Raw genomic sequence first — 57,671 nt, forward strand, 5'->3', positions numbered from 1 at the left:
CCGACGCCCTCCTGCGGGTGTCCGTCATCCGGTACGCCGAGGACGAGTGCTTCCTGCTGCTGGTGTCCCACCACCTCGTGAGCGACGGCTGGTCGGTGAACGTCCTGCTGGAGGAGCTCGCCGCCCACTACCGGGCCGGCGCGGACCCCGCGCCCGTGCCCGACGAGCTGCCGCCGGCGCCCGGGCTCCCGCCGGTGGACGCCGCCACGGCCGAGGAGAACCTCGCCTTCTGGGAGCGGACGCTGCGCGACGCCCCCGCGGCGACGGAGCTGCCCGGCTCCGGACGCCGGGCAACGGCCCGCACCAACCGGGGCACGACGTCCCGGTTCACCCTGCCGGACTCCCTCTCCGCCGCCGTCCGCACGTTCAGCCGGACCCACCGGGTGAGCCCCGCCATGACGCTCCTCGCCGGGTTCGCCGCGCTGCTCACCCGCTACTGCGGGCAGCAGGACCTCGTCATCGGGACGTCGCTGGCAGGCCGGGACGATCCGCGGACGGACCGGCTGGTGGACTGCCTGGTCAAGGTGGTCCCGCTGCGGATCACCGCCGACCCGGACACCGACTTCGCCGGGCTGCTCGGCACCGCCCGGGACGCGTTCATCGACGCCCTGGAGCACCAGGACGTCGCCCTGGAGGACCTCGCCCGGCGGCTCGGCACCGACCGGGACGGCTCGCCGCTGTTCCGGATCCTGTTCGGCTACGCCCACGGGCACGCGGCGCCGCGGATGCCGGGTATGGAGACCGCCCACGTCCCGGTGAACACCGAGTCCGCCAAGTTCGACCTCACCTGGAACGTCAACGACGACGGCGAGCGGATCGAGATCGAGGTCGAGCACCGGACCGAGCTGATCGACGCGGAGCTGGTCGGGCGCCTGGCGGGGCACTGGTGCCGGCTGCTCGGGACTCTCCTGGCCGAGCCGGACGCACGCGTGGCGCGGGCCGGACTGCTGTCGGCCGAGGAGCGGGCGGAGCTCGTCGGGACGGCACCGGAACCGCGGGTGCGGTCGTCCGCGATGGAGCGGTTCGCCGCGCAGGTGGCGGCGGCCGGTGACCGCGTCGCGGTCACCGACGGCACCGGTGCGCAGCTGACCTACCGCGGGCTCGACGAGCGTTCGGCCCGGCTCGCCGCCCTGCTCGCCGGGGCCGGAGTGGGCCGCGGCGACCGCATCGGGCTGTGCCTCGGCCGCACCGCCGACATGGCCGCCGCCGTCCTCGCCGCCTGGCGGCTCGGCGCCGCCTACGTCCCCGTCGACCCCGACAACCCCACGGACCGGATCGCGTACGTCCTCGGCGACGCCCGGGTCCCGCTCGTCCTCGCCGACCCCGACACCGCCGGGAGCGTCCCGGCCGGCCCCTGGCGCACGCTCGTCACCTCCCAGGCGACGGACGCAGTCCACACCGGATCCGTCGGCCCGGAGGCCGGCGAACCCGCCTACGTCATCTACACCTCGGGCTCCACCGGCAGGCCGAAGGGCGTCGAGGTCACCCACGGCAACCTCGCCGCGCTGCTGGACGCCGGCGAGGAGACCGTCGGCCTCCGTGACACCGACGTCTGGTCACTGTTCCACTCCTTCGCCTTCGACTTCTCGGTCTGGGAGATCTGGGGTGCCCTCGCCCACGGCGGGCGCGTGGTGGTCGTCCCGCGCGACGTGACGCGCGACCCCGCGGCCTTCCTCGACCTGCTGGTCCGCGAGCGCGTCACCGTCCTGAACCAGACGCCCTCCGCGTTCCGCCAGCTCGTGGCCGAGGAGGAACGCCGGCCGCGGGGCGAACTGGCCCTGCGCCTGGTCGTGTTCGGCGGCGAGGCGCTCGACCTTTCCTCGGTCCGCACCTGGTGGCGCCGGCACACGCCCGACAGCCCCGTCCTCGTCAACATGTACGGCATCACCGAGACCACCGTCCACGTCACCTGGCAGGTCCTGGACGAGAAGCGGACCGGCGCCAGCAGCAGCCCGATCGGCCGGGCCCTCCCGGGCTACCGGGCGCTCGTCCTGGACGGCCACGGCGAGCCGGTGCCGGTCGGCGTGCAGGGCGAACTGTACGTCGGCGGCGATGCCGTGGCCCGGGGCTACCTCGGACGCCCCGGCCTCACCGCCCAGCGCTTCGTCCCCGACCCGTTCACCGACGTGCCCGGCGCCCGCCTGTACCGCAGCGGCGACCTCGCCCGCTGGACCGCCACCGGCGAACTCGAGTACCTCGGCCGCAACGACGACCAGGTGAAGATCCGCGGCTTCCGGATCGAACTCGGCGAGGTGGCGGCCGCGATCGGCCGGCACCCGTCCGTCCGGGGCGTCACCGTGGTCGTCCGCGAGGACACCCCCGGCGACCGCCGGCTCGTCGCCTACGCGGCCTGCCCCGACGGGGCGGACTCCCGCGAGCTGCGCGACTTCGCCGCCGTCCACCTGCCCGCCTACATGGTCCCCTCCGCGATCGTGACCCTGGAGGCCCTCCCGCTGACCCGGAACGGGAAGACCGACCACGCCGCCCTGCCCGCACCGGAGTTCTCCGGCGACGCCACCGCATACGTGGCGCCGCGCACCCCGGCCGAGGAGATCCTCTCCGGGATCTGGGCCGAGATCCTCCAGGTCGAGAAGGTCGGCACGAACGACGGCTTCTTCGACCTCGGCGGCGACTCCATCCGCGCGGTGCAGGTGGCCGCGGTCGCCCGCGGGCGCGGGCTCGGCATCGCCGTCGCCCAGATCTACGAGCACCGCACCCTCGCCGACCTCGCCGCCGCCGCCGACACGGCCTGCGACCGCGCGCGCACCGAGCCGTTCGAGCTCCTCTCCGCCGCCGACCGGGCCCGGATCGGCGACGGCCCCGAGTCCGAGCTCGACGACGCCTACCCCATGACGGCGCTGCAGGTCGGGATGATCTACCACATGGCGTCCGACCTCCAGGTACTCCCCTACGTCAACGCCGCGAGCTACCGCCTGCCGTACCGGTTCGACGAGGAGGCGTTCCGCCGCTCCGTCCGGGCCGTGGTCGCCCGGCACCCCGTGCTGCGGACCGGATTCGACCTGACGAGCTACGGCGAACCGCTGCAACTCGTCCACCGCCAGGCCGACCCACCGATCCTCGTCGAGGACCTGCGGGCGCTGGCGCCGGCGGAGCAGGACCGGGCCGTCGACGAGCTGATGGAGCGGGAGCGCCGCCCGTTCGACCTGGAACGGCCGCCGCTGCTGCGCTTCGCCGTCCAGGTGCTCACCGACGACAGCTTCCAGTGGACGCTGGTCGAGCACCACTCCATCCTCGACGGCTGGAGCCTGTGGTCGACGATCACCGAGATCCTCCTGCACTACACCCGGCTCCTGGACGGCGAGGGCCTGGCGCAACTCCCGCCCCCGGCCTCGGCCTACCGCGACTTCGTCGCCCTGGAGCAGCAGGCCTCGGCCTCGCCCGAGGCCCGGCGGTTCTGGTCCGAGACGCTCGCCGGGCACACCCTGCCGGAGCTCCCGGCGCTCGCCGGGCCGGCGCCCCGGCCCGCCGACCGGGAACTGCGCGGCGACGGCGCCAGCGGCGTGGTCGGCGCGTACGGCTGGCGCGACGCGCACCTCCCGGCCGGCCTGGGCCCGCGGGTCGGGGCGCTCGCCAAGCGCCTCGGCGTGCCGGAGAAGACCGTCCTGCTCGCGGCGCACCTCCAGGTGATCGCGGCGCAGACCGGCCTCGACGACGTCTGCTGCGGGGTCACGCTCAACGGCCGGCTGGAGGAGACCGGCGGGACGGAGGCCCGCGGGCTGTTCCTCAACACCGTGCCGTTCCGGCTCGCGGTGGGCGGCGGGCGCCGGTCCGACCTGGTCCGCCGGGTCTTCGAGGCGGAGGCCAGGATCCTCCCCCACCGCCGGATGCCGCTGGCCCGGATCCGGCAGCTCGCCGGCGGGCGCGACCTGTTCACGACGAACTTCACGTTCAACAACTTCCACGTCATGCGCGACACCATGGGCGACGGCGCACACGCGGACCTGCTCGGCGGCCTGGGCGAACTGACCGCCAGCCGCCGGGTGGAGCCGGCCGACGTCCCGCTCACCGTCACGTTCTTCCGCAACCCGCTGACGGACGGCCTGCAGCTGTGCATCGACTACGACGCCGGCCTGCTGAGCCCGGCCCAGGTCGACGAGATCGCCGAACAGCACGTCCGGGCCGTCGAGTCGCTGGTCACCGACCCGGAGGGCGAGCTCGGCGACCTGACCGGCGGGCTCACCGGCCCGGCGGGCGAGCTGACCGGCGAGCGCACCGACCGGGCGGGCGAACTGACCGGACCGGTCGCGGCCCCGGCCGGGCCGCGCACCGGGGCCGTCGCGCCGCAGGGCGTCCTGGAGCGGTTCGCGGCGCAGGTGGCCGCGAACGGTGACGGCCTCGCCGTCGCCGACGCGGCGGGCGGCCGGCTGACCTACCGCGGACTCGACGCACGCGCGGCCCAACTCGCCGCCCTGCTCGCCGGGGCCGGAGTGGGACGCGGCGACCGCGCCGGGCTCTGCCTCGGCCGCACCGTCGACATGGTCGCCGCCGTCCTCGCCGTGTGGCGGCTCGGCGCCGCCTACGTCCCGCTCGACCCCGACTACCCCGCGGGGCGGATCGAGTTCGTCCTCAAGGACGCGGACGTCCCGCTCGTCCTCACCGACCCCGACACCGCCGGCCGCATCCCGGACGGCCCCTGGCGCACCGTCGAGACCACCGGGGCGACGGACGCCGCCCACACCGGGCCCGTCCGCCCGGAGGCCGCCGAACTCGCCTACGTCATCTACACCTCGGGCTCCACCGGCACGCCCAAGGGGGTCGAGGTCGAGTGGCGGTCGCTGGACAACCTGGTGGCCGTCACGGACGAGGTCATGGCCCTGCGCCCCGACGACCGGCTCCTCCAGTTCGCGTCGCTGAGCTTCGACGTGTCCGTCGCGGACCTCGTGTCCGCCGTCACCACCGGCGCCACCTTCGTCGTCTCCCCCGGCGGGGCCGACCGCATCGGCGAGGGGCTGGTCGCGGCGATCCGCGCGCACCGGCCGACCGTCATCTCGATGCCGCCGAGCGTCCTGGCCGGCCTGGAGCCCGGCGACCTGCCCGCGCTGCGCCGGGTCGTCGTCGCCGGCGAGGCGCTGCCGGCGCCACTGGCCGCGCGCTGGGCCGCGGTGGCCGAGCTGGTCAACGCCTACGGCCCGACCGAGGCCACCGTCTACGCGACCGCCCACCAATGCGCCGCGGACGGCGACGTCCTGATCGGCCGGGCCGTCCCCGGCGCCGTCGCCCACGTCCTGGACGGGACCGGACGGCCGGTGCCGCCCGGGGCCCGCGGGGAGCTCTGCGTCAGCGGTGCCGGCGTGGCCCGCGGGTACCTGGGACGGCCGGGCCTGACCGCCGAGCGCTTCGTCCCCGACCCGTTCGGCGAGGTGCCCGGGGCACGCCTCTACCGGACCGGCGACGTCGCCCGCCGGACGGCGGCCGGCCCACTCGAGTACCTGGGGCGCACCGACGACCAGGTGAAGATCCGCGGCCTGCGGATCGAGCTCGGCGAGGTCGAGTCGCACCTGCGGGCGCACCCCGGGGTCGCCGCCGGCGCCGCCACCGCGCTCGGCGAGGGCGCGGAGCGCCGGCTGGTGGGGTACGTCGTCCCGGCCGCCTCCGCCCCGGTCTCGGCCGACGAGGTGCGCGCCTGGCTGGGCCGCCGGCTGCCGGCGTACATGGTGCCCTCGGCGGTGGTGGTGCTGGACGCGCTGCCGCTGTCGCCGAGCGGCAAGGTGGACCGCGCCGCGCTGCCGGCGCCCGTCCGCTCCGCTGCCGACCCGGCCGGGCACGTGGCGCCGCGGACCCCGCTGGAGGAGGCCCTGGCCCGGGTGTGGGCGGAGATCCTCCAGGTGGAGCGCGTCGGCGCGGAGGACGACTTCTTCGACCTCGGCGGCGACTCCATCCGGGCCGTGCAGATCGCCTTCCGGATCAAGCGCGAACTCGGCCTCCCGCTCAAGCCGGTCGACGTCCAGCTCCACCCCACGGTCGCGGAACTCGCGCACCGCCTCTCCGTCTGACGCTTCCTCAAGATCCTTGTAAGAAACACTACTTGTCATCCCAACCCATTGCGCCGTGGAGGTTGCCATGTCCAACGACGAACTCGACCTGGACTACAAGGTCGTGGTGAACGACGAGGAGCAGTACTCGATCTGGCCCGAGGCCCGGGAGAACCCGGCCGGCTGGCGGGACGCCGGCGCCCGGGGCAAGAAGCCGGACTGCCTGGAGTGGATCGAGCGGAACTGGACCGACATGCGGCCCAAGAGCCTGCGCAGCACCTGATCACGGTCGTTCGGGACGGAGTTGGAGGTACATCTGATGTCACACGGTCTGGACGCCCGGGAAGACGGGTCGGCTCCCGTCCCGGCACCTTTCTCGCCGGACACACCCGCCGCGGCGGGTACCGGCCGGCTGCCGCTGTCCCTGGCGCAGCAGCGGCTGTGGTTCCTTTCCAGGCTCGGGGAGTTCCGGGCCGGGTACAACATGCCCCGGGTGGTCCGGATCTCCGGGCCCCTCGACCGGACGGCGCTCACGGCGGCGCTCGGCGATGTCGTACGCCGCCACGCGGCGCTGCGGACGGTGTTCCCGGAGACCGCCGGGGAGCCGTGGCAGCAGGTCGTGGCCCCCGGCGAGGTCGCCGGGCGGTTCACCGTGGAGTTCGCCGAGTGCGCCGCCGGGGAGCTGGCGGGCCCGGTCGACCTGGCCTGCCGGCACGAGTTCGACTTGACCTCCGAACTCCCGGTGCGGGCCTGGCTGTTCGCTACCGGACCGACGGAGCACGTGCTGGTGCTGGTGCTCCACCACATCGCCGCGGACGGCTGGTCGCTCGGGCTCGTGGAGCGTGACCTCGGCACGGCCTACGCCGCCCGCCGGGCCGGCTCCGAGCCGGTCTGGCCCGCCCTGCCTCTGGAGTACCCGGAGCACGCGCTGCGCCAGCGCTCGGCGCTCGGCGCGGAGGACGACCCGCAGAGCCTCCTTGCCCGGCAACTCGACCACTGGCGCGAGGAATTGCGTGGCGCCCCGCAGGAGCTTCCGCTCCCCCGGGACCGGTCGCGGCCGCCGGCGGCGGGCCCCTCGCCGGCCGGGACGGTGCGGTTCGAGGTCGACGCCGACACCCACCGGGCGCTGGCGCGGCTGGCCCGCGAGCACCGGGTCACCCCGTTCGTGGCACTGCAGGCGGCGTTCGCGGCTCTGCTGAGCCGGCTGGGGGCGGGCACCGACATCCCGATCGGCGCGCCGGTGGACGGCCGGACGGACGAGGACCTCCAGGAACTCGTCGGCTTCTTCGTCAACACCCTGGTGTTCCGGGTCGACTGCTCGGGCGACCCGACCTTCGGCGACCTCCTGAAGCGGGTGCGGCGCACGGCCCTGACGGCCTTCGCCCACCAGGACGTCCCCTTCGACCGGGTGGTCGAGGCCGTCAACCCCGTCCGCACGGCGGCCGGCAACCCCCTCTTCCAGGTGAGCTTCTCGCTGGAGGCCGACGGGGACGGCGGTCTGGTCCTGCCCGGTCTGACGGTCACCGAGGAGCCGTTCGCGGCCGGTGCGGCCAAGTTCGACCTCAGCCTCGGTCTGACCGAACACCGTGAGGACGGGCAGCCGGCCGGCCTGAGCGGCGTGCTGGAGTACGCCGAGGACCTGTTCGACCGGGCCACGGTCGAGGCCCTGGCCCGCCGCTGGCAGCTGCTGCTCGCCGGGGCGCTGGCCGAGCCGGAGCGGCCGCTCGGCGAACTCCCGGTGATGGACGGGGCCGAGCGGCAGTGGCTGCTCGGCCTGGGCAACGGGCCCGAGGGCGTGCTGCCCGAGGTGCGGCCGTCTGCCGTCGAGCGGTTCGCGGCCCAGGTCGCGGCGGTCGGCGACCACACCGCCGTCACCGACGGCTCCGGCACCCGGCTGTCCTACCGTCAACTCGACGAGCGCGCCGGCCGGATCGCCGCACTGCTGGCCGAGGAGGGCGTCCGGCGGGGCGACCGCGTCGGGCTCTGCCTCAGCCGCTCCGTCGACATGGTCGCCGCCGTGCTCGCCGTCCTGCGGCTCGGCGCCGCCTACGTCCCCGTCGACCCCGACTACCCGCCGGCCCGCCTCGAGTTCATCCTCGACGACGCCCGGGTGCCTATCGTCCTCACCGACCCCGGTACCGGTGGCCGCGTCCCGGACGGGCCGTGGCGCACCCTCGACGCCACCCGGACGACCGACGCCGCCGGCCCGGCGCCCGTACGGCCCGGACCGGCCGAACTCGCCTACGTCATCTACACCTCGGGCTCCACCGGCCGGCCCAAGGGCGTCGAGGTCACCCACGGCAACCTCGCCGTGTTCCTGGCCTCCACGCAGATCCTCTCGGACGTGTCGGACACCGACGTGTGGACACTGTTCCACTCGCTCGCCTTCGACTTCTCGGTCTGGGAGATCTGGGGCGCGCTGGCCTTCGGCGGCCACCTGGTCGTCGTCCCCCGCGAGGCGGGGATGGACCCGGACGCGTTGCACGGACTGCTCGCCCGCGAAGGGGTCACCGTCCTGAGCCAGACACCGTCCGCCTTCCGGCAGTTCGTGGCCCGGGAGGAGCGGCACCCGCTGGACGCGCTGCGGCTGCGGCTGGTCGTGCTCGGCGGCGAGGCGCTCGACCTCGCGACCGTCGGCAAGTGGCAGCGCCGGCACCCCGCGGACGCCACCCGGCTGGTGAACGCCTACGGCGCCACCGAGAACACGGTCCTCACGACCTGGCGGGTGATGGCCCCCGTCGGGACCGGGCCCGCCGCCGCGGCCGAGGGGAACGTCTCCCCCATCGACGGGACCATCCCGGGCTGGCGGCTGGTCGTCCTGGACTCCCGCGGCGAGCCGGCGCCCACCGGGGTCGTCGGCGAGATCCACGTCGGCGGTCCCGGCGTGGCCCGCGGCTACCTCGGACGCCCGGGCCTGACCGCCGAACGCTACCTCCCGGACCCCTTCGCCACCGAACCCGGCGGCCGGCTCTACCGGACCGGCGACCTGGGCCGCTGGAACACCGCCGGCGAACTGGAGTACTGCGGCCGTACCGACGACCAGGTCAAGATCCGCGGCTTCCGCATCGAACTCGGCGAGATCGAGGCCGCGATCGCCCGGCACCCGTCCGTCCAGGGCGTCACCGTGGTCGTCCACGAGTCCACCCCCGGCGACCCCCGACTGGTCGCCTACGCCGCCTGCCCCGACGGGACGGACTCCCGCTCACTGCGCGACTTCGCCACCGGCCACCTGCCCGCCTACATGGTCCCCTCCGCGATCGTCGTCCTGGACGCGCTGCCGCTGACCCGGAACGGGAAGATCGACCGCGCCGCCCTGCCCGCACCGGAGCTCTCCGCCCGGTCCGCCGGCCGCGAACCCGCGAACGCGACCGAAGAGGCCCTGTGCGGGCTGTTCGCCGAAGTCCTGGAGCTGGAGCGGGTCGGGGTCGAGGACGCCTTCTTCGAGCTCGGCGGACACTCGCTGCTGGTCATCCGGCTGGTGGACCGGATCCGCTCCGCCCTCGGCGTGGAACTGTCCATCCGGGCGGTGTTCGAGGAGCCGACCCCGGCCGGCCTGGCCGCGACCGTCGCCCTCGGGCAGCGGGCCCGCACGGCCGTGCGCCCCGCGGTACGCCCGGAGCGCCCGCCGCTGTCCTTCGCCCAGCGCCGCCTGTGGTTCCTCAACGAGCTCGACGGCGGGGCGGCCTACAACATCCCGTACGCGGCGCGTCTGTCGGGCGCCCTGGACGTCGAGGCGCTGAACGCGGCCCTGGCCGACGTCGTCGACCGGCACGAGTCGCTGCGCACCGTCCTGCCCACCGAGGACGGCCGCCCCTGGCAGCAGGTCCTGACCGGCCGTGAGGCCCGGACGGACCTGACCGTCACCGACACCACGCCGGACGCGCTGGAGGCCGAGCTCGCCGAGGAGAGCAACAGGGTCTTCCGGCTCACCACCGAACCCGCCCTGCGCGCCCGCCTCTTCCGCCTCGCCCCGGACGAGCACGTCCTCCTGCTGGTCGTCCACCACGTGGCCTGCGACGGCTGGTCGCTGGAGCCGCTGCTCGACGACCTCGCCGAGGCGTACGCGGCGCGCCGCACCGGCACGGCACCGGCCTGGCCGCCGCTGCCCGTCCAGTACGCCGACTTCACGCTGTGGCAGCGGGACCTGCTCGGCGCCGAGGACGACCCGGCGAGCCGGCTCTCCCAGCAGACCGAGTACTGGCGCCAGGCCCTGGCCGGCATCCCCGACCAGCTCGCGCTGCCCTTCGACCGGCCGCGGCCGGGCACGGTCAGCCTGCGCGGCGGGGAGGTCGCGATCGAGGTCGGCCCGGCCCTGCACGCCGCCCTGGCCGCCGCCGCGCGGGCCCACGACTGCACCGTGTTCATGGCGCTGCAGGCCGCGGTGGCCGTGGTGCTGTCCCGCTCCGGCGCCGGGCCGGACATCCCGCTGGGCACGGCCACCTCCGGGCGCGCCGACGCCGTGCTGGACGGCCTCGTGGGCTTCTTCGCCAGCACCCTGGTGCTGCGCACCGACGTCTCGGGCGACCCGACCTTCACCGAACTCCTCGGCCGGGTCCGGGAGACCGACCTCGCCGCCTACGCCCACCAGGACGTCCCGTTCGAGACCCTGGTCGAGGCGCTCAACCCGGCCCGGGTGCCCGGGGCCAACCCGCTGTTCCAGGTGAGCGTCTCCATGCTGAACAGCATCAGCGCGGAGCTCGCCCTCCCGGGGCTGGCGGTCGCCTCCCACGACCTGAGCATGGGGATCTCGGCCTTCGACCTGTCCTTCGTGTTCGGCGAGCGCCCGGGTGGCGACGACGCAGCCGGGACGGCCACCGGCCTGGTCGCCGCGATCGGGTACAACGCCGACCTGTTCGACCACGCCACCGTCGAGGGCATCGCCGACCGGCTGGTGCTGGTGCTGGAGGCGATGGCCGCCGATCCGGGCCGCCGGGTCGGCGAGGTGGAGCTGCTCTCCGCCCGGGAGCGGCACCTGGTCCTGCGGGACTGGAACGACACCACCACCGAGGTGCCGGCGGGGACGGTGCCCGAGCTCTTCGCCGCCCGGGCCGCGCACACCCCCGCAGCCCCGGCGGTACGGTACCTCGGCACCGAGCTGACCTACGGCGAACTCGACGCCCGCGCCAACCGGCTGGCGCACGAGCTGATCGCCCGCGGCATCGGGCCGGGCCGCCTGGTGGCCCTCGCGCTGCCCCGCTCGGAGCAGATCGTGGTGGCCCTGCTCGCGGTCCTGAAGGCCGGGGCGGCCTACCTCCCGGTCGACCCGTCCTACCCCGCCGACCGCGTCGCCTTCATGCTCCGGGACGCGGCCCCGGCCTGCGTGCTCAGCACCGGGGAGGTGGCCGCCGGACTGCCCGGGAGCCCCGGCCTCCCGGTCCTGGCGCTGGACGACGAGCACGTGCGGCACTCGGTCGCGGACCGGCCGGCCACCGCGCCCGGCGACGCGGACCGCACCGCACCGCTGCTCCCCGCCCACCCGGCGTACGTCATCTACACCTCGGGGTCGACGGGCCGCCCGAAGGGCGTGGCCGTCTCCCACCGCGGCATCCCCAGCATGGTGCGCGCCCAGGCGGCGACGCTCGGCGTCGACGGCCGCAGCCGGGTGCTGCAGTTCGCCTCGATGAGCTTCGACGCCTCCGTCTGGGACACCTGGATGGCGCTGCTGACCGGCGGGTGCCTGGTCGTCGTTCCCGAGTCCGACCGGATCCCGGGCCCGGCCCTGGCGGACTTCCTGCGCGTCCACGGCATCACCCACGCCACCCTGCCGCCCGCCGTGGTCCTCGCCACCGAGTTCGACGAGGACGTCGCCGGGGTCACGCTGATCACCGCCGGCGAGGCCTGCACGCCCGCCGTCCTCGACGCGGCCCGCCACTTCGCGAAGGTGGTCAACGCCTACGGCCCCACCGAGTCCACGGTGTGCGCGACCATGCGCACCGTCGACGGGGTGCCGCAGGCCGTCCCGATCGGCCGGCCGGTGGCGAACACCAGGGTGTTCGTGCTGGACGCGCTGCAGCGCCCCGTCCCGCCCGGCGTGCCCGGGGAGCTGTACCTCGCGGGGGCCGGGCTGGCCACCGGCTACCTGAACCGGCCCGCGCTGACCGCGGAGCGCTTCCTGCCCAACCCCTTCGGCGCGCCCGGCGAGCTGATGTACCGCACCGGCGACCTGGTGCGATGGACCGCGGACGGCGAGCTGGTCTTCCTCGGCCGGACGGACGAGCAGATCAAGATCAGGGGCTTCCGCGTCGAGCCCGGCGAGGTCGAGGCGGTGCTCACCGGCCACCCGGAGGTCGCCCACGCCGCGGTGATCGCCCGCGAGGACCGCCCGGGGGACGTCCGGCTGGTGGCCTACGCCGTCCTGACGGCCGGTCAGGAGCCGCAGGACGACCGGGACCCCGCCGCGCTGCGGCGGTACGCGGCCGAGCACCTGCCGGAGTACCTCGTCCCCGGTGACGTGGTGGTCCTCGACCACCTGCCGCTGACGCCGAGCGGGAAGCTGGACCGCAAGGCCCTGCCCGCGCCCTCGGCGAACGGCCCCGCAGGGGCCGGCCCGGCCGACGGGGACGCCCCGGACGACCCGCGGGTGGCCGTCCTGGTCCGGCTCTTCGCGCAGGAGCTCGGGCTGGACCGGGTCGGCCCGAACGACTCGTTCTTCGAGCTGGGCGGTCACTCGCTGCTGGCGACCCGGCTGATGGGCCGGATCCGCGCCCTGCTCGGCGCCGAGATCGGCATCGCGACGCTGTTCGAGGCGCCCACCGCCGCGGGTCTCGCGTCCCGGCTGGACGAGGTCCCGGCCGACCCGTACGCCAACGTCATCGAGCTCCGGCGCGGCCGGGCGAGCAGCCGTCCGGTCTTCTGCATCCACCCCATCGGCGGGCTCAGCTGGTGCTACAGCTCCGTCCTGCCCCACCTGGAGCGCGACCAGCCGGTCTACGGGATCCAGGTGACGGAGAGCCACGGCCGCTTCAAGCCGGTGGAGTCGCTCGACGCGCTGGCCCGGCGCTACGCGGACCTGATCACCGCGACGCACCCCGACGGCCCGTACGTCCTCATGGGCTGGTCGCTGGGTGGGGTGCTGTCCTACGAGGTCGCCCGCCTGCTGGAGGCCTCCGGGCGGGCGGTCGACCTGGTCGTCCTCTACGACGCCTGGCCGTACGAACGGCCGGTGACGCCCGAGGAGCTGGACGGCGACTTCGCCGCCTGGGTGACCGGCGAGGTGATCGCCGGCCCTACCGCCGACGGCGCCCTCGACGCCCGCCAGAGCCGGGCCCTGGTCCGCGCGGCCAAGGGTGTCGCCGCGCTCCTCGGGCCGCCGCACCGGGACGGCTACCACGGACGGGTCCTGAGCATCGCCGCCGCCAAGACCGTCGCCGAGCGGGGCTCCGCGGAGGAGGCCTGGCAGCCGTACCTCACCGCGGCCGAGCACCACGTGGTGGACTCCGACCACGACGCGATGATGACGCCCCTCGTCATGGAGCAGTCGGGGCCGCTGGTGACGGCCGCCCTGAAGGCCCCGACCGCCCTGAAGGCCGGAACGGAGGCCGTCCGTGACTGACCACCGCACGCCCGGCCTCGACATCGACCCCAGCCTCGACCGGGACCTCGACCCCGACCTGGACATCCCGGACCCCCGCGATCCGCGTCCGCTCGGCGACGACCGCCTCGTCTTCATCCGGCCGGTGCTCGAACCGGGCGGGAAGGTCGTCGCCGGGAACTTCTCCTACTACGACGCCTCCGAGGACACCGCCGGATTCGAGGAGGCCCGGGTCCGCTACGCGTTCGGCACCGAGCGGCTGTTCATCGGCCGCTTCTGCTCCATCGCCGCGGGCGTGACCTTCGTGATGGCCGGCGCGAACCACGTCTTCGACGGGCCGACGGGCTACCCGTTCCTCAGCTTCGAGGGCGACTGGCGCGACGGCCTGATCGACGACCTGATCGCCCGGGGGCCGGGCCGCAAGGGCGACACCCGGATCGGCAACGACGTCTGGATCGGCCGCGGCGCCACGATCATGCCCGGGGTGACCATCGGCGACGGCGCCATCATCGGCGCCGGCGCCCTGGTCGCCTCCGACGTGGCGCCCTACCGGATCGTGGGCGGCAACCCGGCCCGGGTGATCCGCGCCCGCTACGGCCCCGAGGACGTCGAGCGGCTGCTCACGGCCCGCTGGTGGGACTGGCCGGTGGCGGCCGTCTCCCGGCACCTCCCGGAGCTGGTCCTCGGCCGGCCCGAACAGATCCTGTCCATCGCGCGGGCCGAGCAGCTGCTCGGCCCGGCGCCGGCCACCACCCAGGGGAGCGCATCATGACGAAGACAACCGGAAGCCCTGGGGCCCGTCTTCACACGGCCGCAGGCGGGGGTTCGAAGACGGGCCGCGGGGCCCCGCCGGCGGTCGACCTCGCGGACCCGGCCCTGTACGGGGCCGGCGACCCGGAGGCGGTGTGGGCCGGGCTCCGCCGCGACCACCCCGTCCACTGGAACGACTCCCCGGACGGCAGCGGCTTCTGGGCCGTCTCCCGGCACGCCGACGTCCAGCGGGTGCTCAAGGACACCGCGACCTTCACCTCCGCCCAGGGCATGCGGATCGGCCACAACCCGACCGCCACCGCCGAGGCCGCCGGGAAGATGCTCATCGTCACGGACGCGCCCCGGCACGGGAAGATCCGGCGGGTCATCAGCTCGGCGTTCACTCCGCGCACGGTCGCCCGCCTGGAGGAGAACATGCGGACGATCGTGCGCGAGGAGCTGGAGCCGGTGCTGGCGGGTGAACCCTGCGAGTTCACCGACTTCGCCGCCGTCCTGCCGGTGGCGGTGATCTGCGACCTGCTGGGCGTGCCGAAGAGTGACTGGGGGTTCATGCTGAAGTCCACCCGGGCCGCCTTCGGTGCCTCCGACGTCGACCCGATCGCCCGGCTCGAAGCACACGCCGCCATGCTCGCCTACTACGCCGACCTCGTCGACTTCCGCCGCGACGAACCGGGCGAGGACGTCATCAGCGCCATGGTGAACGGCCTCGTCGACGGCGTGCCGCTCACCGACGAGGAGATCTTCCTCAACTGCGACGGCCTCATCTCGGGCGGCAACGAGACCACCCGGCACGCCACCGTCGGCGGGCTCCTCGCCCTCGCCGCAAACCCCGACCAGTGGCGGCTGGCCTCCTCCTCCCCCGACCTGATGGACGGCGTCGTCGACGAGATCCTGCGCTTCACCAGCCCGGCCATGCACGTGCTGCGCACGGCCGCCCGGGACACCGAGATCGCCGGCCGGCCGATCAGGGCCGGCGACCCGGTGACGGTCTGGATGCCGTCGGCGAACCGGGACGAGACGGTCTTCGAGGCGCCGGAGCGCTTCGACGTCCGGCGCACGCCCAACCCGCACGTCGCCTTCGGCGTGGGCCCGCACTTCTGCCTGGGCGGCGCCCTCGCCCGCACCGAACTCCGCGTCCTTTTCTCCGAGTTGCTCGCCCAGGCCGGAAGCGCCGAACCGGCCGGTCCAGCCCGCAGACTGCACTCCAACCTCATCTGGGGCTACGAGTCCGCACCGGTCCTGCTGCACCGCCGTGACGGCCGGGAGAGGCGGTGAAGCCGCTCGCGGACCCCCGGTTCCGCCGCCTGCTCATCGGCCAGGCGCTCTCGGGCTTCGGCAGCAGCGCCCTGTACCTGACCCTGGGCATCTGGGCCAAGGACCTCACCGGCAGCAACGCCGCCGCCGGCGGGGTGGAGGCCGCCCTCGGCGCGCCCATGCTGCTGTCGCCGCTCTTCGGCCACCTGGCCGACCGGGTGCGGCGGCGCCCGCTGCTCATGGTCACCAACGCCCTCATGGCGCTGGCCGTGCTGTCCCTGCTCACCGTGCACGGCGGCGAACAGCTGTGGATCATCTACCTGGTGGCGGTCTGCTACGGCGTGGCCTTCGGCGTCCTCGGCGCCGCATCGGCCGGAATCCGCCGGGACCTCCTCCCCGACGACCAGCTGACCGGCGCCAACGCGATCCTCCAGACGACCGGTCAGGGGCTGCGCATCATCGCCCCGCTGGTCGGCGTGGCGGTCTACGCGGCCGCCGGCGGCGGAACGCTCGCCGTGCTCAACTCCCTGACCTTCCTGGCCGCGATCCTGGCGCTCGCCGGCCTGCGGGTCGAGGAGTCGGTCGGACCGAAGCCGTCCCACGAGCCGTTCCTCCGCAGCGCCCTCGCGGGCATCCGGCACATCGGCGCCACACCGGTGCTGGCCCAGATCGGCTACGCCGCGGCCTGCGCGTTCTGCGTCATCGGCCTGAGCCAGACCGTCATGTTCGCGGTCGTGGACGAGGGGCTGGGCCGGCCGCCCTCGGCGCTCGGCGCGCTCAACGCCGTCCAGGGCGTCGGCGCGGTGGTCGGCGGCCTCACGGTCTCCGCACTGATCCGGCGGGTCGGCATGGCGCGCACCGCCGGTCTCGGCATCGGCGCGTTCACCGTGGCGGCGCTCGCCTACTGCGTGCCGCACCTGGCGTTCGTCGTCGCGGGCGAGGTCGCGGACGGGATCGCCATCACGTGGATCATGGTGGTGCTGTCGTCCGCGGCGCAGCTCCACACGCCGTCCCGGCTCCAGGGCCGCGTCAACGCCGTGTGCACGATGCTGGTGCTGGTCCCGCAGTCGCTGTCGATCGCCGCCGGCACGGTCCTCATCGACCGGTTCGACTACCGGACGCTGCTGGTCGTGATGGCGGCGGTCACCGTGGCCTGTGCCGCCGTGCCGGTGCTGAGGCCGGCCGTCGCACTCACCGAGCGGACGTTCGTGACCGCGGCGCCGGCCGAACCGACGGGCCGGGACGCCGCCAACTCCGGCCACGCGGCTCAGCGCTGAGGCCGGCGGCCGGCCCCCGTCCCGCCGTCGTCGGCGGGGCGGGGGCCGGGCCTCGGCGTGCGGCTCCGCCCCGGTTCGGCGGTGAGTCGGCAATTCCGGGCTCGTGACCGGATCTCGGTGAGACGTGCCCTCCAGCGACAGTGCCGCTGTACCTGGGTGCCCCACACCGCCGACGTGGATCCGGGGGTGGGGCCGGTTCGGGGACACATCCGCGCTCGGTTGCGCCCTCACCCCGCCGACGGCCCGGGCGCGGGCGGCTGCTGGTCGTCCGTCGTCCAGGCGCCGACGCCGAGGCGTCCGGTGGTGCCCAGGTCGAGTTCCGGGGTGACCATCACGGGAGCCGCGTCCGGGGTGGCACGGACCCGCACGTAGGGGGCGCCGACCGGGCCGCCGGCCTCGGTGGTGTTGCGCCAGACCAGGGTGGCCCGGGCGCCCTCCCCCGGCTGCAGCGCGATCTTCCGCGGCGGGTCGTCCGCGCCGGTGCCCGTGGCGATCCGAGCGCCGCCCCGCAGGACGCTCACCCCGTCGATCGGTTGGTGTTCCAGGTCGAGCAGTTGCAGCTCCGGGTATCCGTTGACGGTCACCGTGGACGTCCCGCAGTTGCGCAGGTGCAGGCCGACCACGCGCAGGCCCATCGCGGCGTCGCCGTCGTCCGCGTACAGCCGCAGCCCGGACGCCGGACACGGGCCGCCGGGGTGCGGGGCCTCGGCGCTGGGCACGCTGCGGACCTTGAGGATCTTCACCTGCCGGCCCGCCCCCGGCCGCGCCGACCCGGGCCCGTCCAGGTCGACCCGCCCCTTCTCGATGGCCCCCGGGGCGAGCGAGGCCACGGTGCGCGTCACGTTGTCCAGCACGCCCCCGGACGCGTCGACCCGACTGAACGTCACGGTGACATCGGACGGTTCACTGCCGAGGTTGGTCACCTCGTACTCCGCGCAGACCGCATTGGCGGCGGTGATCCGCACGCCGCCCCGGGCGGGCCCGGACGGCGCCTGCGCCCCTGCGGACGGCGACGCCTGCGGCATCCCGCACGGCCCGGCGGTGCCGGACGCCGACGGAGTACCGTCCGCACCGGCCGTGCGGGAGCCACAGCCCGCGAGCAGGGCGGTGGCGACCGCCACGGCGGCCACGGCGGCGGCCGGCCGGCGGGCCGTCAGCAGCGGGCCGGTCTTCTCGAATCGATGCATCGGACGATGCGATCACGCACCACCCGGGACGGCTGTGAGCCGCGCCACTTCCCGTGCAACAGCCCTGCAACGCCGCGGAGCTCGATGACGCACGGACTTGGTGCCGACGGGTGCGGCGGCGTCGCTGGGGCCCCGACCGACGCCCGGGTCGCGCCGGTGAGCACGGTCCGAAGGGACCCGGGCGGTGGCGTTTGCGCGCCGTGCCGCCCGGGTCCCTTCGGGTACCGGGGATCAGCCGGCGGTGACCGCGGTGTCGTCGATCACGAAGCTGGTCTTGAGGGAGGAGTCCTCGGTACCGGTGAACTTGATCGTGACGGCCTTGCCCTGGAAGGCCGACAGGTCCAGCGTGCGCTGGACGTAGCCGGACGTGGCGTCAGCGTTGGAGTACGTGGCCAGGGTGGTCGTCGTGGTTCCGTCGACGACCTGGACCTTGAGGGTGTCGTACGCCGTGGTGCCGGTCTCCCCGGTGGCGATCTTGATCCAGAAGGAGAGCTTCGGCGCGGTGGCGGTCGCCGGGACGGTCACCGTCTGCGAGAGCGTGTCGGTGTGGGCGGAGCCGTAACCGTTCAGCCAGGCGTAGTACGAGCCGGTGCGCGGCAGCTGGCCCGCGTCCTTGGTGACGACACCGGACGTCGAGGTCCAGGAGGTCGCGCCGGACTCGAAGCCGGGGTTGAGCAGCAGGTTGCCGCTCGGAGCCGGGGGCTCGGTGGTGCCGCCGCAGGTGGTGGCGGTCGGGGCGACGGAGACGGCGCTCCAGGCCTTCTCGACCGCGGCGCACTGGGTGCTGCTCGCACCGTACAGGTCCTTGGCGGCCTTGACGGTGGCGGTGCGGGCACCGGGGTAGTTGGTGTTGGAGGTCATGTAGGTCGACAGCGCGCGGTACCAGATCTTGGTGGACGCGTCGTTGCCTATACCGGTGACGGTGGAGCTGTTGCAGGTCGGGCTGTTGCCCCACTGCGACTGGCCGGAGCCGGCGGCGAGCAGGTAGAAGAAGTGGTTGCCGACGCCCGAGGAGTAGTGCGGGTCCAGGCCGGCGGTGCCGGTCGACCAGCACTTGACCGAGGCGCCGTCCTTGCTGGGGTCGTCCATCCAGCGCAGCGGCGTGCCGTTGCCGTTGATGTCGATCTTCTCGCCGATGAGGTAGTCGGGTGCGTCCGCCGCGTTGTTGGCGTTGAACTCCACCATCGTGCCCATGATGTCGGACGTGGCCTCGTTCAGGCCGCCCGCGTCGCCGCTGTAGACCAGGCCGGCCGTGGCGGCGGTGACGCCGTGGCTCATCTCGTGGCCTGCGACGTCGATCTCGGTGAACGGCTTGGAGCCGACGGCACCGTCGCCGTAGATCATCGAGAAGCTGTCGTCGTCCCAGCCGGCGTTGCCGTAGTTGGTGCCGTAGTGGACGAAGGAGCGGGCGCCGACGCCGTCGTTCTTGATGCCGTTGCGGCCGAGGACGTTCTTGTAGAAGTCCCAGGTGGCCTGGATGCCGTAGTGGGCGTCCACGGCGACCGTGGCACGGTCGGTCAGGGCGTTGTTGCCCCAGACGTTGTCCGTGTCGTTGAGGGCCGCGCCCCAGCCGGCGGGCGGGGAGTCGTTGGCGACGGTCTTGTTCTGCGCGTCCCGCGTCTCGCCGTTGCCCCGGGCGGGGTCCTTGAGGGTGTAGCCGGAAGTGGAGTTCTGGGTCGTGCTGACGGTGACGTTGCCGACCTGGTATCCCTTGCCCGTGCCGTCGGCGGTCGCGGCGGCGAGCGCGGCGGCCGGCTGGGCGGCGGGTGCGGCGGCGGTCTTGGGCTGCACGCCCTCGTGCAGAAACGCCGAGAAGGTGTCCCAGCTCTCACCGGTGTCACCGGTCTTCGCGTCCACCAGGACGTGGAAGTGACTGGGCGCCTGGTCGGGGCCGGTGCCGTTGACCGTGACCTCCCAGACCAGCTTCGGCGTGGCCGCGGTGGCGTCGACCTTCAGCACGGCCGTGGCGTCGCCCTTGGTACCGCGGAAGAGCTTGACGCCCTTGGCTATCGCCTGCCTATCGGTGACTGAGGGGGTCACCGAGAGACTGAGCGGCGCTTCGAGGGTGAGGGTGGTGGAGTCCAGCCGGCCGCCGGGGGTGGAGTGGACGATGACGTCGCCGCCCCGGACCGGCAGGCCCTGGTAGGTGCGGTTGAAGTGGACGTGGCGAGTGCCGTCGGGGTCCACCTGGACGTTGGCGGCCTGGAACTCGTCCTGGACACCGGCCTTGACCGCGTGGGGGTTGGCGGCGATCTGGTCAGCAGCGTCCTGCAGAGCTCTGCTGTTGGGGGCCTTGGGCTCGGGGCTGGTGGCGGGTGCGGCGGACGCGGTGACGCCGGCGCCGACTATCACGAGGCTGCTGACCACGAGGGTGAGCGAGCCGTTCAGAAGGGATCTCTTCATAGCGCCGAAGCGTGCTCCGACATATGAATGCACGTCAACGCATACCAATTCTGTGGAAATTCACAGATTTCCATCAGCCGGCCAACTGAACGGACGCAACCCTGGAGATCACCTGGCAACAAGGCCCCCAACCTGGGAGTTTCCACCTGGCGGCGCTCACCGCCCCCTGGCCGACCAAGGCGGGCACGTGATCCATCTCACCGCGGCCAGAGGCTTCCTGAGAGGAGGTGATCTCACACCGCAGCGGGCGAATCACCCGGAGTTCGAGCGGTCGTCGCAGGTGGCGGGCCGGTCGGGTGGCGGCCCGGCCGCCGACCCGCCCCCAGTCCCGGGGACGGCGCCCAGCACCACCGGATCCAGCCGGAACGCAGACGTCGACACGGCCGCCAGCAGGTGATGCACGCGGCGACCCGCTCAACACCGGACGCCCCTGGCCCATGTGACGACCACCCTGCCCCGACCTGCCCCCGGATCGCCGCCTTGGACGCCACACGGGGTCCCACCTCGCCCACATCGACCCCGCCCTCAGGGCCGACGTCACCGCAAGCCGGCTGCAGGCTCTGCTGGCATGTCCGCAGGCTGCCATGGCTGCCGGGCTGACGTCGCGCGGTTGTCCGGCCGAGGACGCCGCTCCGCGGAGTGTCAGCCACGCGGCTCAACGGTCCGACGCCGCCGTCCCCCGCCGCCCGGGGTAGTCGCCCGGGCGGCGGGGGGCGCGGTTTCCGGTCCGCCCGGCGGGCAGCGGAGCAGGGGCGGTCGGTGTGGCACCGTCAGAAGGTGAGGTTCCAGGCGTCGATCGTGCCGGTGTCGCCGGAAGCGCCGTCCTTCACGCGGAGCTTCCAGGTGCCGTTCGCCGCGCTCGCCGAGGCGTTGACGGTGTAGGTCTTGGCGACGTTGTCGGCGCTGTCGTTGTTCGCGAAGTCCTCCAGGACGTAGACCGTGCCGTCCGGGGCGACCAGGGAGAGGACGAGGTCACCGCGGTAGGTGTGCTTGATGTCCACGCCGACCTTGAGGGCGGCGGGGGCGTTGCCGGTCACGCCGGTGACGGCGATCGGGCTCTCCACGGTGGCGTTGTCGGTGATCGCCGCGTCGGTCAGGTTCTCGAAGTACGTGCCGGTCGGCGGCGTGGTGGTGCCGCCGACCGCCTTCAGCGCGTCGACCTGGCCCTCGCCGAAGAACGCGTTGTTCGCGGTGGTGCCGGTGCAGCGGCCGTCCGAGGCGGGGCAGGCCAGGTCGCCCGCCTGGGTGGCCAGGCGGGCCCGGATGCCGGCCGGGGTGAGCGTCGGGTCGGCACTCGCGATCAGCGCGGCCACACCGGTGACGTGCGGGGAGGCCATCGAGGTACCGCTCTTGGTGCCGTACTTGCCGCCGGGCAGGGTGGAGTAGACGCCGGTGGCGCCGTCCCCGCCCGGTGCGGCGACATCGATGACGCCCTTGCCGAAGTTGGAGTAGGAGGCCTTGCCGCTGCCGCTGCCCGTGGCAGCGACGGTCACCACGCCGGGAAGTTCGGTGGGGATGTCGAGGCAGGCGTTGCTGATGGTCCGGGTGACCGGGGTCGAGTCGTTCGGACTCTCCGAGTCGGTCGTCTTGTTGGCCAGGTCGTAGTTCGAGTTGCCGGCCGCCGCGACCTGCAGCGAGCCCTTGCCCTCGGCGTACTCCTGGGCGCGCTTGACGCCCTCGATGAGGGCCGCCTGGTCGGCGTCGTTCGGGCAGTTGAACTGCCACGGGTCGGTGTAGTAGCTGTTGTTGGTCACCTTGAAGCCGTGGTCACCGGCCCAGACGAAGCCGCAGACGGTGTTCTCGGCGTAGAAGAGGGTGCTGGTCGGCTCGGCGATCCGGACCGAGGCGATCTTCACGCCGGGCGCGACGCCGATGACGCCCTTGCCGTTCTTGGCGGCCGCGATGGTGCCGGCGACGTGGGTGCCGTGGGTGTCCACGTCGCGCCAGGCGCCGGTGCGGGCGTCGGGCTTGCCGTAGGCGCAGGAGACGGAGTCGGCGGCGTCGAAGTTCGGTGCGAGGTCCTGGTGCTGGTCGTCGACGCCGGTGTCGAGCACGCCGACCTTGACGGTGGGCGAGCCGGTGGTCACGGCCCAGGCCTGGTCGGCCTTGATCTGGGTCATGTCCCAGCGGTTGGACTCGGTGAGCGTGGTGGCGGTCTGGGCCGGGTTGGCGGGCAGCGCGGGGCTGTACGCGTCGGCCGGGACGTCGGAGGTGCGGGTCGCGCCGACCTGCTGGATGCCGGCGACGCCGCGCAGTGCGGCGGCGAACCCGGCGTTGGTCGAGTGGGCGACGGTCACGCCGATCGCGTCGTAACTCGCGAAGACCGTTCCGCCCTTGGCGGTGACGGCGGCTTTGGCGGCGGCGGTGTCGGCGGGCGCGCTGATCACCAGGTAGGAGCGGGTCCCGGCCGCCCAGCCGGCGAGGGCCTGTTGGGCTGTGGCCGGGGCGGCGGCAGCTGCGGCGAGTCCGGCCGGTGCGGCGGGTACGGCCGGTGCGGCCACCGGGGCTCCGACGGCGTCGGGGGTCAGGGCCGTCGTGGGGGCGGCGGCGGCCGGCGTGGCGGGGGCGGCCAGCGCCGTGGCGGCGAGCGCGGCGAGGGCGGCGGCCGGGCGGCCCAGCCGCCGGGATATCAGGGGTGACACGTGCGTCCTCCGTTCGGCCCGCGCGTGAGGGGATCGCACGGGTGTTTGAACGCAACATGCCAGAACGATGCACTCTTGGGGAAGGCTTTACGCATGACGGCTTGTCACAAGCGTGTCAACTTTTGATGTCGCCCACTCCCCCCGCACGGAAGACCGGGAGGGAAGGGGCGTATCCCATCAGGGCTGGAGACCATCAGGGCCGGAGGCCATCGGGGGCTGCGGACCACCAGGACTGGAGGCCATCGAGGCTGCGGACCACCAGGACTGAAGGACCACCGGGCCTGCGGACCGTCACGCCTGCAGGTGGGCTGCCAGCAGCTCCACCACCGCGGTGCGCTGGTCGGCCAGGTAGAAGTGGCCGCCCGGGAAGACCCGCAGGTCGAAGGCGGCGGTGGTGTGGCGGGCCCAGTCACCGGCCTGCGCGAGGGAGGTGCGCGGGTCCGCGTCCCCGGTCAGCGCCGTGATCGGCCGCGACACGACGGCGTCCGGCTCGCACCGGTACGTCTCCACCGCGGTGTAGTCGCTGCGCAGCGACGGCAGGATGAACTCACGCAACTCCGGGTTGTCGAGGACCTGTCGGTCCGTGCCACCGAGCCGGGCCAGCTCGCCGAGCAACTCGTCGTCGGGCAGCCGGTGGACGGCGCTGCCCCGCGGCAGGGAGGGCGCGCGGCCACCGGAGACGAACAGGTGCACCGGCCCGGCCGAGCCGTTGAGGCCGTCCGCCTCGAAGCGGCGGGCCACCTCGAAGCAGACGACCGAGCCCATACTGTGCCCGAAGAAGGTCAGCGGCCGGTCGGCCCAGGGCCGCAGGGCCTCGTAGATCCGGTCCGCCAGCCCGTCGATCGAGTCGATCGTGGGCTCGGCGAACCGGTTCTGGCGGCCGGGGTACTGCACCGCGAGCACGTCGGCGTACGGCGACAGGGCTGCGGAGTAGTCGATGAAGTAGCTCGCCGAGCCGCCGGCGTGCGGAAAGAGGACAAGCCGTGTTGGCGCCGTGTCGACGGGGTGGAAACGGCGGAACCAGGAGCTCTCGGTGGCGGTGTTGCTGCCGGGCATGCGGGACGACCTCTCTGAGTACTGTTCAGCTGTTGCACTGATCCCAGTGTCCCCACCAGGCTCCCCGGTCCACCAGTGCCCCCGTGCCCCGTGTGCTCCCGAGCACCCGGTCACACGTCCGCGCCCCGCACTGCCCCTCGTCCTCTTCCCCCGTCCGGCTCGGGGACCCGGACCGCCGCGAAGGCCACCCGGGAGGCGTGACGGGCGGCGGGTGCACGGCTCGCCCGCACAGGACGCACAGGTGCCTGGTCCTCGCGCGCGGTGCGGCACACGGTGGCCGGCGGGAGCCGCCCTTACCGGCCCGCCGCGGCGGGCCCGGCCGCGTCGAAGCTCACGTCGGCGCGGCCGCGGGAGGCGCGGTCGAGGAGGAGGACGGAGGCGGCCTCGGGCGTCGGGTCCGGGGCGGCGCCACGCGCGTGCCGGGTGAGCTCCGCGAGGAGGCGGTCGAGGCCTCGGCGGTGCTTGGCGAAGGTGCGGCTCGGGGCCCAGCGGCCGCGCTCGCGCTGGCCGGCGAGGGCGGTGGCGGCTCCGACGTCCAGCAGGACGAGGTGGAGTTCGCGGCCCTGGCGGGCGGTCGTACGGGAGAGCCAGCGACGCATCCAGGCCCGGCTGCCGCAGTCGTGCACCAGCACCGGCCCGCCCCGGCGGACCGAGGCGCGCAGCAGGCGGACGTGCTCCAGCCGGGCCCACGGCCGGTACACCGCATACGGAAGGGCCGCCGGCATCACCGCCTCGCAGGCCTCGTGGACGGCCCGGGGGTCGACGGTGGCGGCCGCGCCGGCCTGGGCCGACCAGCGGCGCAGCAGGGTGCTCTTGCCGCTGCCGGGCAGGCCGGAGACGACCACGACGGCGTCCGGCGGGTAGTGGACGGTGAAGGGTGCGCCGGCCTCGCCCCGGAGGTCCACCAGGCCCCGCGGTTCCATCGCTGCCTGCGCCTCCTGCCGTACCACGGCTTGCCCGCCCGGCGTGGTCGGCCTGTCCATGTTGCTCACTCTTCCCCGCTTCTGCCCGACCCGGAACGATAACAACCTCCGCGCGGCCGTCGGTCAGCCGGTCCTGTGGTGCGGACCGCCGGTGGACACGCCCTAAGGTGGGGGCGCTATGTGATGGTTCGTCAGGTGGCGGGCCGGCGTCGAGGAGGGCGGGACGGCGTGGCGGGAACGTTGGCGACGACGGGAGCGGGCCTGGAGGCGGGGCCCGGGGTGGCGACGTACACCGGGCTGGTGCTGGCCGGGCTGGCGCGCGATCCGGGGCGGGTGGCGATCCGGTTCGGAGAGGCGTCGTTGACGGCGCGGGAGTGTCTGGAGGGCGTCTACCGGTTGGCGCGGGCGCTGGCCGCCACCGGTCTCGGGCGCGGCGACGGGGTGACGGTGCTGGCCGGGAACCGTCCGGAGACGGTACTGGTGCGACTGGCGGCCAATCTGATCGGCTGCCGGGTGGCGATGCTGTACACCGACCGCCCGGTGGCGGACCAGGTCGCGATGGCCGAGGACGCACAGACGGCGGCGTTGGTGTTCGACCCGCGGCGGTACGGCGCGGCGGCGCAGCAGGTCGTCGCGGCGCTGCCGTCGGTTCTGCCCCTGGCGCTCGGCCCGACTCCGCTCGGGGCGGATCTGCTCGCCGAGGCCGCGCCGCTCTCCCCGGCCCCGCTCGCGCCCGGGTACCGGCCGGACGATGTGATGGCGGTCCGGTTCACCGGTGGCACGACCGGCCGCCCGAAGGGGGTGTTGCGCCGGTTCGCGCGCCCGCCGCGGCCCGAGCTGGTGGCGGCGTCCACCTTTCTGCTCTGTACGGCGCTCTGCCACGGCGGCGGTACCACGGCCGATCTGGCGCTGGCGGCGGGCGGCACGGTGGTGCTGCAGGACGGCTTCGAGGCGGAGGCGGTGCTGGCGGCGGTCGAGCGGTACCGGGTCTCTCGGGTGTACCTGCCGCCGCATCTGCTCTACCGGGTGCTGGACCACCCGGCGCTGGCCCGGACGGACACCGGCAGCCTGCGGCGGGTCACGTACACGGGGTGTCCGGCGTCGCCGGAGCGGCTGGCGGAGGCGACGCGACGGCTGGGGCGGGTGCTGCAGCAGACGTACAGCCTGACGGAGTGCGGGCCGGTCACCCGGCTGACGCCGGACGAGCACCTCGACCCGCGGCTGCTGACCACGGCCGGGCGGCCGTTCCCGGACACCGAGGTCCGGATCGTGGACGAGGACGGCACGCCGCTGCCGCCGGGCCGGACCGGTGAGATCTGCGTCCGGACGCCGACGGCGATGGCCGGCTACTGGCGGAACCCGGAGCTGACGGCGCGGGTGCTGCGGGACGGCTGGCTGCACACCGGGGACGTGGGCAGTCTGGACCGGTCGGGGTATCTGACGGTGGCCGGGCGGCAGGGCGCGATGGCGATCGTGGACGCGCACAACGTCTTCCCCCGTGATGTCGAGGTGCCGCTGCTGGCGCACCCGGCGGTGCGGGAGGCGGTGATGTTCGCGACCACCGGCCGGGACCGGCTGGAGCGGGTGCACGCCGCGGTGACCACGGTGCCCGGGGCCGGGGTGACGGAGCAGCAGTTGCACCGGTGGGTGCGGGAGCGGAGCGGCCCGCTCTGTGATCCGTCGACGATCCTGCTGCTGCCGGGCCTTCCGCTGGGCGAGACCGGGAAACCGGACGTCACGGCCCTGCGGGCGCTGCTCCCGGACGCCGTGGCGGTGGGCCCGGAGGGGGCCGTGGGCACGGAGGGGGCCGTTGGCCCGGCAGGGGCAGGGGCGTGCGGCCAGGGGTGACGTGCGCCGTGAGCTTCCCGTGCCCGCGTGCGCGCCCGCCCGCGCGGCGGGTGGCCGCAGGCGCACGGCGGGCGGGCGGCGGAACCGCCCGTGGACGCTCGACCGTACGGGCCGGTCTGCCGATATCCCCGGCGGCACTCCCTTCGTACCCGTCCACGCCCGCGCGGTCCGCACCGGCGGTGTCACCGGCACCGCCTCACCCGCCGGCACCGCCCCGCCCGCGCCGTCCCGTCGCGCCGCCCCCTTGGAGGCACCTACCGTGACCTGGCTCCGCGTCCTGACCGCCCTCGGCATCCTCGCCGTGGCGGCCAGCGCCCTGCTCGTCTTCGCACTCTGCACCGCCGCGGCCCGGGGCGACCGCACCGGCCCCGGCGACCGCAGAGACCCCGGCGACGGCGGTACGCCGCGGGACACCGTCCGGGAGGACGCCGAGCGCAGCGGGCTGATCCGGCGCACCACCGGCGAGAGCTGACCGCCCGAGGCCCGGCGACCGGCCCAGGTACCCGGTGCCCGAGGCCTCCGGCCGGCCGACGACGGCCCTTGGGCCCGCGCCGCCCCGCTCAGTGCCCGGTGAGGTCGTCCGGGCGGACGGCGATGTGGTCGGCGCCGAGGTCCACCGCGACCCGGTGCTCCATGCCGAGGGCCTCCAGGAACTTGACCGGCAGCTGCACGCGGCCGGTCCGGTCCAGCATCACGTACTCGCGCTCGTTGATCGACTCCTCGCCGTGCTCGTCGGTGACGGTGCGGCGCAGCACCTCGCTGCTGGTCCGCCCGTCCCGGATGGCCACCGTGCGACGCACCTCGCCCGCGACCATCGGGTCGTGGGTGACGATGACGACGGTGGCACCGAGTTCGCGGTTGACGGTGCGGAACGCCTCGAAGATGCCGGCCCCGGTCTCGGAGTCGAGCTCACCGGTCGGCTCGTCGGCGAGCAGCACCGGCGGATTGTTGGCCATCGCGACGGCGATGGCCACCCGCTGCTGCTGGCCGCCGGACATCTCGGCGGGACGCCGGTGGGCGAGGTCGCCGAGGTCCATGGCCTCCAGCAGCTCGGCGACCCGGGCCGCCTGCTGGTTCGCCCGGCCCGCCGACCCGCCCTTGCGGCCGCGCAGTTGCATGGGCAGGGCGATGTTCTGGGCGGCGGTCAGGAAGGGCAGCAGGTTCCGGGCGGTCTGCTGCCAGATGAAGCCGACCACCTCCCGGCGATAGCGCAGACGCTCGCGGGCGGACATCTCCAACAGGTCGCGGCCGGCCACCGTGGCAGTGCCGGCCGTCGGCACGTCGAGCCCCGCGAGGATGGTGAGCAGGGTGGACTTGCCGCTGCCGGAGGCCCCGACCAGGGCCACCAGATCGCCCTGCTGGATCGTCAGCTCCAGGCCCTGGAGCGCCTGCACCTCGACACCCTGGGCACTGAAGATGCGCACCAGGCGGTCGCAGACGATCGCGGCGCCCGCACCGTAGGCCTTCGGCGCGGCGGCGGCGAGCGCCCGGTCCCGCAGTTCCTGGAAGGTGGGGGCCTGGCCGACCGCCTCGTTCTGGGGGGCGCTGTTCACCACTGGTCTCCTGTCGCCGCTGCGCCTGGGTGCGCTCCTGCTCGCGGTAGCCACGAGCCGATTCCCGTGCCGCTTTTGCCGCTCGTGCCGCCTGTGCGGCTCGTACTGCCGCTGGTGCTGCTCGTCCTGTTGCTTGCTCTGTCGAACCACCGGCCCGACCGGGCCGGCCGACCCGACCGGGCTGCCCGGGCTGCCCGGGCTGCCCGGGCTGTCCTGGCTGTCCGGTGGGCGGTCACTGCTGGTCCCCCACTCGCAGTTCGGTGGCGATCTGGCGCCGGCCAGAGATCAGCGCCTCGGCGAGCACCCCGGCGCAGACCAGGCCGGCCAGACCGAGTACCTGCACCAGCACCGGTAGCACGGCGGGTTGCAGGCCTACCCGGACCGGGGCGCCGACCAGGGCGGACAGGTCGATCGCCGGTCCGAGCAGCGCGGCCGCGGCGAGCGCGGACAGTCCGCCGCCGACCGCCGCGATCAGGGTCTGCGGCAGCGTCTCCGCGATGATCAACGCCAGGCCCTGCCGGGGGCGCAGGCCCATGGTGCGCAGGCGGGCGAGCAGGGCGACGCGTTCGGGGGCGGCCCGCAGCAGCGTCAGCAGGACGGCGAGCAGGGCGAACCCGGCGGCGCCGATCACGGAGGCCCAGAACAGCCGGCCGGCTGACTTCTGGAGCGGGTCGTCGGCCAGCTCCGCCTCCCGGGTGGCGCTGGTGTGCACCACGTAGCCGGGCGGCAGGCTGTCCGACCCTGCGCTCGCCGGCACCTGGCCCGCCTGCGGAGGGCCGGGCGACGCCGGCGGCGTGGTGGAGGCGGATGCCGAGGCCGGGCCTGATGCGAAGGCCGGGGCGGTGGCCGGGGTGCCCGGGGCCTGGGACGCCGCCCCACCTCCGCCCGGCCGGCCGGCGATCAGGTCGTCGACCGCACCCTGCGGGCCGTGCTCCCGCACCACTGCCGTCAGCTTCCGCTCGTCCACGTCGCCGATGCCGAACCAGAGGTTGGGCTTGCCGATCTGGGGGACCCCGGAGGCAGCAGGACCGGCCGGCACGACGACGAACCGCCGGGTCGACTCCTCCAGCGCAGGTGTGCCGCCGATGGTGCCGGCCTTCGTGGCGAGGAGTTCCCGGCCGTTGGACATCCGCAGGCGGTGGCTCCCGTCACCCGCACCGGCCGCGACTTCGGTACTGAACAGGGCCGGCAGGGGCGCGTCGATCCCGTCGCCCCCGCCCGCGAGGACGGCCGGGTCGAACTCGCCGCGCCCGACGGTCCGGGACAGCTCGGCGTACGCCTGCGGGTCGACGGCCAGCACGCTGACCCGGGTGGACCCGTTGTCGGTGCCGAGGAGGAACACCTCGCTCTCCCACCAGACGGTGGTGCCCGTCTTGACCCCGGGCAGCGCGGTCGCGGCCTCGGTCAGCCTCGGCGGCAGCGCGACGCCGACCGGTGCGGCGACGACCGCGTCGCCGCCCACCGTCTGCCGGGCCGCGTGCAGCCGGGCACCGTCCACCGCGTCGAGGACGGTGGACCCGAAGCCGGCCGTGGTGACGGCGAGCATCAGCGCGAGCAGCGGCAGCACGGACGGACGCGGCCGGCCGCCGGTGCCGCGGGCCGCACGGGCCAGGCCGAGGAAGCCGATCAGCCCGGGGCCGCGACCGGTCAGCCGGGCGAGCGCGCCGACCAGGACCGGCTGCAGCCGGGCGAGCAGCAGGCCGCCGGTGAGGGCGATCAGCAGCGGGGCCGCGACCAGGACCGGGTCCAGGCCCTCCCCGGGCGGGACGACACCGCGGCGCCGGACCTCCAGCGCCGCGGCGACGGTGACGGCGAGGACGAGGAGTTCGCCGACCAGCCGGCGCCGTCCGCTCGTCCGGCGCGGTGCCGACCAGAGCAGGGCCGCACGGACGGGGAAGCTCAGCAGCGCCAGCAGGGTCGCGGCCAGGGCGGCCACCACGGCGCCCGCCCAGCGCGCGGTCGGCAGCAGGACGAGGGCGAGCACCGTCGCGGCCGCGGCCGCGGGCAGGACGGTCACCGCTCCCTCGCCGAGCAGGCGCCGTTGTACCCCGCCGCGCGAACCGCCGCGGGCCCGGAGCAGCTGGAGTTCACCGTTGCGACGGTCGAAGGCGAGAGCTGCGGCCAGCAGGAGGACCACGGCGGCGACGCCGGCCAGGCCTGCCGGGCCGATCGCGGCGAGCGGCGCGGCGGCGTCGCGGCGCGCGGTGGCCTGCTGGAACAGCTGGGGAAGGGGCGAGCCGAGCTGGAGGTCCTGCCGGCCGGTCCGGGTCCGCAGCTGGATGCTGGTGGGGCCCGACACGTACGAGGAGATCTCCTCGGTGGTCCGCTGCAGCCGGTCGGCACGCAGGGCGGCGATGTCGACGGGCAGCCGCCAGAAGTCCTTCGCGCCCTGACCCCAGGCGTCGAGCCGGCCCCGCGAGCCGACGTCGATCACCCCGGCGGTCTTCCAGTAGTTCTTGGGGCCGCCCACCAGGCAGGCCTTCTCCGGGCAGGGCTGCTCGGCCCAGAAGGGGCCGTTCGGGTCGTTGGCCGTGTAGAGGCCGACCACCTCGGCCAGGTGACGCTCGGCCGGCCGATCGCCGACGGCGGACCCAGCCCCGGCGTCGAGGACGTCTCCGAGGTGGATGCCGATGGTGTCGGCGGCGGACCGGCTGACCGCGATCGGGATCGCTCCGGTGTCGGCGGCGGGGCCGGGCCAGTGGCCGGCCACCAGGGTGGCGTGGTCGGTGAGGCCGTGCAGGTAGAGCAGGTCGGCCCTGGGCGGCACCTCCTCGGGCCGGGAGAGCCCTTCGTTGAAGAGCATGCGCGGCCGGTTGCTGCGCGAGCCGTACACCTGACCGGCCGTGTCGAAGCCGAACGTCTCGTTCGGATAGGCGCCGAGCTTCTCCGCCACCCGGTCGAGGTCGGCCGCGTCGTAGCTGCGCGCCGAGGTGGCGAGCATGCTGGTCCAGGCCGGACCGCGGCCGTTCAGGTACTCGTGCAGCGCGGCGTCCGTCCCCCGGTCGACGGCACGCGGGAACGCGGCGGCGAGGAGGACGGTGCCGAAGGCGAGCGCGGCGGCGAGCAGGGCGGCGGGGGCCGCCGAGCGCAGCCTGGTCCGCACCCAGGGGGCGGGGCGGTGTTCGGCCGTCGGCCCGGGGCCGGTGGGGCGGGGCTGCGTACGGGTGCCGGCCGGGGTGGTCACATCTCCTCCACGTGCCGCAGCCGCGCGGCCACGTCTCGACGGCGGCGTCCGGTGAGCAGGGCCGACAACAGGGCGACGGCGGTGATCGTGGCCGCGAGCAGGGCGGCCCAGCCGAGCGGCAGGCCGACCAGGACTTCGGGCACCGGCCGGCGGGCGGCCGGGGTGAGCACCACGAGCGGCACCACCAGGTGGACGGTCAGGGTTCCCAGGGCGAGTCCGACGACGCTGCCGAGACCGACCAGGACGCCCTGTTCGGCGGTGACGGTCCGGACCAGCCAGCGCCTGGGCGCGCCGAGGGCCAGCAGCACGGTGAACTCCCCCGTGCGTTCACGGGCGGAGGCGGCCGAGGCGGCGGCGAAGCCGATCGCGGCGAGGACGGTGCTGACCAGGGCGATCGCGGCGAGCGCGCTCTGCGGGGCGGCGCTGAGCGGGTCGGCGAGCAGGTCGGCGGCGACCTGGTCGTTCAGCAGCAGCCTCTGTCCGCCGGGCTCGGCGCGCAGCTTGGCCGCGGCCGCGGCGGGCACCGGGTCGCCGGGGCCGGCGGCGGGCAGCCACCATTCGCGGGTCGACGGCAGTTGCCGGCCGCCGGCCGCGAACAGGCGTCCGGTGGTGGGCAGGTCGACGGCGAGCGCGGTGTCGCCGACGACGGGCAGCGACCCTACGGCACCGGTGACCTTGACCGGCAGGGAGATGTCACCGAACGGCACCTGGACGGTGTCGCCGACGGCCGCGCCGACGGCGGTCAGGTAGGCGTGGGTGGCGACGCCCGAGACGCTCTGCGGGACCGGGGCACCGGCGGGGAGGACAGTGACCTGCGAGACCATCCCCTCCCCCCGGTAGCCGACCTTGAGCACCTGCTGCTCCCCGGCGCGCGCCGGGACGATCGTGCCGCTGGGCTTGGCCGCCCCGGCGGGGGCGACGGTGGTCCAGTCGAGGCCGGCCGGGAGGGGAACGGTGGTCGCCGGCCCGCCCGCGGTGTCGGAGACGCCGACCCGGCGGACGGTCAGCTCACCGGTGAGCGTCACGGTCGGCGGCAGCCGCTGGTCCCAGCCGTGGACGACGACCAGGCCGGCCAGGGTCAGCGGCGCGCCGGCCGAACCCACCGGGGCGCCGGTGAGCGCCGCGAGGTCGACGGTGGCGAGGGCGTCACCCGTGGCGGGAACGCCGGCCAGCGGCGCCCGGTAGGTGCTGCCGAACCGGTCACGCAGCAGCAGCCACACGTCCGGGTGCTCGTCGGTCGGCTTCGCCGACGTCACGGTGACATCGACGTCGATCCGCTGGGGCCGGCCGGGCAGCGGCAGGCCGGCCTGTGCCCCGGTGGGCGCGGGCTCGGCGAGGGGCACGAACAGCTCGCGGCGGCTCTGTCCGTCGAGCAGGTCGGAGCGGACCGGGACGCGCTCGGCGAAGGCGGCGGTGTCGAGGGCGAGCATTTGCCCGACGGCGCCGTTCGGCAGCGTGGACTCCTGACGGATCACGGATATCAGCCGGTCGCCGCCGGGAAGGTCCCCGTACCGGCCCGCCTGGCCCATCGGGGCCAGCGGCGAGCCGGAGATCCGCAGGCCGCCGGCGGTCGCGTAGTCGGCCTGGTCGCGCTGGGAGGCGGACCAGGTGGAGTGCTGGCCGAGCGCCAGCACACCGGTGGAGACCGCCAGCACCAGCAGCAGGACGGGGCCGGCGGCCCGGCCGGGGCGGCGGGCCAGCTGCCAGCCGGCCAGCGCGGGCACCAGGCCCCGGCCGCGGGCGGCCATCCGGCCGCCGAGGCGGGCGGCGAACGGGAGCAGCCGCAGCACCAACAGGGTGCCCGCGCACAGGGCCAGCGTGGGCGCGGCGATCAGCACCGGGTCGAGGCCGAGCCGGCCGGTGGCGTCCGCGGACAGGCCTCCGTTGTACTGGGCCAGTTGGTAGTAGGCGAGGCCCGCGAGGCCGACCACCGCGAGGTCGGCGCCGGAGCGGACCGCGCCGGCGACCAGCGCCTGGCGCTTTCCGGCCCGGCGCATCGCGGCACCGGCGGCGCCGCGCAGCACGGCGGGGGCCGTGGTGACCACGACACAGGCGAGGGCGCAGACGGCCGCGACGGGCCAGAGCGTCCAGCGCAGACCGGTGTCCAGCGGTACCCGGGCGAGCGGTCCGTAGCCGGCGAGCAGGTGCAGCAGGAGGGGGGTGAGCAGGGGGGCGAGCAGCGCCGCGGGGAGGGCCAGCAGCAGCGACTCGGCGGCGGTGAACACACCGAGGCGGGCACCGGAGGCTCCGCGAGCGGCCAGCAGCGCGTTCTCGCTCTCCTGACGGGCGGCCATCAGATGGACCACCAGCAGCAGCACCGCGGCGGCCAGGACGGTCAGTTGGAGGGCGCCGATCAGCAGGGTGGAGCGGGAGACCAGCGCGCTGGAGTCCAATTCGCGCAGAACGTCCGGGAGTTCGGTCCTGACCTGGAGGCCGGTGGCCTTCTTGAGGTCGGCACCGAGGCCCTCGGCACGGTCCCGGATCGCGCCGGCGCCGGAGCTGCGGACGCCGGTGAAGTCCGCGCCCAGCAGCCAGCTGCGTCCGTTCTGCGGCAGGCGCGCGGTGGTGAAGAGGCTGTCGTCGACCAGCAGCGGGCCGTAGGTGGTGAAGCCGCCGACCTGGATCTCGCGGCCGCCGAGCGGGTCCAGCGACCAGTACGGGTCGCCGGGGTCGGCGGCGCGGTAGACGCCCGTGACGCGCACGACGAGCGGCGATCCGTCGAAGCGGTCCTCCAACCGGACCTCGGCGGGCAGCATCGCGGCGGTGAGGCCCAGGCGGGTCAGCGAGGTCTGCGGGACGGCGGCCTCCACCGCGCCCTTGCCGGTACCGGCGGCCGCGGCCGGCCAGCCGCCGGAGAGCAGGGTGACGCGGTCGTGGTCGAGCGCGGCGAGCACGGTGAGCTCGGGCGGCTTGCCGGGACCCTTCTCCGACTGGGAAACGGAGTTGACGCCCGGCTTGACACCGGAGTTGGCGCCCGTCTGGACACCCGCACCGCTGCCCGCTGGAGCCGCTGCCGGGGTGCCGGGCGGCTGGGCAGCGGCCGTGTCCGGGAGGCCGTAGGAGCGGCTGCGGGCCACGGACTCGGTGCGCACCGGCAGGCCACCGAAGAGCTGTCCGGCGTAAACACCCACCGCCGCATCGTCCTTGGGCCGCTTGTCGAACCCGTGGTCGGCGCTGACCAGCACCGTGGTCCTCGACCAGGCGGGCCCCTGGAGCGCCTGGCGCAGCCCGGCCTCCCCTACGGTGCGGTTGAACGCCACCAGCGCCGTGAGCACTGCCGTGGTGATCAACACCGTGAGCAGGACCGCGGCGGCCAACGGCAGTCGCCCGCGCAGACGGCGCACGACGAAGCCGAGCATCCCGTTCCTCCCCCAGTACTTTCCGGTCTCCGCGCAGATCTCACCTGTCCGGGCACACCTCTGCCACGGGATGGACGCCAGTCGCTGACCGCTACGTGATCACCGGCGATTGATCACCGGATAGCGGACGATGCTGTCAGATTCGATCCATGAACGGAAGGGACTTGCGCGAATCATGTAAGTAGTGAGCAAATTCTCGACGTTGGCGGTACATCGATAGTTCCTTCCGATGCGAGGGCCCGTCAGCTCATCAGAAATTCTCGCCATGAACACCTCATAAAGAGCACTTCACCGTCCGGCCGCGCCCGTCGAGGAAGGCTCGAAGAACACCCAGGGGGACGCCGTATGACCCAGCAACCGGCCGGCACCGTCACCGCTCCCATGGTGGCCGTCACCGATCTCCGGCGCAGTTTCGGCACCGGCGAACGGACGGTGCACGCGCTGCGCGGCGTCTCGTTCTCACTCGGCCGCGGCGAACTCACCGCCCTGAAGGGCCGGTCGGGCTCCGGCAAGACCACACTGCTCAATCTGGTCGGCGGCCTCGACAGCCCCAGCGGCGGGACTGTCGCCCTCGACGGCACCGACCTGGCCGGCCTGGACGAGGACGGGCGGCTCGCGATGCGCCGGGACCGGATCGGCTTCGTCTTCCAGTCGTTCGGCCTGATCCCGGTACTCACCGCCGCCGAGAACGTCGGAGTGCCGATGCGGCTGCGCAAGGTGCCCGCCGCACAGCGCGAGGAGCGGGCGCGCACCCTGCTGGCCCTGGTCGGGCTCACCGACCACGCCAACCAGCGGCCCGGCGAGCTCTCCGGCGGGCAGCAGCAGCGCGTGGCCATCGCCCGCGCGCTCGCCAACGAGCCGGACCTGATCATCGCGGACGAGCCCACCGGCCAGCTGGACTCCGAGACCGGCCGTTCGATCATGCAGTTGTTGCGCGCCGTCGTCCGCAGCGAGGGCGTCACCGCCCTGGTCGCCACCCACGACCAGACCCTGATGGCGCTGGCCGACCGGGTGGTCGAGCTCCGCGACGGCAGGCTGGTCGAGGAGGACTGAGCCGGGCGGGGCACGGAGCACCCGGAACGGAGTGCCCGGCACGGAGTGCCCGGCCCGGGTCGGCGGGGCGCGGGTCCGGGGGCGCGGACCGCCCCGCACGCGGCGCCCGGGCGGGGCCGGCGGCGTCGGGGCGGGGCCGCGGTGCGCCCTCCGGGCGTGCCAGGTCTACCCGATCGGGCACCCCGATCCGGCCCCGTGGGCACACCGGAGCTGCACGCGGGGACGCGGCCCCGGCGACCGGCCCGTCCTCGGGTCACCGGCGCCCGGCCGGGCCCGTCAGAGCGCCTTGAGCGCGGCCTCGCACTCCCGGCAGCGGCGGGTGCGCTGCGATGGCGGGTACCAGGGATCGCCCGGACGGGCCGGCTGGTAGGTCTCCCGTTCGAGGTCACCGGTGTCGATCCCGCAGAACGTGACCGGGCCCGGATCGTCCGGCACGTCCGGGTCGGGCGGCGCCGCGTGCACCCACCGGACGCGGGCGCCCACGTCCACCTCGCCCGCGTCCAGCACCTCCGTGGACGGCTCCAGCTCGACCAGTACGACCACTCCGCTCATACCTCGACCCTGCGCCCCACCGGCACCGGCCGCATCCCGGACCGGCCCCGGCCCCTCGACAGCACCCGCCGGCGCCCGCGGTCACCGCCGAGCGGGGGTCACCGGCACTCCCCACCGGTCTGCGGTTGACCTTGACCGAGGAGCCGGGGGAGGTCGGCGCGGGAGCTGACGCCGAGTTTGGGGAAGGCCCGGTAGAGGTGATGGCCGACCGTGCGGGGGCTCAGGAAGAGCTGGGAGGCGATTTCGCGGTTGGTGGCGCCGGTCGCGGCGAGCCGTACGACTTCGCGTTCCTGGGGGCTGAGCCGGCCGAGCAGCACGCCCGGCTGACCGGCCTGGTCGATGGTCTCGCCGCTGGCCTGCAGTTCGGTGCGGGCCCGGTGCGCCCACGGCTGGGCGTTGAGTTTCTCGAACGCCTCCAGCGCGGCGCGAAGGTGGCGGCGGGCGTCGGAACGGCGGCGGGCGCGGCGGAGCCACTCCCCGTAGAGCAGCTCGGTCCGGGCCTTCTCCAGGGGCTGGGCGCCGTCGTCATGGAGGCGCAACGCGGTTTCGAAGAGCCGCTCGGCCTCCTCGTCGGGGCTGGTCAGCGCCTCGCAGCGGCGGGCGAGGGCGGTTGCCGCGGGGCGGCGTGCGGCCACCGCCCACTCCTCCATCAGCGCCAACGGCTCCTCGAGCCGCTCCCGCCGCCCGGCGCGTACCGCGGCCTCGATGAGGTCGGGCAGGAGGAAGACCGACAGCATCGGGTGGTTCACCCGGGTCTTCGCCGCTTCCAGGTGCTCCAGGGCTCGCTCCGCCTGGCCGAGGCCGAGGTCGAGCAGGCCCTGTGCGCGGAGCGCGTGGGCGGCGGCCAGCTCGATTCCGTGGGCGTCGGCGTAGTCCAGGGCCGCCTCGACCAGGCTGTGGCATCGCTCCCGATCGCCTTCGACGGCGGCCAGCGTGGCCAGGGTTGCGCGCAGGTAGCTCGCGCGGTGGTTGCGGCCGTAGTGCTCGGCGATGGTGAGCCCCTCGGCGGCGGCGGCGTAGGCCTCCTCGTGCAGCCCCATGGCCAGCTCTGCCTGGGCGAGCAGGTGCAGCGCGGTGTGCAGCCAGCCGACCACGTCCTGGGCCCGGCAGTCGCGCACGCACGCGACGGCGACCTCGTGAGCGGTCGCGTGGTCGGCGAGGAGCTGCCCGTACGTCCCGGCCAGGATCCGTTCGGCGAATCCGGTGTCTGCGGCCGGGGCTTGCGGGACGGGGAGGTGGGGGCCGGCGCCGTGCAGGTCGGTCAGGGCCCTCGCCACCGCGTAGTCCGGCGTATCCGGAAGCCGGGCGGCGACCTCGGCGATGAGCTCCCGGTCGCCCGAGGAGTGTGCCGTCTGGACGGCCTCGGTCAGCACCGGCTCGAGATCGGGGCCGGAGCCGATCCGGTCCGCGCATTCGATCAGGATGCGGGCGGCCCGGCCCGGCGACCCGTGGTCCAGCTCGACGATCGCTCGGACCCGGGCGAAGTCGGCGAGCATCGCGGGGTCCAGGGCGAGTGCGTTGATGCGGTCGGTGAGGGCCGCGGTGCGGTGGAACTGCCCGGCCTCGGCGGAGGTGATGGCCGCGGCCGCCAGTCGCCGGGCACGCCGGGCGGGATCGGCGGTGAGCTGGGCGGCGCGTTCGAAGGCGGCCGAGGCGGAGGCCGTGCCCTGCCGTCCTCCGGCCCGCTGCGCGACGTCGTCCATCTCGTCGGCGACCTGCTCGTCGACGCCGGTCGTGGCGGCGGCCAGGTGCCAGGCCCGCCGGTCGGCGTGCTGCTCGCCTTCCAGCTCGGCGGCCAGCGCCCGGTGGGCGGCGAAGCGCCGGGCCAGGGCGGCGTCCTGGTAGGTGGCCGATCTGATCAGCGGGTGCCGGAAGGACAGGGTGTTCTCGGTGAGCCGGACGAGGGTGGCGCGTTCGGCCGGTTCCAGGTCCTCCAGTACGGCGCCCGCGCCGGCCGATGCCCGCAGGACGAGGCCGAGGTCGCCGCTGTCGTCGGCGGCCGCCACCAGCAGCATGGCGCGCGTGGCCTCGGGCAGGCGGCGGATCTGCTCCTGGAAGGCCTCCTGGATCCGGTTGGAGGGTGAGGACAGGCCCGTCGGGAGCGTCACCGGGTTCAGCTGGCCGGCGCGCTGCTCCGGGGTCAGCGCTGCGGGCAGTTCCAGGAGGGCCAGCGGGTTGCCGCATGCCTGCTCGATGATCTGGTCCCTGGCGTACGGGGACAGGTCCGCGATGCGAGCGGTGAGCAACGCGTCGACGGCGGCGGGGGCGAGGCCCTCCAGCCGCAGCCTCGGCAGGCCGGTGATCTGCGTTCCGCGGGCGCCGTCGCGGACCGCGAACAGCATCACCACGCCCTCGGCATGGAGCCTGCGGGCGGCGAACGTCAACGCGTCCAGGGACGCCTGGTCCAGCCACTGGGCGTCGTCGACCAGGCACAGCAGCGGTTCGTCGCCCGCGGCCTCCGACAGCGTCGTGAGCACCGCCAGGCCCACGGTGAACCGGTTGCGCACCGCCTCGCCGGTCAGGCCGAACGCCGAACTGAGCGCGGCCGCCTGGGGTTCGGGCAGCCGGTCGAGGTGGTCGGTGAGGGGCCGCAACAGCTGGTGCAGGCCGCCGAAGGCCAGCTCCATCTCCGACTCGATGCCGACGGTCCGCAGCACCCGTCCGGCACCTGCGGCCTCGGCGGCGTGCTCCAGCAGCGCCGTTTTGCCGATCCCGGCCTCACCATGGATCACCAGCGCGCCGCTCGCCCCCGCACGGGCGCTCGAAAGCATCCGGTCGATCTGGTCCTGCTCCCCCACCCGCCCGTACAGCATGGGGTAACCGTACCTAACTTTTTCGATCTTCCGATCTTCGCGTTAAGTCGCACCGACCGATGTGACCGACCGCCGGACTCCCTAGCGTTGCACCTGTTCGATCCACTCGACTCCAGGAGCCGCCGCCGTGCCCGAGCAGGTCCACCTCACCCCGCTGCACCGCATCTCGGTCACCGACGCCGCCGCCTGGCATCGCGTCGTCGCCTCCTCCATGACCCACGATCTGCCCGGTGTGCCGCCCCCCGCGCCCGGACAGATCCACGCCCAGCTCACGAAGCCCGGCCTCGACAGCCACCGGCTCACCTGGCTGGCCAACGGAGCGGACGGTGCCGTGGTCGGCGTCGGGGCCCTGCGCCTGTTCACCGCTCCCGGCAGGGACCACCTGGCCGAACTCCAGCTCCACGTCGATCCCGCGCACCGCCGCCGGGGAACCGGCTCACGCCTGCTGTCGGCGGTCGTGGCGGCCTGTCGTACCGAGAGCCGGCGCAGCCTGATCGTCGAGGCCGCGGCCGACGGCCCGGGCGAGGCCTTCTGTGAACGGTGGGGTTTCCGTCGCGCTCTGACGCTCGATCACCTGATGCTGCGCCTGGACCAGCTGGACGAGGCCTGGATCGGCGAGATCAGCGAGGCCTCGCACCCCGGCTACCGGCTGACCGGCTGGACCGGTACGGTCCCCGACGCCCTCGCCGACGCCTTCGCCGCGGCCAAGACCGCGATGAACGACATGCCCGTCGGGGACCTGGACTACGGGACCCTGCACTGGGACGCCGACCGCGTCCGCACCATGGCGAAGGTCGTGGCCGACCGCGGCGACACACTGCTCACGCTCGCCGCCGTCCACGACGACGGCACCATGGCCGGCTACACCGAGATCGTGCTCCCCCGGGGCACGCCCCCGAGGGCCCTGCAGTACGACACCGCGGTCGTGCCCGCGCACCGCGGCCATGGCCTGGGCCTGTGGGTCAAGGCCGCCATGCTGAGCCGACTGCGCGCCGAGCACCCCGGAATCGCCGAGATCGAGACCGACAACGCCGAGGACAACGTGCACATGCTCGCGGTCAACCGGCGGCTCGGTTTCCGCCCCTACCGACGCACGCACGAATACCAGCTCGACCTGCCCACCGTCTGATCCGTTCGCAGAAACGAACGTCCGCCCGCGCACGCCGACCTCCCGAGCGCGGTGCGACCCCGAACCTTCGGTCCTGTCCAGGACGTCACGCCTTGACCGTGCGGATTCTCCGGCCGGGCCCGGAATCCGCGGAAATTGGGAGTACGAAATGCGTGTGTTGTTGTCGGCCTATGATTCGCGCGGGGGCGTCGAGCCGCTGGTGGGACTCGCGGTGCGGTTGCGGGAACTCGGTGCGGAGGTGCGGGTGTGCGCGCCGCCTGACGAGGAGTTCGCGAAGCGGCTGGCCGTGGTGGGCGTGGAGATGGTGCCGACGGGCCGGTCGGTGCGCGATCTGGTGACCGGGAAGACGCCGCCGTCGCCTGGGGGCGTGCCCCGGCGCGCGGCGGAGCTGGTCGCCGCGTTCCACGACAGGGCCATGGCGGCGGGCGAGGGGTGTGACGTGCTGGTGGCGACCGGCCTCGTGCCGGCCGTGGCGGGTGTGAGGTCGGCGGCCGAGAAGCTGGGCGCCCGCTACGTGTACGTGAGTTACCAGCCGGTCAGCCTGCCGTCGCCGCACCACCCGCCGATGCCGCGGCCGGGCCGGCCGCTCCCGCCGGACGTGACCGATCACCGGGTCTTGTGGGAGCAGGACGCCCGGGACGCACAGGAGGTGTTCGGCGAGGCGGTCAACACCCACCGCGCCTCGATCGGGCTGGCGCCGTTGGACAACGTCCGCGACCATGTCTTCACCGACCGGCCGTGGCTGGCCACGGACCCGGTCCTGGCCCCGTGGCAGCGGCCGGCGGACCTCGACGTCGTGCAGACCGGTGCGTGGGTCCTTCCCGACGAACGCCCGCTCCCCGCCGATCTGGTGGCGTTCCTGGACGCCGGCGAAGCGCCGGTGTACGTGGGCTTCGGCAGCATTCCCATGCGCGACCCGAAGGACGTCGCCCGGGTGACCATCGAGGCGATCCGCGCGCAGGGCCGGCGCGCGGTCGTCTCCCGGGGCTGGGCCGACCTGGACGTGATCGACGACCAGGGCGACTGCTTCGCCGTCGGCGAGGTCAACCACCAAGCCCTGTTCCGCCGGGCGGCCGCCGTCGTGCACCACGGCGGCGCGGGCACCACGACGACGGCCACCTGGGCCGGCGTTCCCCAGGTCGTCGTCCCCCAGGGGGCGGACCAGCCCTACTTCGCCGGCCGGGTGGCCGCCCTGGGCATCGGCGCGGCCCACGACGGCCCGACCCCGAGCGTCGAATCCCTGTCGGCCGCACTCCGGACGGCCCTGACCCCCGGGACCCGCACACGAGCAGCCGCCGTGGCCGCCTCCTTCCGCACCGACGGGGCGACGGTCGCCGCACACCTCCTGCTGGAGACCGCCGGCCGGTAGAGACCGCCGCCTCCAGAGCCTCTCCCCCGACGCCTCCCCCGACGCCTCACCCCGGCTCGCGAGCCGGCCGGCGCCCTCGCGTGAGCCCTCCCATCCCCTCATCACCCCTGCCGTGACGGCACCACCGTGGCATCACCATGCCCACAACCGACACCGAAGAAGGACGAAAAGAATGAGCACCGCTCAGCACTACCAGGCCGCGGAGCAGCTCCTCCGCCGACCCGCCCGCCCCGGCGAGCTCGTCGTCGGCGACAAGGTCAGGCCGCAGTGGATCGACGCGGGCGCCCGTTTCTGGTACTCGGTGAGCACGGGAGCCGGCAGGCGGTTCGTGCTGGCCGACCCGGCGTCGGGCACTCGCGAGCCGGCCTTCGACCACGCCCGCCTCGCCGCCGCGCTGGCCGCCGCCTCCGGGCAGCCGGCCGACCCCGAGGCGTTGCCGTTCACGGCCATCGAACTGACCGGGGACGCCGTGGAGTTCGCCGCGTTCGGTGAGTACTGGCGCTGCCGCCTGGACGGCTACTCCTGCGAGCGGGCCGCGTTCACGCCGTCGGCCGGCCCGCTGGAGGTGCCGTCGCCCGACGGGAAGGTCGCGGTGTCCCGGCGGGGCCACGACCTGTGGGCGCGCTCGCTGTCCGACGGCCGCGAGTGGGCGCTCACCACCGACGGCGAGCCCGACCACCAGTACGGCACCGGCCCGGACTGCACGGGCAACGCCACCCTGCTGCGCAAGATCGGCCTACCGCACCTGCCGCCCGCGGTGGCCTGGTCGCCCGACTCGACGAAGGTGCTGGCGCACCGGACCGACGAGCGCAGTGTCCGGCAGACCCACCTGGTGGAGGCCGGGCCCGCCGACGGCGGCGCACCCGTCCTGCACGCCCAGCGCTACGCCCACCCCGGCGACGAGCACGTGCCGCGGGCCGAGCTGGTCGTGCTGGACGTCGCCGAGGGCACGGTGGTCCGCGCGCAGGCCGAGCCGCTGCTCATGCCGCAGATGTCGCCGATCACGACGACGTGGGCGTGGTGGGCCCCGGACGGATCGGCGGTGTACTACCTCGACCGGCCCCGCGACCTGCGCACGCTCACCCTGCACCGGCTGGACGCGGCCACCGGCGAGGTCACCACCGTGCTGAGCGAGACCGGGGCCACCCGGGTCGAACCCAACCAGTGGATCTACGAGCCGCCGATCGTGCGGGTGCTGGCCGACGAGGTGCTCTGGTACTCGCAGCGGGACGGCTGGGGCCACCTGTACCGGTACGACCTGCGCACCGGCGCGCTGCTCGGGCAGGTCACCTCCGGACCGTGGGCGGTGCGGCAGATCCTGCACGTCGACGAGGCCGAGCGGGTGGTGTACCTGACCGCCTCCGGGCTGGTCGACGAGGACCCGTACCGGCGCACGGTGTGCCGGGTCGGTCTGGACGGCTCCGGCTTCGCCAAGGTCACCGACGACGAGCTGGACCACGTCGTCACCCTGCCGGACACCATGGAGTACTTCATCGACTCCGCGTCCACGGTCGACACCCCGCCGGTGTCCCGCGTCCGCGACTGGACCGGGCGGGTGCTGGTCGAGCTGGAGCACGCCGACATCAGCAAGCTCACCGCCACCGGCTGGACGCCGCCGGAGCGGTTCCGCGTCAAGGCCGCCGACGGGGTGACGGACATCTACGGAGTGCTGTACCGGCCGCACGGGTTCGACCCCGCCCGGCGCTACCCGGTGGTGGACAACGTCTACCCCGGCCCGCAGGTCAACCGGGTCGCCCCGTGCTTCGACCCCGGAGGGACGGGGCTCGACGCGGAGCCCATCGCGGCGCTGGGCTTCGTGGTGGTGGCGCTGGACGGGCGAGGCACCCCCGGGCGGAGCAAGTCCTTCCACGACGCCTCGTACGGCCGGCTGGCCGACGCGGGCTGCCTGGCCGACCACGTCGCGGCGCTGCAGCAGCTGGCCCGGACCCGGCCGTGGATGGACCTGGACCGGGTGGGCGCGTTCGGCCACTCCGGAGGCGGGTTCGCCGCAGCGCGGGCGATGCTGGACTTCCCCGAGGTCTTCAACGCCGCAGTCGCCCTCTCCGGCTCGCACGACGCCCGCCACTTCAACGCGGGCTTCGTGGAGACCTACGACGGCGCGGACGCCCCCGAGGCCTGGGCCCGTGCCTCCAACGTGGACCTCGCGGACCGGCTGGCGGGCAAGCTGCTGCTCGTCCACGGCGAAATGGACGACCAAGTCCACCCGCACCACACGCTGCGGCTGGCCGACCGGCTCATCGCCGCCGACAAGGACTTCGAGCTGCTGATCGTGCCAGGGGCCGAGCACACGCTCCTCGACTGCCTGGCCTACGTCCGCAAGCGCTGCTGGGACTTCCTGGTGCGCGAGCTGATGGGCACGCAGCCGCCTGCCTACCGCCCCGCCCCCATCGCCATCGGCCCCGAGCTGCTCGGCGAACTGTTCTCCTGAGCGCCACCACGGACGGGGAGCCAGGCCTTGAGGTTCCGGGTTCCGCCCCGGTCGGACTCTCCGTCAAGGTTCAAGGGAACGAGGGTTCAGGGGAACGAGGGTTCAGGGGTTCAGGGGTTCAGGGTGACGTTGCCGAGCCGGCTGACCATGGCGGGGTCTTCGGTAGTCGAAGAACAGGGGCGCCCCGGTGTCCAGGGCGGCGATGGCCGTCATCTGGCCCGTGGTGCGCTGTTCTTGATCGCCCTGCCGACGGCCTCCTCGTTGCCGTAGGCGGCCGCGGTGTCCAGCGAGCGGTAGCCTGCGGCGAGCGCGTCGCTGACGGCCTGCTCGGTCCGCTCGGGCGGAATCTGGGAGACGCCGAAGCCGAGGATCGGCATCTCCTCCACGCCATTGTTGAGCGTAACGGTCTGCACGTCTCTCCTTACGCGGTGCGTTCACGGGCACGTTACCCCGTGGCGGGCACTGCGGCGGGGCACGCTGCGACGGTGTCCAGGGGCGCGCCGGCCCCAGCCGCAGCGGCAAGAACGGACATGACCAGCGGACGGCAACTGCTGGACTGGCTCTACGGGTTCCGTGTCCGGGCCGGGGTGCGGCCCGGACACGAGGAACGCCGTGGCCGCTCCTGGCAGTTCGCCTGGCGGTCGCACCACGCCTGGGCTCAGGCCGTGGGCTTGTGCCCACTGCCTGAGCCTGGTGCGGAGAAACCACCGACTAGTGCTTCAGGGCGTCCTTCATCTTCTGGCCGGCCTGGGCCGCATCACCCTTGGCCTGTTCGGCCTTTCCCTTGACGACAAGGCTTTCGTTGCCCACGGCCTTCCCGGTTGCTTCTTTGGCCTTGCCCTTGGCCGTCTCTGTGGTGTGCTTGATCTTCTTTCCCGCGCTCATGCCGTCCTCCTCCGCGGATCACTGATTCATCCCGCGTGTGCCCAGGTTTTCGTCATTCATTCTGATTTTTGACCCACCTGGCGCGGAGCCTGAACCCCGAGGGGGGTGAACGTCGAACGGCATGAGCGGAGGGGCGCAGCCGGGATCGCGCCGCGCAGCCAATTCCCGTGCCCGTCGACCGGGGCCGTACCGTCAGCCGTGGCGCGCCACACTCACTCCTCGTCCTCTTCGTAGCGCCCCTCGTCGTCCCCGGACTCGCCCTCGTCGGGCTCCTCCTCGTACTCGTCCTCGTACTCGTCGTCGTCGTACTCCTCGTCCTCGGGTTCCCCCTCCTCGTACTCCTCCTCGTCCTCCGGTTCCGCCTCGTCGGCCTGGTCCTCGGCTTCCTCCTCGTCGTACTCATCCGTTTCCTGGTCGTTCTCGGCGGCCTGTTCCTCTTCCATGGCTTCGTCGTGGGTGCGGACGACCTCACCGTCGCGGATCTCGCCGCGCCATCCTTCGGCCTCGTCGTTGGTGAGGGAGACGTGCCTCTGGAAGTTCTTGAAGTCCAGGCGCAAACGTCTGCCCTGGGCGCGCCATATGTTCCCGGTCTTCTCGAACAGGCCCGAGGGGTAGTACTCGACGACCAGGACGATGCGCGTCAGGTTCGGAGTGATCTCGTGGAAGCTCACGGCCCCGCGGGTGCTGCCCTTCGCCCCCGTCGAGGTCCACACGATCCGCTCGTCCGGGATCTGCTCCTGGACCGTCGCCTTGAAGCTTCGCTTCGAGGGCCCGACCTTCACCTTCCAATCGGTGGTCACCTCGTCGCCCTTCGAGACGTCTTGCACGCCCTTGGCGAAGCCACTGAAGTCCTCGTACTGGGTCCAGTGGTCGTACGCGGTCCGTAGGGGCACGCCTACGTCGAGCGTCTCGACGATGTTCATGACCTTCTTGCCGGCTTTACGGCCGGCCTTGCCACCACCGAAGGCACCTTTGGCCTTGTCGACGACGTCGTCCTTGATGCTCTTCGCCTTCTCGCCGAGGAACGCCTTCACCGGTGAGTCGCCCTGCAGAACGCGGGCGCCCACGTTGGGAAGCACCCCCCCGTTCTCCGCGACCTCCCCCAGCTGGTCCGTGACATCGGCGACCTTGTCACCGGCCTTCTCGACCAGGTGCTCCAACTGGGCGCCCAGGTAATGGACGACCTCTTCCTTCAGCCGGTCGACACCCGATACCTCGGGGGGACTCTCCTGCGTCCTGGCCATGACCTACCTCCGCCGGGTGGACCGTGTGGAGGGTTTGGCGGCGGTCTTCTTCGCCGCTGCCTTCTTCGCGGGCGCAGCCGCTTTCTTGCCCGGGGCCGCAGCCGCCTTCTTGCCCGGAGCCCTGGCAGCGGCAGTCTTCGACGGAGTAGAGCGGGTGGACGACCGCTTGGCGGGCGTTGCCGTCTTCGCGGTGGCCTTCTTTGCGGCCGGAGCGGTCTTCTTCGCCGGGCCGGCAGCCTTCTTCGCGGGCTTGCGCGCAGCCGAGGACTTCGACTCGGCCTTGGGCGCCGCCCGCGAGGAGCGCGGGCTCGGCCGCTCATCGGCCTCAGCGGCAGCTCGCCGGCGCCGGGGTGCGCGCTCGCGGCGCGGTGTTTCCTCGGCCTCGGCTTCGCCGTTCCCTGTGCCGTCATCCTCCGCTTCCTCCGGCTCCTCCTCCGGCTCTTCCTCCGGCTCTTCCTCCGGCTCTTCCTCTTCCTCGTCGTACGGCTCTTCGTCCTCGGATTCCTCCTCCTCGTACGGCTCTTCCTCCTCCGGCTCCTCCTCCGGCTCCTCCTTCGCCTCCTTGGGCTTGCCCACGCTCAGGGCTCGCTCCCGGAGAGAGTCCGCGAACTCCCCGATCTGGCGGTCCGCCGCAGCGGCCACCGCACGTTTGCCGGCCTCGAGAAGTTCTCCGCGGACCTGCTCGTTCAACTCGGCCACCTGCGGCATCTCGTTGAGTCTCCGCAGCCCCTCGGTGGCGAGCTGGCGCGGATCCAGTCCGAACCGCCGGCCCGCCAGGTACGTCGCGGCGGCGAATGCGAGCCGCCCCTTCTTCGCGCGGCCCAGCACGTACCCGCCGGCGACCGCAGCCGCCAGAGCCACTTTGGTGGTGTCCTTCATGGGTCTTCCTTTCCGGCGCCCGTCGTGACTACGTGGACCGGCACGACGCGGAGGCATGCTCTGCACGCAGCACCGCCCGCGAAATCACTGGCGCTCCCGCGGCAGCCGGCACCGAGCGCACGACACGGGAGCGCCCTTCGACGCCGGCCGCGACCGCCCTCGGCAGAGCCGAGAGGGAGGCTTCGACTGTCGCGCGCGGCACATTCCCGTTGTCGGTACCCGGCATGCAGCGGCCCGCCTACGACCGAGAGCCCCGGCCCGATGTCCGTACCAGCACTCCATACCACCAGTCTGGTCAGACACGCGGCAGTGCGCCACGTGGGCACCGACCCACCTGAAGGTGAGGCCGGCTTCCACGCACCACCGTTTCCTAGCGACTCGCGACCTCAACGGACGTACAGCCGCCCCGAGTTCTGGACACGAGCGGCTGCCCGCCGACCGAGGTCGCCTACTGCCGATCCCGAGGAAGAAGGCCGTATATCATGAAATAAGCCGTGCATGCATGCAAACCGGCGCGTTACCTCCGATCCCGGCGAGGAAACATGGCCCCAGAGAAGAGAGAGGACGGCGTCAGGCCCCGAAGGCCCGCCCATGCAGATCCGCCCTCTGCTCGCGCCGGCACCACTGGAACCCGCCGGGCGGCGGGCGAGGAGGGCTTGGCGAGACGACGTCCTCGACGACGTGTCTCGGCTCCGCAGGCCATGCGCTACGCCGCCGAGCAGCTCGCGGAACTCCTGGGACGCGCACCCGAGTCGGTCTCGGCCCTCAAGCCCGCCGACGAGGGATGGCAGGCCGATGTGGAGGTGGTGGAACTGGAACGCATCCCCGAGACGACCAGCGTGATGGCCAGCTACCGGGTGTCGCTCGACGAGGAGGGCGAACTGGTGGCGTACGAGCGGATCCGCCGCTACACCCGCGGACAGATTGACCGCCCCACCTGAGACCCCGGCGCCACGACGAAGCGGAACCAACCGCTCTCGCACCGCGACGGCGGGCCGGCGAAGGGAGGCACCGTGACTGTGGTGCCGCAAAGCACAGCCAGCGTTTCCCGCAGCGGGAACACCGGGAACCTCTACGACATCCTCGAACTGATCCTGGACCGCGGTCTGGTCATCGACGTCTTCATCCGGGTGTCCCTGGTCGGCATCGAGATCCTCAAGATCGACATCCGTATCGTCGTGGCCAGCGTGGACACCTACCTCCGGTTCGCCGAGGCATGCAACCGTCTGGACCTGGAATCCGGACGCAAGGCACCGGCACAGCTCACCGACATCGTCGGAGAAGCGACCGAGGGCGGAGCACGGGGCAAGAGCAAGGGGGCGCTCACCGGCGCCGTCGAAGCCGTCACCGACTCCCTCCACCTGGGACGCGACAAGGATGACAAGGACGACGAGGACGAGAAGGAGCCCGAGCCGAAACGGGCACGGCCCACCCGCCGACCCACCAGGCGACGGGAGGAATGACATGGCCGTCTACGTCTACTCCATCACCGCTGCCACGCACCCCCGTGATCTCGACGGCCTGGCCGGAGTGGGGGAAACCCCGGCGGAGCTACGTACCGTGTGCTCCGGACCACTGTGTGCGGTCGTCGGCGACGCCCCAGACGACCTGCGGCCCAAACGACGCGACCTCATGGCGCACCAAGCCGTCCAGGAGCGTCTCATGAGCGGCGGCACCGTCCTCCCGCTGCGCTTCGGCTTCACCGCGCCCGACGACGACGCCGTACGCACCGTCCTCGAGGAGCGCCGGGAGGAGTACACGCAGCGCCTGACGGCACTGGCGGGATGCTCGGAGTACCACCTCAAGGCGGCCATCGACGAGGACGTCCTGCTGCGCCAGATCCTCCAGGAGTCACCGGAGGCCCGGCACCTCAACGACGCCATCAAAGCCGGCGACACCACCCCGGACCTCCCGCTGGCACTCGGCGAACTCGTCGCCCAGGAAGTCCTGGCCCGCCATCAGGCCCTGGCCACGGGAATCATCGAGGCGCTGCACCCCCACAGCCGGCAAGAGCGGGCTTCCGAGCCGACCGGGAAGGACTTCCTGAACATCTCCTTCCTCGTGGACGACGAACACCGGGAGCGGTTTCTCGCCGCGGAGAAGGGCCTCAGCCACGAGCTCGGCCAGGAGTTCGACTTCCGGCTGTACGGCCCGCTTCCCGCTTACAGCTTCGTCTAGAGGAGGCACCCCGTGGGCCTGCTCACCCAGATCATCACCCTCCCGCTCGCGCCCCTGCGCGGCACCGTGTGGGTTCTGGAACGCGTGGTGGAGGCCGCGGAGGACGAGTACTACGACCCCGCACCCGTCGAACAGGAACTCGCCGCGCTCGAGAGAGAGCTCCTGGCGGGACACATCGACGAGGAGACCTTCGACCGCCGCGAGGACGAACTCCTCGACCGCCTCGACGAGATCAGAGCCCACCGGCAACGCAACGACATCTGACCCCACACCGCACCCACCCGTCAGCGAAACGAGGTCGAGCCGTGACAGAGCCCCTTGCCAACCGCCTCGGCTCCCTCCCCTCCAGGTCCGCGCCGCCCTACGGCCAGTCCTCCGCCAATCTCGCCGACATCCTGGAACGCGTCCTCGACAAGGGCATCGTCATCGCCGGCGACATCCAGATCAACCTCCTCGACATCGAACTTCTCACCATCAAGCTGCGCCTGCTGATCGCGTCGGTGGACAAGGCGAAGGAGATGGGCATCGACTGGTGGGAGCACGACCCCTCACTGTCCTCCCGAGCGAGCAGCGGCCCCTCCTTGGAGGAGGAGAACCGACTCCTGCGCGAGCAGATCGAGGAGAACCGGCGACTGCGCGAGCAGATCAGCGCCTTGCGCGCCGATCCCGCTGCGCTGCCGCCGACCGAGACCCTCGACGACGAGCCCGCGGCCCCCCGCCGTCCACCCCGCCCGAAGCGATCGGAGCCCGGGACCCGAGCCGCCACGCGGGGTGAAGCATGACCTCCGGGTCGCTCGCCTACACCTACGCCGTGGCACGGCACGCGGCCGGCCTGCAGCAGACCGTGGACGGTCTCTCCGGAGTCGTCGGCGCGTCGGTTCACCTCGTGGGCTCCAGCCGCGGCGAGGACGTCGTGGCCGCCGTGAGCCCCGTACCGAGGGAGGACTTCGACGAGGCCGCGCTCCCCGGTCACCTCGAGGACCTCCGATGGCTCGAGAGACTCGCCCGTTCCCACCACGGTGTGGTCGAGGCCGTCGCCGCGTGCACCACCGTCCTTCCCCTGCGTCTGGCGACGGTGTATCTCGACGACGATCGGGTACGGACCATGCTCGATGACCGGCTGGGTGCGTTCCGCGACCAGCTGTCCCACCTGTCCGAGCACGTGGAATGGGGCGTCAAGCTGTACGTCGATGCCTCGGCCGCCCCGCAGACCCCGCCCTCGCAAACGCCGGACCTCAGCCCCGGACGTGCGTACCTGCACCGGCGCCGGGCCGAACAGGAGTCGCAGCACGACGCTTTCCGCTCCGCCGGGCGAGCCGCCGAGCGGATCGAGGCAGCAGCCCGTGCCCATGCCGCGGACCGCGTCCGGCACCGCGTCCAGGAAGGCGAGCTGGCGGTCGAATCAGGCGTGAACGTCCTGAACGACGCCTATCTCCTCCCGCTGGACCACGCCGACGCCTTCCGGGCCGACGTACTGCACTCGACGGACTCCCTGCCCGGCGTGCGCGTCGTCGTCACCGGCCCATGGGCCCCCTACTCCTTCGCCGCCCCCGGCCCGGCGGAAGAGAGCACGCCATGAACGCGCCCGCCGGCAGGCCGTCCAGCTCGCACGCGGCCGTGCCGCCGCGCCAGGCCGCCCTCATCGACCTGCTGGACCGGCTACTCAGCGGAGGCGTGGTCCTCACCGGCGACCTCGTCCTGTCCATCGCGGACATCGACCTCGTGCGGGTCTCCCTGCGCGCACTCATCGTCTCCGTCGGCGGACAGACCCCCTCCCCCTTCACGATCAGCACCCCGCCGCAGCGGGAACAGCCATGACCGGCGACGCCCGTCGGCCACCCAGCCGATACGACGAAGTCGCTGAAGCAGCCGCCCGAGCCTTCCGTCTTCTGCCCGAGACGTCCTACGGTCCGCCCCCGGCCCCCGGCACGGCACCGGGGCGGGCGCACAGGATCTCCACCAATCCGGAAACGGTCGAGCGGGACCTGATGAAGCTGGTCCTCACCGTCGTCGAACTACTGCGCCAGCTCATGGAACGCCAGGCCGTCCACCGCGTCGAGGCCGGAGATCTCAGCGAGGAGCAGGAAGAGACGCTCGGAGCGACACTGATGGCTCTCCACGACCGCATGAGCGAGCTCTGTGCCCGTTACGGCCTGACCATGCAGGATCTCAACCTGGATCTCGGCCCCCTGGGGAGCCTGCTGCCGCCCTCCGACTAGAAGGCGGATCCGAGCCACGACAGGCCCGGCCCGCACGCCCCGTGAGGCGTGCCGGCCGCCCGGGTTCGAGAGGGGGCCGGCAGGCGGGTGGCCGCACAGCCCTCGGCCGAGTGGCCCTCGGCCGAGTGGTCACGGGGCCCGCGTGTCGGCCGCCGGCGGCTCGCCGTCCTCGTCGTCGTCATCGGCCTTGGCCCGGACGTCCGCCGGGGTCGGCGCGGTGATGTTCCGCTGCTCTGCGGACCGCTCCCGCGTCTCGTCGTCGACCTGCGGGGTGTCGTTCTCCTCCGGAGTGCTCACGGCAGTCGTCCTCTCATCCGGTTCGGAGGCCGGGACCGCTCTCGCGCACGGGTTCCCGGCCGGAGGGGCCGGCACATCGGGGCGCCGGTCCTGCGCCGCGTACCCGCCCGGGCAGTCCGGGCAAGCACCTGGCCCGGCGGCGATGTCCGTGCCGGGTGAACAGGTCCGCGGTGTCGGTCGGGCCGAGCGATCGCCTGCCCCGGGGCGAGGCCCCGCCAGGACCAGGTTCTTACCGGTGCCCCCGGCCGGCAACCGCTCGCGCTCAGGGCGGGCAGCCGCAGAGAGGACACCTGCTTCAGGACGTGTCCAGGGCGGTGAGCGGCCCGATTCCCGGGCACACGCTCCACCACAGGCCGCAAGCCGGGACGGAGCCGTCGGGTAAGGGAGCCGTGACAATGAATATCGTCGAACGGGCGCTGCGGGCAGCCGACCGTGCCCAGCAGCACCGCACACCGCCAGGGGTGGTGGTCGGCGTGGTCAAGAAGTACGGCGACGACCGCGGCGGCCTGCTCGCCGCGCTGATCACCTACTACGGGTTCGTCGCACTGATCCCGCTGCTGCTCCTGCTCTCCACCGTGCTGGGGTTCGTCCTGCACGGCCGCCCCGGCGCGCAGAAGGCCGTGGTCGACTCCGCGCTCGCCGACTTCCCGATCATCGGCGATCAACTGCGCCAGAACGTCCACTCCGTGCAGGGCAGCGGGCTCGCGCTGGCCGTCGGCGTGCTCGGCCTGCTGTACGGGGCGCTGGGCATCGCCCAGGTCCTCCAGCACGCCATGGCCGAGGTCTGGAACATCCCCGGCAGACAGCGCCCGGGCTACTGGCCGCGCCTGGCCCGCAGCCTGCTGCTCTTCACCACCCTGACCGTCGGTCTGCTGGTGGCCACCGCCGCGGCCACCCTGATCGGCACCACCCTGGCCGGACTGCCCGCTCGGATCGGCGCGCTGGTGCTGTCCGCCCTGGTCAACACCGCCCTGTGCCTGGGCTGCTTCCGCGTGCTCACGCCGGCCCAGGTCCCCACCCGGGCGCTGGTGCCCGGCTGCGCGGTCGCCGGACCGCTGTTCACCGTCCTGCAGGCGTTCGGCGCTGTCCTGGTCACCCACGAGCTGCGCCACGCCAGCGCGGTGTACGGGTTCTTCGCGACCGTGATCGGTTTGCTGTTCTGGCTGTACCTGGCCGCACAGATCACCCTGTTCGCAGCGGAGACCAATGTGGTGCTGCACCGCCGGCTGTGGCCGCGCAGCCTGCTGCAGCCGCCGCTGACCGGGGCCGACGAGGAGGTCCTGGAAGCGGTCGCCCGGCAGGAGGAGCGCCGGCCCGAGCAGCATGTCGACGTCGTCTTCACCGACGAGCCCGACGACACCACCCGAACGGCCCGCCACGATCCCCCCGGCACGGACGACGGCGCGCCACCGAACCGGTGATCTGCCCACCACCGCCTGCTCGGGGCAGGGCGTTGAGGGGATTTCGCCGGAAGGCGGCTCCGGGCGCCGCGTCTGAAGGAGATGGGGGCCTGGGTCACGCACAGGTTCTGCTCACAGAGCGGCGCCGGCGCTCGGCCGTCCCCCGCCATCCCCGGGTGCGAGGACCGCCGCGCTCACCGCGCGGTGCCACCCGTTCAGCATGCGGGCCTGGTCGGCGGCCCGCTCGACCAGGCGGTCCAGCTCCGCCTGGTCGAGGCGCGAGTCGGTGTCGGCGATGGCGCGCAGGGCGCGCCACAGCGCGGCCTTGCCCTCGACGCCGGTGCGCAGCGTTTCCAGTTCGATCAGGTCGCTGAGCGGCGAGCGGCGCACGAGGGTTCCGTTGGGCTTGAGGCGGCCGAGGCGTTCACCGGCGAGGCCGAGCCATGTCCGGTAGTGCCGTATGGGCACCCCGAGCCGGTTCATGATCCCGACGAGGTCGTCGCGGTCCTCTTCGATGTCACGCGCCAGGCGGCGCAGGTCGGTCGCGCGAGGGCTGTCGCGGTGGGTGCGGGCCATGCGGTCGGCGAGCGCGGCGCCGCCGAACGCGCCGGTCAAGTGGTCGTTCAGGTAGATGTGGAGCGGCTCGGCCAAGGGTTGGGGAGACATCGCGGATCCTCCCGGTGAGGAGACCGGCTCGGAGTGGCCGGGCAAGGGAACCTCGGCGGTCCCCGTCCTGGTAGGAGCGGGGTTGTCCAGCCATTCCATCGTGCCCCGGGCCGCGACACCCCGCTCCTCGGCTGCCGGTCCCGGGCGGCCCAAGGTCCGGACTCGTCCTGACAACCGCGGTCAGCGTCAGGCGCCGGACCGGGCGGTCCGGCACAGCAGCCGGTCCAGGGCCCAGATCGTCACCAGCCGGTCCGGCCCCCAGGCCCAGGCGCGCCGCCCGGGCATAGCCGGAGCCCTGCCAGTGCAACCGGCGCGTCGTGTGTGCGTCCGTATCCATCGCGAACAGACAGCCTGCCTCCGCCGCCAGCCGCAGGTCGTCGGGTGGGTCGCGCCGCTCCGGCAGGCAGTTGATCTCCACGGCCGTACCGGCCTCGGCACAGGCCCGGAAGACCGCGTCGGCGTCGAACCGCGACTGCGGCCGGCTGCGGCGGGTGACCGGCCGCCCGGTGCGGTGCCCCAGCACGTCGACGCACGGGTCGCGGACGGCCGCCACCATCCGGGCGGTCATCGGCCCCGGCTCCGCGCGCAGCCTCGAGTGCACCGGCGTCAGTCCTCGGTCGGGCCCAGGTCGGGTGTGCCGCGCAGTTCGACCGTGCGGGTGGTGGAGCCGTGCAGTTCGAGCACGGTGATCTCGTTCCGGCCGGCCTTCAGGACCGGTGCGGGGACGTGGAGCGTGCTCTGCGGGCCCCGGGACCAGTACCGGCCGAGTGCGAAGCCGTTGATCCAGACGTGGCCCTTGGTCCAGCCGTCCAGGGAGACGAAGCCGTCGGCCGGCCGGTCGATGTCCAGGTGTCCGCGGTGGAAGGCGGGGCCGACCGGGGGCGCGGCAGGCTCGAACGCGACGAAGGACAGTCCGCCCAGCTCGTCGAGCGGCAGCGGCCGGCTGTCCCAGCCCTCCGGAGCCCGCCCGTTGACGGTGACCTCGCCGAGCAACCCCTTGCGGTCGTGCACGCCCTGCCCGTAGTTGACCCGGCCCTGGTTCTCCACCAGGACGGCCAGCTGCGCGCCGCGCCGGGGGACGTGGAAGGAGAGGGTGTGCTCGTGGTTCTCGCGTTCCAGGACGCCGACCGGCTGGCCGTCCACGAAGACCTGGGCGCGGTCCCGTACCTCGGCGATGCGCAGGGTGGCCGGTCCGGCCGCCGGGAGCGGCGTCTCGTACAGGACGAAGCCGAAGGACTGGCCGAGCTGTTCCATGGTCTGCGGCCGGTCGGCGTGCACCGCACTGCCGAGCCGCTCGCGCTGGTCCAGGAGGCCTGCGGAGGCGGTGAGTTCGGCGACGGCCGGGGCGAGCTTGGGGGCCGGGCCCGGTACCGGCTCCTCGGGGACGGGCCCGTACCTGGCGATGACCTCGCGGAAGGCGGCGTACTTGGGGGTGGGGTCACCGGCCTCGTCCAGCGGTGCGTCGTAGTCGTAGGAGGTGACGGTGGGGCGGTAGGTGCCCTTGTCGTTGGCGCCGTTGGTGAAGCCGAAGTTGGTGCCGCCGTGGAACATGTAGATGTTGACGGAGGATCCGGCCGCGAGCAGCCGGTCGAGGTCCGCCGCCGCATCGGCAGCGCTGCGGGTGACATGGGTGCCGCCCCAGCGGTCGAACCAGCCGATCCAGAACTCGCTGCACATCAGCGGACCGGAGGGCTGCCGCGTGCGCAGTTCGGCGAGCCCGGCGTCCACCCTGCTGCCGAGGTTGACGGTGCGCAGGACCCCGTCGAGGCCGCCGCGCGCCAGGTCGGAGGGCTGGTCGCAGGTGAACAGCGGCACGTCGACGCCGTGCCGGAGCAAGAGCGCCGCCAGGTCCTCCAGGTAGCCGGAGTCGTCGCCGTACGCGCCGTACTCGTTCTCCAGCTGGACGGCGAGGATCGGGCCGCCGCGGGTGGAGAGGTGGCGGAGGACGGGCGGCAGGAGGGCGGCGAGGTAGTCGTCGACGGCCTTCAGGTAGCGCGGGTCGCGGCTGCGCAGTTCGATGTTCTCCTCGGCGAGCAGCCAGGCGGGCAGGCCCCCGCCCTCCCACTCGGCGCAGATGTACGGGCCGGGGCGGAGCAGGACGTGCAGGCCCTCGGCGGCCGCGAGGTCGAGGAAGCGGGGCAGGTCGAGACCTGCGTCCAGCCGGAACTCACCCGGGTGGGGCGCGTGGAGGTTCCACGGGACGTAGGTCTCGACCGTGTTGAGCCCCATCAGCCGTGCTTTGCGGAGCCGATCGGCCCACTGCTCCGGGTGGACGCGGAAGTAGTGCAGTCCGCCGGAGATGATGCGCAGCGGTCGGTCGTCGAGACGGAAGCCGTCTTCGGCGATCTCCATTCGTGGCATGGCTGTGGTGCTCCTTGCTGGAGAGGCGGTGGTCGGGTCAGCTCAGCGGGCGGCAGAGCAGGGCGTCGGGGACGCCGCCCTGCCTCCAGGCCCAGGTGTAGGCGACGCCGGCGACGTACTCGTTGTCGGCGCACTGGCCCTTGTAATAGCCGGGTGCCCAGTCGTTGGCGGTGGCGCCGCCGGAGGTGGGCCGGTTGTCGCCCTTGTCGAACCAGTTGTCATGGCCGGTGGTCGGCAGCGGCGTGGCGGAGGGCGCGCACAGCAGGGCGGCCATCGCGTTGCCGTTGACGCTGTAGCCGACGGCGAAGGTGTTGTCGGGGCACTGGAGCTTGTTGTAGCCCCCGGCCCAGTCACCGTGGGTGACGTAGCGTTCGTCGGTGACGGTGACCCAGGCGCCGGTTCCCCCAGCGGGTTGGCCCGCGTCGGTGCACAGGCCGCGGCTGTCGCTGCGGCCGAGGCCGATCAGGCGCTCGGTGTCGGGGCAGTTGCCCTTGCGGTTGCCGTTGGACCAGTCGGGCTGGGCGAGCATACGGCGTGAGACGTTCTGGTCGCCGAAGTCGAGGTCGAGCATGTTCCAGTGGTCGACCTGGGCGACCTGGCCGGTCTTGCCGGAGGCGGTGACCAGCTTGTTCCAGTCGGCGGCGCGCCAGTCGCCCGGGTCCTCCAGGCCCAGCCGCTTGCCGGTGGAGTCGTAGGAGTTCAGGGCCCAGCTGTCCTGCGGTCTGCCGTCGGCTCCGGTCCAGCCGACCAGCGGCCAGACCGCGAAGTCGGTGTCGTGGGCCACCATGATGTCGGTGAAGTTGGTCCACCAGGCCGGCTCCAGCGGGTCGCTCTCGTCGCGTCCGGCCGCGCCGAACTCGCTGATCCACACGGGCGCGGTGAAGTGCTGGCCGGCTTCCGTGACGAACAGCGCCTCGTCGTTGACGAGTTGCTTGAGCTGGTCGAGCGGGAACCTCTCGTACGGCCAGTCGTTGGTGTGGCCGGCACCGCTGGCGGCACCGGTGTAGTTCGGGCCCGTGTAGCCGTAGAAGTGGGCCGAGTAGACCAGCTTGTCCGAGGCGATCAGCGTGTTGGACAGGTTGCGGACCGGGGTCAGCATCGGCCGGCCGTGGGGGAACAGCGCTCCGGGGTCGGCCGGGATGCCGTACCAGTTGATGCCCTCCATGACGATGAGCATGTCGGGGTCGGCCTGGAGG

At 73.5% G+C, this 57,671-nt stretch carries 38 protein-coding genes and 2 pseudogenes (2 of these 40 cut by a window edge); 21 read left to right on the forward strand and 19 right to left on the reverse strand.

Annotated features, from left to right (window positions below; all coding sequences use genetic code 11):
- The 6 genes from ACZ3YO_RS18700 to ACZ3YO_RS18725 all read left to right on the forward strand — a co-directional run.
- Positions 1–6,014: the 3' portion of an amino acid adenylation domain-containing protein gene (locus tag ACZ3YO_RS18700; RefSeq protein ID WP_465570347.1), read on the forward strand. Its footprint begins 322 nt before the window's first position; only the last 6,014 of its 6,336 coding nucleotides appear in the window; the start codon falls outside the window, past its left edge; it ends in the stop codon at positions 6,012–6,014.
- A 67-nt stretch (positions 6,015–6,081) separates the two neighbouring features.
- Positions 6,082–6,276, forward strand: a complete 195-nt coding sequence (locus ACZ3YO_RS18705; protein WP_465570349.1) for an MbtH family protein — start codon at positions 6,082–6,084, stop codon at positions 6,274–6,276.
- A 36-nt stretch (positions 6,277–6,312) separates the two neighbouring features.
- Complete coding sequence (locus tag ACZ3YO_RS18710) at positions 6,313–13,545, forward strand: amino acid adenylation domain-containing protein (protein ID WP_465570351.1); 7,233 nt, start codon at positions 6,313–6,315, stop codon at positions 13,543–13,545.
- The gene (locus ACZ3YO_RS18715; protein ID WP_465570352.1) at positions 13,538–14,296 is read left to right on the forward strand and encodes a CatB-related O-acetyltransferase; all 759 of its coding nucleotides are present in this window, start codon (positions 13,538–13,540) and stop codon (positions 14,294–14,296) included. The genes ACZ3YO_RS18710 and ACZ3YO_RS18715 overlap by 8 nt, the downstream gene beginning before the upstream one ends.
- Positions 14,293–15,570: a cytochrome P450 gene (locus ACZ3YO_RS18720; protein ID WP_465570354.1), complete on the forward strand. Its 1,278-nt coding sequence runs from the start codon at positions 14,293–14,295 to the stop codon at positions 15,568–15,570. Before ACZ3YO_RS18715 ends, ACZ3YO_RS18720 begins: the two co-directional genes overlap by 4 nt.
- On the forward strand, positions 15,567–16,826 hold the full coding sequence (locus ACZ3YO_RS18725) for an MFS transporter (RefSeq protein ID WP_465570355.1): 1,260 nt from the start codon (positions 15,567–15,569) through the stop codon (positions 16,824–16,826). Before ACZ3YO_RS18720 ends, ACZ3YO_RS18725 begins: the two co-directional genes overlap by 4 nt.
- A 227-nt stretch (positions 16,827–17,053) precedes the next feature.
- On the opposite strand, the gene ACZ3YO_RS18730 is transcribed toward ACZ3YO_RS18725, so the two are convergent.
- The 5 genes from ACZ3YO_RS18730 to ACZ3YO_RS18750 all read right to left on the reverse strand — a co-directional run bounded on the left by ACZ3YO_RS18730 (position 17,054) and on the right by ACZ3YO_RS18750 (position 25,097).
- Positions 17,054–18,013, reverse strand: coding sequence for a DUF4232 domain-containing protein (locus ACZ3YO_RS18730; protein ID WP_465570358.1), 960 nt, complete (start codon positions 18,011–18,013; stop codon positions 17,054–17,056).
- A 231-nt stretch (positions 18,014–18,244) separates the two neighbouring features.
- On the reverse strand, positions 18,245–20,416 hold the full coding sequence (locus tag ACZ3YO_RS18735) for a M4 family metallopeptidase (protein WP_465570360.1): 2,172 nt from the start codon (positions 20,414–20,416) through the stop codon (positions 18,245–18,247).
- Between the two features lie 770 nt (positions 20,417–21,186).
- A complete protein-coding gene (locus ACZ3YO_RS18740; protein WP_465570544.1) occupies positions 21,187–22,989 on the reverse strand; it encodes a S8 family peptidase in 1,803 nt (600 codons plus the stop codon).
- Positions 22,990–23,349: 360 nt separating this feature from the next.
- A complete protein-coding gene (locus tag ACZ3YO_RS18745) occupies positions 23,350–24,114 on the reverse strand; it encodes a thioesterase II family protein (protein WP_465570363.1) in 765 nt (254 codons plus the stop codon).
- Between the two features lie 293 nt (positions 24,115–24,407).
- Positions 24,408–25,097, reverse strand: a complete 690-nt coding sequence (locus ACZ3YO_RS18750; protein WP_465570366.1) for an AAA family ATPase — start codon at positions 25,095–25,097, stop codon at positions 24,408–24,410.
- Between the two features lie 168 nt (positions 25,098–25,265).
- Here ACZ3YO_RS18750 and ACZ3YO_RS18755 point away from each other — a divergent pair, with 168 nt between their 5' ends.
- Together ACZ3YO_RS18755 and ACZ3YO_RS18760 are read left to right on the forward strand one after the other, a co-directional pair.
- Positions 25,266–26,885 carry an AMP-binding protein gene (locus ACZ3YO_RS18755; protein WP_465570369.1) on the forward strand — a complete coding sequence of 540 codons (1,620 nt, stop codon included), beginning with the start codon at positions 25,266–25,268 and terminating at the stop codon, positions 26,883–26,885.
- Positions 26,886–27,144: 259 nt separating this feature from the next.
- The gene (locus ACZ3YO_RS18760; protein ID WP_465570372.1) at positions 27,145–27,357 is read left to right on the forward strand and encodes a hypothetical protein; all 213 of its coding nucleotides are present in this window, start codon (positions 27,145–27,147) and stop codon (positions 27,355–27,357) included.
- Positions 27,358–27,445: 88 nt separating this feature from the next.
- Here ACZ3YO_RS18760 and ACZ3YO_RS18765 read toward each other — a convergent pair whose 3' ends face one another.
- The 3 genes from ACZ3YO_RS18765 to ACZ3YO_RS18775 all read right to left on the reverse strand — a co-directional run bounded on the left by ACZ3YO_RS18765 (position 27,446) and on the right by ACZ3YO_RS18775 (position 34,981).
- Complete coding sequence (locus tag ACZ3YO_RS18765; RefSeq protein WP_465553215.1) at positions 27,446–28,438, reverse strand: ABC transporter ATP-binding protein; 993 nt, start codon at positions 28,436–28,438, stop codon at positions 27,446–27,448.
- 232 nt (positions 28,439–28,670) lie between these two features.
- The gene (locus tag ACZ3YO_RS18770) at positions 28,671–31,622 is read right to left on the reverse strand and encodes a hypothetical protein (RefSeq protein WP_465570375.1); all 2,952 of its coding nucleotides are present in this window, start codon (positions 31,620–31,622) and stop codon (positions 28,671–28,673) included.
- Positions 31,619–34,981, reverse strand: a complete 3,363-nt coding sequence (locus tag ACZ3YO_RS18775) for an FtsX-like permease family protein (RefSeq protein WP_465570377.1) — start codon at positions 34,979–34,981, stop codon at positions 31,619–31,621. Before ACZ3YO_RS18775 ends, ACZ3YO_RS18770 begins: the two co-directional genes overlap by 4 nt.
- A gap of 345 nt (positions 34,982–35,326) precedes the next feature.
- On the opposite strand from ACZ3YO_RS18775, the gene ACZ3YO_RS18780 reads away from it, so the two are divergent.
- Positions 35,327–36,034, forward strand: a complete 708-nt coding sequence (locus tag ACZ3YO_RS18780) for an ABC transporter ATP-binding protein (protein ID WP_465553209.1) — start codon at positions 35,327–35,329, stop codon at positions 36,032–36,034.
- A 276-nt stretch (positions 36,035–36,310) separates the two neighbouring features.
- Here ACZ3YO_RS18780 and ACZ3YO_RS18785 read toward each other — a convergent pair whose 3' ends face one another.
- Both ACZ3YO_RS18785 and ACZ3YO_RS18790 read right to left on the reverse strand, forming a co-directional pair.
- Positions 36,311–36,586: a hypothetical protein gene (locus ACZ3YO_RS18785; RefSeq protein WP_465553207.1), complete on the reverse strand. Its 276-nt coding sequence runs from the start codon at positions 36,584–36,586 to the stop codon at positions 36,311–36,313.
- A gap of 98 nt (positions 36,587–36,684) precedes the next feature.
- Positions 36,685–39,399, reverse strand: a complete 2,715-nt coding sequence (locus ACZ3YO_RS18790) for an AAA family ATPase (RefSeq protein ID WP_465570379.1) — start codon at positions 39,397–39,399, stop codon at positions 36,685–36,687.
- 127 nt (positions 39,400–39,526) lie between these two features.
- Between ACZ3YO_RS18790 and ACZ3YO_RS18795 the strand changes: the two genes are divergently transcribed.
- From ACZ3YO_RS18795 to ACZ3YO_RS18805, 3 genes are all read left to right on the forward strand, one after another.
- Complete coding sequence (locus ACZ3YO_RS18795) at positions 39,527–40,528, forward strand: GNAT family N-acetyltransferase (RefSeq protein WP_465570382.1); 1,002 nt, start codon at positions 39,527–39,529, stop codon at positions 40,526–40,528.
- Between the two features lie 148 nt (positions 40,529–40,676).
- Entirely contained in the window at positions 40,677–41,897 is a 1,221-nt protein-coding gene (locus ACZ3YO_RS18800) for a glycosyltransferase (protein WP_465570385.1), read from the forward strand.
- Positions 41,898–42,069: 172 nt separating this feature from the next.
- Positions 42,070–44,346, forward strand: a complete 2,277-nt coding sequence (locus tag ACZ3YO_RS18805; protein WP_465570387.1) for a S9 family peptidase — start codon at positions 42,070–42,072, stop codon at positions 44,344–44,346.
- Between the two features lie 227 nt (positions 44,347–44,573).
- Here ACZ3YO_RS18805 and ACZ3YO_RS18810 read toward each other — a convergent pair.
- From ACZ3YO_RS18810 to ACZ3YO_RS18825, 4 genes and pseudogenes are all read right to left on the reverse strand, one after another.
- Positions 44,574–44,759 (reverse strand): annotated as a pseudogene (locus ACZ3YO_RS18810) (aldo/keto reductase); the annotation flags it as partial.
- Between the two features lie 298 nt (positions 44,760–45,057).
- The gene (locus ACZ3YO_RS18815; protein ID WP_465570389.1) at positions 45,058–45,231 is read right to left on the reverse strand and encodes a CsbD family protein; all 174 of its coding nucleotides are present in this window, start codon (positions 45,229–45,231) and stop codon (positions 45,058–45,060) included.
- 212 nt (positions 45,232–45,443) lie between these two features.
- Positions 45,444–46,475, reverse strand: a complete 1,032-nt coding sequence (locus tag ACZ3YO_RS18820) for an SRPBCC family protein (protein WP_465570392.1) — start codon at positions 46,473–46,475, stop codon at positions 45,444–45,446.
- Between the two features lie 3 nt (positions 46,476–46,478).
- Positions 46,479–47,354 carry a histone protein gene (locus ACZ3YO_RS18825; RefSeq protein ID WP_465570394.1) on the reverse strand — a complete coding sequence of 292 codons (876 nt, stop codon included), beginning with the start codon at positions 47,352–47,354 and terminating at the stop codon, positions 46,479–46,481.
- Positions 47,355–47,896: 542 nt separating this feature from the next.
- On the opposite strand from ACZ3YO_RS18825, the gene ACZ3YO_RS18830 reads away from it, so the two are divergent.
- The 8 genes from ACZ3YO_RS18830 to ACZ3YO_RS18865 all read left to right on the forward strand — a co-directional run bounded on the left by ACZ3YO_RS18830 (position 47,897) and on the right by ACZ3YO_RS18865 (position 51,751).
- Complete coding sequence (locus ACZ3YO_RS18830; RefSeq protein WP_465570396.1) at positions 47,897–48,295, forward strand: gas vesicle protein GvpO; 399 nt, start codon at positions 47,897–47,899, stop codon at positions 48,293–48,295.
- A 72-nt stretch (positions 48,296–48,367) separates the two neighbouring features.
- A complete protein-coding gene (locus ACZ3YO_RS18835; RefSeq protein WP_465570399.1) occupies positions 48,368–48,817 on the forward strand; it encodes a gas vesicle structural protein GvpA in 450 nt (149 codons plus the stop codon).
- A 1-nt stretch (position 48,818) separates the two neighbouring features.
- Complete coding sequence (locus ACZ3YO_RS18840) at positions 48,819–49,532, forward strand: GvpL/GvpF family gas vesicle protein (RefSeq protein WP_465570401.1); 714 nt, start codon at positions 48,819–48,821, stop codon at positions 49,530–49,532.
- Positions 49,533–49,544: 12 nt separating this feature from the next.
- Complete coding sequence (locus ACZ3YO_RS18845) at positions 49,545–49,796, forward strand: gas vesicle protein GvpG (protein WP_465570404.1); 252 nt, start codon at positions 49,545–49,547, stop codon at positions 49,794–49,796.
- Positions 49,797–49,837: 41 nt separating this feature from the next.
- Positions 49,838–50,314 carry a gas vesicle protein gene (locus ACZ3YO_RS18850; protein ID WP_465553181.1) on the forward strand — a complete coding sequence of 159 codons (477 nt, stop codon included), beginning with the start codon at positions 49,838–49,840 and terminating at the stop codon, positions 50,312–50,314.
- Complete coding sequence (locus tag ACZ3YO_RS18855; protein WP_465570408.1) at positions 50,311–51,111, forward strand: GvpL/GvpF family gas vesicle protein; 801 nt, start codon at positions 50,311–50,313, stop codon at positions 51,109–51,111. The genes ACZ3YO_RS18850 and ACZ3YO_RS18855 overlap by 4 nt, the downstream gene beginning before the upstream one ends.
- Positions 51,108–51,350, forward strand: coding sequence for a gas vesicle protein (locus ACZ3YO_RS18860; protein ID WP_331741353.1), 243 nt, complete (start codon positions 51,108–51,110; stop codon positions 51,348–51,350). The genes ACZ3YO_RS18855 and ACZ3YO_RS18860 overlap by 4 nt, the downstream gene beginning before the upstream one ends.
- Positions 51,347–51,751, forward strand: coding sequence for a gas vesicle protein K (locus ACZ3YO_RS18865; protein WP_465570411.1), 405 nt, complete (start codon positions 51,347–51,349; stop codon positions 51,749–51,751). Before ACZ3YO_RS18860 ends, ACZ3YO_RS18865 begins: the two co-directional genes overlap by 4 nt.
- A 129-nt stretch (positions 51,752–51,880) precedes the next feature.
- On the opposite strand, the gene ACZ3YO_RS18870 is transcribed toward ACZ3YO_RS18865, so the two are convergent.
- Entirely contained in the window at positions 51,881–52,048 is a 168-nt protein-coding gene (locus ACZ3YO_RS18870) for a hypothetical protein (protein WP_465570414.1), read from the reverse strand.
- 395 nt (positions 52,049–52,443) lie between these two features.
- On the opposite strand from ACZ3YO_RS18870, the gene ACZ3YO_RS18875 reads away from it, so the two are divergent.
- Entirely contained in the window at positions 52,444–53,469 is a 1,026-nt protein-coding gene (locus tag ACZ3YO_RS18875; RefSeq protein WP_465570417.1) for a YihY/virulence factor BrkB family protein, read from the forward strand.
- A gap of 111 nt (positions 53,470–53,580) precedes the next feature.
- Here ACZ3YO_RS18875 and ACZ3YO_RS18880 read toward each other — a convergent pair whose 3' ends face one another.
- From ACZ3YO_RS18880 to ACZ3YO_RS18895, 4 genes and pseudogenes are all read right to left on the reverse strand, one after another.
- Entirely contained in the window at positions 53,581–54,114 is a 534-nt protein-coding gene (locus tag ACZ3YO_RS18880; RefSeq protein WP_465570420.1) for a hypothetical protein, read from the reverse strand.
- Positions 54,115–54,300: 186 nt separating this feature from the next.
- Positions 54,301–54,715 (reverse strand): annotated as a pseudogene (locus ACZ3YO_RS18885) (PHP domain-containing protein); the annotation flags it as partial.
- A gap of 5 nt (positions 54,716–54,720) precedes the next feature.
- Positions 54,721–56,475 carry a beta-galactosidase gene (locus ACZ3YO_RS18890; protein WP_465570423.1) on the reverse strand — a complete coding sequence of 585 codons (1,755 nt, stop codon included), beginning with the start codon at positions 56,473–56,475 and terminating at the stop codon, positions 54,721–54,723.
- Positions 56,476–56,512: 37 nt separating this feature from the next.
- A protein-coding gene (locus ACZ3YO_RS18895) for a glycoside hydrolase family 5 protein (protein ID WP_465570426.1) crosses the window boundary here: on the reverse strand, positions 56,513–57,671 show its 3' portion. Its footprint extends 821 nt past the window's final position; only the last 1,159 of its 1,980 coding nucleotides appear in the window; the start codon falls outside the window, past its right edge; its stop codon occupies positions 56,513–56,515.

The organism is Kitasatospora sp. NPDC022785, assembly GCF_055561295.1.

What these genes read in the sequence shown, in the direction of transcription:
- ACZ3YO_RS18705 (WP_465570349.1), top strand. Translation starts at nt 6,082, where the DNA reads ATGTCCAACGACGAACTCGACCTGGACTACAAGGTCGTGGTGAACGAC.
- ACZ3YO_RS18710 (WP_465570351.1), top strand. Translation starts at nt 6,313, where the DNA reads ATGTCACACGGTCTGGACGCCCGGGAAGACGGGTCGGCTCCCGTCCCG.
- ACZ3YO_RS18720 (WP_465570354.1), top strand. Translation starts at nt 14,293, where the DNA reads ATGACGAAGACAACCGGAAGCCCTGGGGCCCGTCTTCACACGGCCGCA.
- ACZ3YO_RS18730 (WP_465570358.1), bottom strand. Translation starts at nt 18,013, where the DNA reads ATGCATCGATTCGAGAAGACCGGCCCGCTGCTGACGGCCCGCCGGCCG.
- ACZ3YO_RS18735 (WP_465570360.1), bottom strand. Translation starts at nt 20,416, where the DNA reads ATGAAGAGATCCCTTCTGAACGGCTCGCTCACCCTCGTGGTCAGCAGC.
- ACZ3YO_RS18745 (WP_465570363.1), bottom strand. Translation starts at nt 24,114, where the DNA reads ATGCCCGGCAGCAACACCGCCACCGAGAGCTCCTGGTTCCGCCGTTTC.
- ACZ3YO_RS18750 (WP_465570366.1), bottom strand. Translation starts at nt 25,097, where the DNA reads ATGGACAGGCCGACCACGCCGGGCGGGCAAGCCGTGGTACGGCAGGAG.
- ACZ3YO_RS18775 (WP_465570377.1), bottom strand. Translation starts at nt 34,981, where the DNA reads ATGCTCGGCTTCGTCGTGCGCCGTCTGCGCGGGCGACTGCCGTTGGCC.
- ACZ3YO_RS18780 (WP_465553209.1), top strand. Translation starts at nt 35,327, where the DNA reads ATGACCCAGCAACCGGCCGGCACCGTCACCGCTCCCATGGTGGCCGTC.
- ACZ3YO_RS18785 (WP_465553207.1), bottom strand. Translation starts at nt 36,586, where the DNA reads ATGAGCGGAGTGGTCGTACTGGTCGAGCTGGAGCCGTCCACGGAGGTG.
- ACZ3YO_RS18790 (WP_465570379.1), bottom strand. Translation starts at nt 39,399, where the DNA reads ATGCTGTACGGGCGGGTGGGGGAGCAGGACCAGATCGACCGGATGCTT.
- ACZ3YO_RS18800 (WP_465570385.1), top strand. Translation starts at nt 40,677, where the DNA reads ATGCGTGTGTTGTTGTCGGCCTATGATTCGCGCGGGGGCGTCGAGCCG.
- ACZ3YO_RS18805 (WP_465570387.1), top strand. Translation starts at nt 42,070, where the DNA reads ATGAGCACCGCTCAGCACTACCAGGCCGCGGAGCAGCTCCTCCGCCGA.
- ACZ3YO_RS18815 (WP_465570389.1), bottom strand. Translation starts at nt 45,231, where the DNA reads ATGAGCGCGGGAAAGAAGATCAAGCACACCACAGAGACGGCCAAGGGC.
- ACZ3YO_RS18820 (WP_465570392.1), bottom strand. Translation starts at nt 46,475, where the DNA reads ATGGCCAGGACGCAGGAGAGTCCCCCCGAGGTATCGGGTGTCGACCGG.
- ACZ3YO_RS18825 (WP_465570394.1), bottom strand. Translation starts at nt 47,354, where the DNA reads ATGAAGGACACCACCAAAGTGGCTCTGGCGGCTGCGGTCGCCGGCGGG.
- ACZ3YO_RS18830 (WP_465570396.1), top strand. Translation starts at nt 47,897, where the DNA reads ATGGCCCCAGAGAAGAGAGAGGACGGCGTCAGGCCCCGAAGGCCCGCC.
- ACZ3YO_RS18840 (WP_465570401.1), top strand. Translation starts at nt 48,819, where the DNA reads ATGGCCGTCTACGTCTACTCCATCACCGCTGCCACGCACCCCCGTGAT.
- ACZ3YO_RS18855 (WP_465570408.1), top strand. Translation starts at nt 50,311, where the DNA reads ATGACCTCCGGGTCGCTCGCCTACACCTACGCCGTGGCACGGCACGCG.
- ACZ3YO_RS18860 (WP_331741353.1), top strand. Translation starts at nt 51,108, where the DNA reads ATGAACGCGCCCGCCGGCAGGCCGTCCAGCTCGCACGCGGCCGTGCCG.
- ACZ3YO_RS18865 (WP_465570411.1), top strand. Translation starts at nt 51,347, where the DNA reads ATGACCGGCGACGCCCGTCGGCCACCCAGCCGATACGACGAAGTCGCT.
- ACZ3YO_RS18875 (WP_465570417.1), top strand. Translation starts at nt 52,444, where the DNA reads ATGAATATCGTCGAACGGGCGCTGCGGGCAGCCGACCGTGCCCAGCAG.
- ACZ3YO_RS18880 (WP_465570420.1), bottom strand. Translation starts at nt 54,114, where the DNA reads ATGTCTCCCCAACCCTTGGCCGAGCCGCTCCACATCTACCTGAACGAC.
- ACZ3YO_RS18890 (WP_465570423.1), bottom strand. Translation starts at nt 56,475, where the DNA reads ATGCCACGAATGGAGATCGCCGAAGACGGCTTCCGTCTCGACGACCGA.